Raw genomic sequence first — 57,671 nt, forward strand, 5'->3', positions numbered from 1 at the left:
CCTCCCCTCACCCCAACCCCCTTCAAAAATTATTGGCAAACTAGCCGAGGTCCGCTAAAAAGAAAAATACTGACACTTCAATCACCGACAGAAACAGAGCATCCATCCATGAACAAAACAAATCCAAAAGTAGATATATTTTTAGCGAAAGAAGAGAAATGGCAAAAGGAATTCAAAGCGTTACGAGAGATCATTCTCCAATGCGGACTGTCCGAAGAATTGAAATGGGGACAGCCTTGCTACTCTTTAGAGAAAGCGAATATTGTTCTGATCCATGGTTTTAAGGAATACTGCGCTCTTTTACTTTTCAAAGGCGCTTTATTAAAGGATCCCAAAGGCATCCTCGTCCAACAAACAGAGAACGTGCAGTCCGCGCGACAGATCCGGTTCACCAATTTGAAAGAGATCGTAAAACTAAAGACTGCGATCAAATCCTATATCAAAGAAGCGATCGAAGTAGAGAAGTCCGGCAAAAAAGTGACTTTCAAAAAGACGGCCGAGTATTCAATCCCGGAAGAATTCTTAAGCAAGCTGGATGAGGTTCCTAAGCTAAAGGCTGCTTTTGACGCGTTGACTCCTGGACGCCAAAGAGCGTATATTCTTCATTTCTCGGCGGCAAAGCAGCCCAAGACTCGCGAAGCTAGGGTAGAAAAGTTTATACCTAAGATCCTAAAGGGGAAGGGCTTGGACGACTAGTCAGAATCTCATCTTGAACTTAGCAAAAGATTCCATCTCATACTGATTGTCGTATACTTTCACATAAGAAGGAACGGTTTTCACGGGAGCAGTTCCGACCTCTACCGTTTCCGAATCAAGGCCGAGAGCATAGAATGTGACGGTTAACGCGAGCATGAGGCCCATGGCATCCAACATGAGGCCGCCCTGGACCCCGGTTCTTCTTCCAAAGTTTCCGCTCAAGGAACGGTAGTAGTTGAATTCGCTTCTTGCGTGCCGGTATACGTGTTCCTGGTACAAATAGGACATGAAGAAAGTCTGTTGGTTCGGCGAGGATTGAGCCAAGCTTTCCAACCCTACTAGATTTGTAACTGTAACCGTGGGTCGAATGCTCTCGAAGGCTTGGTCGGCTCTATAATTGAAATAATAATAACCCGCATAAAAGAAAAGAGTTCCATAGAGGGAATAGACCGCAAAGTCATCGTAGGTATGGTCCAAGAATAAGTACTTCTTGTTTTTATAGTAGGATACCGAATCCCCCAGTCTTAGTTTTGCAAATGCCTCCGTAACTTCTCCCTTTTTGATCTCCACCCCTTTGAACTTATCTACATATTCGTCTAAGGAAAATCGGATCCTGTTCCAGCCTGTTTTGACCGGGACTTTTTCCAACGGCGTAGTCCCCAAATACTCGGAGCCCAGATACACCTTTGCTCCGGATGGCTCGGATGTTACGGTGATCAATCCTTCTTTTTTATCTTTTTCTAATGGTATATTCAGTTCTTTAGGACCTTCTCTCAGGTCCACCTGCCCGATCCAATCCTCGAATCCGTTCTTGGTCACCCGCACGTCATGGACTCCTGCTAAGATGTCCGTCCTTCTAAGAGGCGTCTTTCCTATATAATTCCCATCCAAAAAGACTAAGCTATCGTATTGTTGGCTTGTTTTAACGCTTAGGGTTTGGGTTGTTTTCCCCAAGAGGGTTTTTCGGAGCTCTTCTATAATGGAACCTAGTTCTTGGTAGGAGCGCCTAACGCTTGTTTTATGGGAGAATTCTTTTTTGGATCCGTCTTTGGAGGATCTGAGCCGGATCTGGATACGGATCTCATCCGTTCCCTTCTTCTCAAATTCTCCGTAGATCGCATAGAAGCAATCGAACTTACGGGAAACAGGTATGATGAATCCTTCGTCGGGAGCGACCTCCCCTTCATAAGGCTGCACTTTTAAGGAAAGGTATCTTGGGTCGCGAGAAGTAGTAAGGTTATATTCCCCTTTTCTCAGCTTCTCCAACTTCTTCGCGTCCCATTCCCCTTCTCGGATCCTTGTACTTTCCGTTTGAGTTCCGTATGCATATTGTATACTCTTTGGGATCAAAGATTCGTCATACACTTGCACGAGAGATTTCAGACCGGAATAAAGCACAGATGCATATCCTGCGGAATAAAAATCGATATTCTTATCTCCGGATAAATTGCGAAGAGGAAAGATGCATAACTTTCTTTCCTTCTCAAATTGTATCCTTTCCGGAGAAGAAAGCTCTTGGAAGCGATAATACTCGTCGATTCCATACACCGGCCCAAAGATCGCCAATGGAAATAAGGAAAGAAGGACCACTAGTGCGGAGATCCTTTTGCAAGCTCCGGATCTCAAGATCTCTTCCCTCCTACGGTAAATACGAGCCCTAAGATTCCCAATGTAGGAAACACCAAGGACCAAGGTGCTATCTGAGCATAATCCTTAGAAAAGGCAATCTGTTCTCCGAGCCCTGGCCCAAAGCTCTCTCCTCCCGCCGAAATCCCCAAGAACCCGAAGATGGCCAAGGTCATCACTACGGAAGGAAGTCCCGTGGTCAATAGCACTCCCAAGATCTGAAATGTTTGGGGAAGAAGATGTTCTCGAAACACATATCCCTTGCTCGCTCCAAAGCAAGAAGCGACTAACGCATATCCGCTCGTGCTTACCTCTTCTATCTTTGCTCTTAAGGTTTCGTAGGCTTGTGCCCAATCTCCGAGCAGGATCGCAATGAATAAAGGGATTGGTCCGGAACCAAAGACCTGGACCACGAGTAAGGCCAATAGCAAAGAAGGAAGCGAAACAAACACAGAAGACAATGGAGTCAGCACATTCTTCTTTGCAAACGGACTGGAGTAGGCAAGAAATGCGATCGACGAAGCCGCAAGAAGAGTGAGTATCCTTGCAGGGAACGCAAATAGGAAGGTGGCAAGACTTCCATACGCGAACATAGAGAATACGTCCCTGCCTAAACGATCCTTTCCGAACGGAAAACTCCAAGAAGGAGAAAGAAAGGACTCATTCAAATTCACAAAGATAGGCGGTGGATTTGCGAATATTCCCCAAGCGACTAACGCCAGATAGACGAAGATCGCAGTCCAACGAAAATAATCCGTTGCCTTCATGCAGCCCCTGCTTCCCAACCTAGGAGTCGATCTCTGATCCGTTCCGAGATCCTAGTCAAAATATAGAAGACCGTTCCGCTATAGAACAACAACGCCGCAAGAAGTGCGGAATCCATGGTGCGGATCGCATGGTACATGGACTTTCCAATCCCCGGAAAAAAGAAGATCTCTTCGACTACGATTGCACCGGAAAGAAGGGAACTTAAGTCAAGTAGCACCAAGATCAAAAGAACGGGAGAGATCTTGATGAGTATATGCTTGAATAAGATCCTATATTCCGAATAACCTCTTGCCTTAAGGACGTTTACATACGCGGACCTTTCCTCTGTGTCGGCTAACTTGGTTGCGAATAGGTAGATCCTTGCGAATACCCTGGAACCGAGAGCGATCCCGGGCAGGATCACATAGGCGGTATTCCCGGGTTCGTATCCGCCGGGAGGCAACCATCCTAGGACCAAAAAGAAAAGGATCAGAAGAAATACAGCCACCACGAAGATGGGAGTGGATAGGATAAGCTGGCTTAAGAAACTAAACAAGCCTCCTAAAAAAGAGAAAGGCTTTAAATGAGATAAGAGAGCGAGTCCAACCGAGAAAACAGTTCCCACAAAAATAGCAAATCCCGCCAAATGAAGAGTGGGCCAAAATCGGGAGAGCAAATGAGAAAGAACAGGGTCTCCGGACTCCGTCTTCCCTAGATCGAAGGTGAGAAGCCCTTTCCAAAAGGAAAGATACAGATATGCAAAGCCATCTTTCTGGGAAAATTCTCTGGAATCTTCTTGCTGAATGCCTGAATCCGCCTGCAAAAATTCCTTATTCACGGAGCGAAGTTGAGAAAAGAAGACAGCGATTGCGGAAAGAAATACCGCAAATACTAGGAATCGCTTGGCTTCTTCCAACAAAATCCCTTCCTCAAGCCGAGAAAGCTTTCCGGATATCTTCGAAATTTTGCGCGAGGATCAATTTCTCCCTGTCCTCTTTTACGTTAAGGGTCTTAGCGATCTGGGCCAGGGTCTTGATATGTTCTTGGAATTTGGATTTGGGGACGATCAGTAAAATGAAGATATGAACGGGAAGATGGTCAATTGCGTCGAAGTCGATGCCCTTTCGAGAGAGCCCCATCACGCATTTGAGCTCGTCCACCAGATTGACCGAGCAATGTGGGATAGCGACACCGCTTCCTATCCCAGTGGACATGGACTTTTCTCTCGCCATTAGAGATTCGTACACTGGTTCTCTGTCCTCTCCGGAGATGAGTCCGGAGTCGACGGCCTTTTGGAGAAGTTGATTGATCACTTCTTCCTTGGCGGAACCTTCTATTTCAAAAATTACAGTCTCGGGCTTAAGTAAAGCGAGGAGCTGGTTCATGCCTCTCTATCCTATCTCCTAGGAAAATACGAATCAGGAGGGATTCAATGAAAAAAAACGAAGATACCCACAGGAATGTAGGAACATAAGAGGCGGGAAGAAAAAAAATCCCGAGCCCAATCGGAGCTAATGCTAAAAAAGAAAGAGGCAAAAGTGAGCCTGTATTTCTTCCCGGTAAATTCAACAGAAGCAAGAACGCAAAACTTCCCGACCAAACCGGACCGGAGACAGTTTCCCATCCTGGAATTCCGGAAGAATACGACCATAAAGACAAAAGAAGTCCGAAAACCAAAGGCAAGAACACCGCCAAATTGCGTTTTAGTAATAAAGGAAGAAGGAACAGGATCCCAAAGCCTCCGCTCGCTTCCAAAGCGGAAAAACGGAACGCAGGAAGAAGTTCCGATCCGGCAAATCCTACAGTATACAGATCCGAATAGGAATTTTCCCGAAATCCGAAACCAGGATAGGAGATCCAACCGTCGATCCCAGGAAGTAAATAGAATATTAAGAAAATCAGAAATTGAAGAATGGAAAGAGGAAATCTGACTTTGAGCCGATTTTCGCCCACCCACCAAATCCCAAGCCCGATCGCCTGAGCCAAGATCGCCTGCAAAAGATATCTGGAGTCTCTGGGAAGAAGAAGGGAGAATGCCAGCGCATGATTCAACCAATACAGAATATAGGACTTACCGCCGGCTAATAGAAAATAAGCGAGAGCCCCAAAGGAAATCCCCGCAAGGATCGGAGCGAGTAGATAATAGGAACCACCCGAGCCGATCGTAAGCAAAAAGACAGAGATCACCGTGAACAAAATATCCGGAAACAGCAGATCCTTGCGGCGAAAGAACCCGTTTTGCGTGGAAAGAACATAACTAAAAGCCATGATTCGCCTCCTTCCAATTTCGGATCCTATCCCGAAGAGAGATAGTGGAAGGACAGAGAAAAGTGCAAATCCCACATTCCATACAGAGTCCGGCTTGGAAATTCCCGAAACTGGAAACAAGAGCCATCGGATTCGCCTTAGTCGGGCAGTTTAAGGAACATTCCCCACATTCCACACAAGGGAATTCCCTTCTTTGGGATTCGTAATGAGTTAAGAAGATCAAAGAATAATGCTGTCTGATATCCCAGTAAAAACCCTTCTGCACCTCCCGGACCGGATTCTTTTCATAGAATGAGTTTACCGTGAAATTAGAATACTGAGAACCGAAATCCTCGAATAAGAACTTTAGGCTTTGACCGTTGCGAATGCGGATCGTGGATCCGGACTTACGAAGACCTCCGTTCTTTCCTAAGAAATAGAGAGCGATCTCTCTTTCTATGAACGGGAAATCCGCGAATAAAGCTCTATAAAGATTATATAATGTTTCCGGGCCTAGATACAATACTTCTCCGATCCGAGAGAAGGAAAGTTTCTCCGTCTGGCTGGCGAAGTATTCCGGGATCCCCCAAGGATACGAGTAGTTCTTGATCGGAGGTTTTAGTCCGAAGATATAATCCTTGATCTTCGCTTCCGGAAACATGGACTGCAGCACTTGCAGAAAAGAAGAATGGCAATCCTGGCTCTTTTTCAGCTCGGAGAGAAAGTCCACATCCTGGGTCTTAGTAAAGGGAGAAAGAAGGATGAGTTTCGTTTTTGTCTTGGATTTGAAATAAGCAGAGAGGGAATGCTCTGGAAAATCCAGACTCACCAGTCCCAGCCTGTCCATAGTTTCCAGAACTTCATCTTTTTGTAATGTTCTAGAGACCCAAGGCTTGGAGCCCACGAAATTCCCGTCTTGTACGATACGGATCTTGGATCCTTCTTCGCTATGTTCTAAGGAAGCGATCCCATTCACAGGAGAAAGAACGATGCCGGAACTTTGTTTGTAGAGGGAGTCCCCTACTTTTACCCGAACCGGAAAATCCTTAAGTAATAGGGCGTCTCGGTCCGGGAAAAGTGTATAGGGTTCGTCCAGGACCGTTTTGCGATTTCCCGTCTCTTTTACGGTCCTGGGTTGGAGGAGGAACGGTTTTGCGAACAATGCCCTTTTTAGTTAGGCGACTTAACCATGTAGATTTCGTCTTTGATAGGAAGTTCTTTCTTTAAATTTTTGATATAAGGAAGGATCTCTCCCATCGGCTCGTAGAACTCGCAATCAGTTTGCATACGGCGAGCCACGGTGAAGTACTTATATAACTTCTCTTCGCCGGAACGTTTGGACCATTTTTTCTTGGTACATTTGACCCGGAGGATGTATTTGTCCGCCTCGGATTCATACTGCCTGACGGTTACGCAATGCAGGCAGTTGGCGCAATAGACTTTCTCGCTCATCGGTTATCCTGTTTCCTGGGGTATTTGACAGATTTAGGCGAGAACGCAGGGAGTCAACCCGTTTCTCGCCTTTCGGAAGCCTGTCAGGCTTCCTGAGGGATCTCTTCCGGAGAGCTGTTTCTGGATTCCTTGTATTTCCAAGATGCTTCTTGGAAAGATTTGAAGGAAACGAAGAAGAAACCGATCCCGTAAATCAGTAGGAAGCCCACGATATAAGGACGTCCCACTAAGAAGGAGAGTGCAACTGAGAATACGCAATAGCAACCGAGTAGGAACTCCAATACTACATGGAAATCCAAAGGCACGGTGTATTTTAATCTTTCTTTTAAAGAGTCTGAATCCTTCTCAATTCTGAGTTTAGGAGTTCTCTTGAAGGAAGATTGGATCCCAAGAACAGCCTCTAACCAAGCTCTGGTATTTACGATCGCGATCCCGGTCCCGATCATGATGAGAATGGGAAGATACACCAATCTCTTTTTCCAGTCCTTGTATAAGGTCTTTTGGGAATATGCGTAGAAGAAAAGCGGACCAACGGACCCGATAGAGAGCACCGCTGCCGTTCCGGAAAGCACTTCTAATGGAAGATCATAGAAGCTGAATCCGGACCAGTATTCCATCAAAAGGAGAGGAGCACTGAATAGGATGTTCACGATCATCAATGGGTGAACGGAATAATTGATCAAGTGGGTCACGGCCTCAGCCTTGGTTTTCCAAGGAAGATCCGCCTTCCAGATACGAGGAAGAAGTTTCACTGCGGTTTGGATGGATCCCTTGCACCAACGGAACTGTTGGGACTTGTAAGCGGACATCATCGCAGGGATCTCTGCAGGGCAAACCACATCTTTGAAATAACGGAATTTCCAGCCTCTCAACTCGGCTCTATAGGAAAGATCGAAGTCTTCGGTCAGAGTATCGTGCTCCCAACCGCCAGCGTCCTCGATGGTTTTCTTTCTCCAGGTACCGGCGGTCCCGTTGAAATTCATCCAGAGTTTGGCTCCATTTCTCGCTACCTGCTCGATCATGAAGTGACCGTCGATACCGAAGCTTTGTGCCTTTGTAAGAATATTATAATTTGCGTTGATATGACCCCAACGAGCCTGGACCATTCCGGTCTGAGGATCATCGAAATAAGCCATAGTCTTGAGAAGGAAGTCAGGATCCGGAACAAAGTCCGCATCGAAGATAGCGATGAATTCGCCTTTGGAAACTCTCATCCCTTCGTCCAGAGCGCCCGCTTTGTGACCTACACGGTTCGTTCTGTGTAAATGATGGATATCGAAGCCTTGAGCCTTGTATTTTGCGACCAAGGAAGCTGCTTTTTGAATGGTTTCGTCGGTAGAATCGTCCAGAACTTGGATCTCAAGTTTGTCCTTAGGATACTTGAGAGCGATTGTGGAGTCGATCAAACGGTCCACAACGTAGAATTCGTTGAAAATAGGAAGCTGGACAGTGACAACCGGAAGATTCGGGTCATCTAAGGAGAGATTTCTGCTCGGATCAGTGTCGCAATTGGTGTTGTACTTTCGATACAAATACACCATGATATACGTGTGAATCCCAAAAAAGAATAATCCCAGGATATCCAGGGCGTAAATTGCCAAAAAGAGAAACGTGACGACTGTGAGCATTTGGGACAAAAATTTCAGGAGGGGTCAAAAAGTCAATGGGTTTTGCACCGCATCATTCCGGGACCTTATTTTCCATCCTGAAATTAATCCTGGGCAAAAGCTAAAAAATTCGGGGCCTCCCTAAGGTCCCCACTTCGAAATCCGATATTCTAAATCGGATGGACTCCAAGCCTCCCTGGCTAGAGTGCTTCCACTGCGAATTTTCACTTTCTTACAAGGGGATGGGACGAACCGTCCTCTATTTTTTTCAAGGGGGATGCCTCCCCCTCGCTTCAGCCGCGTTCCGCGTCTTTCGCTACCCCCTCTCCGGGGAATCACTTGCTTCGAACCCCGGACCCGATCTTGATAATCGCTTGTCCTGAAGACATAATTTATCGAATATTGCTCTCATGCGTTCTGCCATCATCGGTTTACTCGCTGCATTCGCCTCCGTGCTGTTGGCGATCCTCTTGGAAGAAGCGCATTTCCTTTCCTTTCTGAAACTCTCCGCACTCATTTTGATCCTGGGTGGAACTGCGGGAGCGACCTATGCGAGCTATACGCCCGAAGAATTTGCGGGTCTCATTCTACATTTAAGAGAATCATTATTCCCTAAAAGGGAATTCTCTCTCTCCGATCTATTCTTGGACTTCGCGGAGAAGGCTCGCAAGAACGGGCTCCTATCTCTCGAAGACCAACTCACAGGAGTTCCCGATTCCTTCTTGCGAAAAGGGATCCAACTCATCGTGGATGGAACGGACCCAAGAGCGGTCGAAGAGATCCTATTCGAAGCCGCAGAAGGAATGGAAGAAAAAGAGATCCGTTCCGCAAAGATCCTGGAAACCGCAGGAGGATTTTCCCCTACTATCGGGATTATCGGAACCGTGATGGGACTCGTGAGTGTATTAGAAAATCTGAATGCGGGCACGAGAGCATTAGGAGAGGGGATCGCAACCGCATTTATCGCTACTTTCTACGGGATCGCTTTTGCAAACTTGGCCTACTTTCCCCTAGCAAATCGCCTGCGCACCTGGGCATTCGCTCGTAACAGAAGAAGGCAGGCGATCATCCGAGGGATCATCTCTCTACAAACAGGAGACAACAGAAGGATCCTTGTAGAAAGAATGGCTCCATTTCTCTGATCGTTAGATCCTAATTCGGATTCGGAGGGAGCATTACCTTCCCGGCCAAATTCTCGATCGTAACGTAACTTCCGTCTTCCCGAATCGCAAACGAAAAGGAATTCGCTCGAGTGCACATTGCATCAGTTGTTCCGATGTCTAAAGTAGTATTTGCCTCGTAATTTCCCGAAGCAATCACAGAATCATCATCATTAAAGAGTTCTAATATACCAAGAGGTGACATCGGAGACGAGCTAGTTGCGGACTCCGACGAAACATCCGTATAAAGATAAACCGCTTCCGTACTATTCAGTACTTGCTTCGCCTTGAGCTGCAACGAATTCCCACTCATGCTTGCTTCTATGCAATGCCCGTTGCAATCGCCGATCGTAGCAGGAAGGACCGCGGCCCCCGTGCAAAAATGAGATTGCGCAACTTGGATCTCTTTGGTTGAGATCCCGAACTCGTTCTTTGCGATCACCAGGATTTTCAGTTTTGTATCTACCGGCCCAAAGACAGGCAGAGGAAAATGGTTCGGTTTTTCCAATTGCCCGGAGGTCATTGTCCAAGATTCGAGAGAATTTATAACGGTCGTATCGTCCGGGAGTAACGCCAGATTTTGCCGTCCGATAAACACGGCAATCACAGTACCGGAATGCACAGGCTGAAGAAAATGAATAGAGTTTGGAACAAAGTAAGCTTTCTTGTCAGGTCCGTCATAGACGTCCACACTAGTAATCGCAATATCATCCAACTCAGGAGCATTTGTCGGCTCTCCGGGGCCCGCAGTACCGTTCTGAGGTAAGGTCGTTGGACCCCCCGATTTTCCGGAGTTCACAGCACCCAAAACAAATGCGGACATGGCAGTTGGGTCCGTAGAACTGCCCCCGCAAGAGGAAGCCAAGCTAAAGAACACTGCAAATAGAAACAAAGGAATATATCGGGTCTTCTTCATGTATGCACCTTTTTTAAAAGATTCTCTTTCTATACGAATTCGCTTATTCGGTTTGCATACCCTCCGATTGGAGCGCGCGATTAAAAGTACAATAGGGTTTTATGACATAGAGAAGGAATGAACGACACAAATCCAGAAACCGGAAAGCGTTATTCGCTTTCCATAATTAGTCTGTTTTCCAAAACAAAGAAATCTAAAATTTTTATATCAAACTAAATTAGATATAGAGAAAGATTAATTAGAAATTTATAAATCTATTCAAGCTCTCCGTTTTTTTACAGCGAAAGGAACTTACAAAATATTCTTATTTTTGAATATTTCAATGATCTCACAACAGTTCCCACATAGGTTGCGACGAAAAATCGATTGTCGAAAAAGATTTCTTGTGATATAGGGGATGAGCTTCTCCCACAAGCCCACCTCCTCCACCCTACTCGGGTGGGGGCCGCGACCCGAAAAATCGCAAGAGTTCCCACAGGGTACTGAACTATATCTCGTTGATTCCCTGGTTCTTCTTCCTGATTTCCTCGGCCCACATTTTCTTCTCTCGATCCACATCGATCGAATACGGCCCTATATATTTCCTCTTGGAACCGAATTGGAACTCCCAGAATGCGCCCCATCTTCTCTCGTCCAACAGATCACCTCGAGTCAAAAGAATAATAGAATCATAATATTCTTTTAGCTGTGGATCGGAGATCCGATTCTCCCCGGATCCCACGCTCTCAAAATATCCCAGAGGAAGATGGCGGATCTTATGCCCTACTCTTCCCTTTCCTTTGATGCGGGCTAGAAGCGGGTCCCCGAGCGCCACTATATCGATGATGTATTCGGTCGGGAGGAAGAAGCCGATGACTCCGGTATTGTATTTGATAAATACATTTTCCTGACTCGGAGGAAAGAAAGGCTTCTTCTTTGCCAAGTTCGAAAGAATGGAATCGCTCTTCTTATACCAGCTCAGACCGGTTGCAGGATAGTACCAGAGCTTCTCGTCTGCGATCTCTTCTCTGCCTAAGAGCCAAGGGTTCTGCTTAGCCTGCTGTCGGATCGTATGTATGGGAGTGGAAGAAAGAGCTATATTATAGATAATTAAAATAGAAGAGAGAAGGTAGATTTCCTTTTTCCCCAGACTTTCTGTTCGAACGATGGCAATCCCAAAGAGAAGGATGACATAAGTGAAGAACCTTCCCGCCATAAAATCCCCGCCGACGAAGAGTATATAGATTAAATAAGGAAGGGAAAAACCCAATGCAGCCCAATAATATGTGACCTTCTTCTTTAAAATAGAGCGCAGAAGAAGCACAGTAGGTAAGAATAAGAAAACGATCGGGTCCCATTTGAATTCGTAGAAATAATATCTGGATCCTTGGCGCAATGTATGAAAAAGCGAATCCGCTACATTTGTCTTGGAATAATACGTATTAGGAAGCAAGGATCCGTAATAGACTGCAGAGAATAAAAACCACAAAATTGCAGGAGAAGCGGAAATCAGTAATCGAAAGAAGAAAGTGGGATTTATCCTCCTCTCTTTCCATTCTTTCACAAAGAGGAATATAAGCGGAAGAAGAAAGATGAGCAGAAAATCGATCCGAGAGACCAATCCCAAACTTGCAAGAAGCACTAAGGTTGGCAACTTGGAGGAATTCGGATCTTCTTCTTTCTTGAAATATAGGTAAAAGAAACTCGCTTCTATCAGATAATTGAGAGAGTTCTCTAGGCCCGAATAGGAATAATCCACGAAGGACCTAGACGAGAATAGGAATCCGATCCCGATCCAATAGGCAACCGAAGAGGCAGCCATTTTTCTTAAGAAATATAAGGTCGTTAGCCCGAAACAAAAGGAACTGAAAAAGGACCAGAATACTATATTCTGATAGGAATAATAAAAAGGAGAAAGCAGCAAGACTAAGAGAGGATTTGTGAATGCCTGCACTCTCTCCGCAATATTCCAGCGTAGTCCGAACCCGTTCACAAAATGATCCAGGACCCGAAAACTAATAAACGAATCATCGCTCAACCAAGCATTATGAAAGGATAAATAAGTAAATATTAGAAGAACGGCAAGCGGTTCCAGAAAGGAACGTTTGATCAGGCTCTTCTTCCAATCAAAACCGGACATTCCAAATTGCAGAAGCCTTTAGGCTTCCTTTTTTTCCCCCATTCTGGACAGGATCTCTCGGATCTTCTTCTCCGCACCTTCGGGAGTCAGCACCAGAAGCACGTCTCCGTCCTCCATCTTGGTCTTACCGGTCGGCACCAAGTGAGAATCCCCGCGATAGATAAGTGTGATCAAAGAATTTTCCGGAAAATCCAACTCGTATACGAACTTACCCACGGATGCGGAACCGTACGGAACAATGTATTCTAAGAGTTGCGTATCGCTCTGTTCCTTGTTCTCAAATTCGAAAGGATAAGAAGCTCTTTGTTCCAAGGCTGCTTGTAATCCTAAGAGTTGAACCGCAAACGGGATCGTGGTCCCTTGGAGTAAAAGAGAAGTGAGTACGGTAAAGAATACCAAGTGAAAGATCATTTCCGATTCTGGAAGCTGCTTTGCGAACGGAAAGGTCGCCAAGATAATCGGAGCCGCTCCTCTCAAGCCGACCCAAGAGATCAGAAGTTTTTCTCTCCAGTCCACCTTGAACCCGATCAGAGATAAAAAGACTGCGGCAGGTCTCGCAAAGACTATTAAAAAAACGGAAAATGCGATCCCGAGGATAGCGACAGAAGGCATCTTGGATGGAAATACGAGGAGTCCCAGGGTGAGGAACATCACGATCTGCATCAACCATGCAATCCCGTCCATAAACCGAACATTACTACGTTTATGAACAAAGGATCTATTTCCTATGATGATCCCGGCGATGTATACCGCTAAGAACGGGTTTCCTCCGATCAGATCTGTGGAAGCATAGACAAATAGTACGGAAGCAGAAAGAAGTACCGGATACAATCCTTCGTAATCGAGTTTGATCCTGTTCATTCCTCGATAGATCCAATATCCGAGAAGAAGTCCGAGTATAATCCCTAAGCTAAATTGCTGTACGATCGTCCAAGCTAACACTTCCCAAGAAGGTGCGCTTGCTCCTACGAATCCTAGAACGGATGTCGTCAACAAGACTGCGAGAGGGTCGTTACTTCCCGACTCCAATTCTAATAAGGAAGTCAGTCCTTTTCTCATTCCGGTATTGCTTGTACGAAGTACGTTAAATACCGCCGCCGCATCCGTAGAAGATACGACTGCACCTAAGAGGAATCCGATGATCGGATCGAATCCTAGAATATAGATCGCGAATAAGGCGACGAAGAAGCAGGTGAATAATACACCCAAGGTTCCGAGAGATATCCCTTTCCAGAGTACGGGTTTTACTTTTTCCCAATCGGTTTCTAATCCGCCGGAAAATAAGATGAATGCGAGAGCGACCGAACCTACTTTCCGAGTTAGGTCTGCGTCGGTGAACCAGATCTTCAGGATCCCGTCGGAACCTGCGAGCATGCCTATAGTAAGGAAGATAAGAAGGGAAGGAATGCCGAATTTTGTGGAAACACGCAAGAGGCCTATGCTGAGGATGATCAAACTCGACAGCGCTAAGATCTGAAACTCGAAGTTAAGAGATTGCAGCTCCACTGTAATACATTCTGACGTACCGAAAATTATGCGAATTCTTTTTTAGGATCCATTACACAATTTTGTAAAAGAGAAAATTGATCTTGGGAATTAGACCACGTCCGAATTCAATTCATAGAGAAGATCTTCTAACTCTCTAGGATCTGTGACTTCTACCAAACGATCTTCTCCGAACTCATCCGCTTCCATCTTTACCGCAAAATATCCGAAGCTCTCTTCGCCTTTTAGGAAACCCACGTCCAAATTCACGAGCTCCTTCTCATCTTCCGAAGAAGGTATGAGTAAGAAATATTGGTTCTCATCCAGCTCCACAACTTCTCCGACAACGAAAGCATAGGGATTCCCATCCTCGTCGAGCAAATGTAAAATTTCGTCGCCAAGTTCCTCATGTTCGACCGACTCAGTCTCTTTATCGTAGGATTCTAGCAAAGGATCGTCCCTCCGGAATAAAGATCGGCAGGATCTTACCCGGGGAAGTCCGTTAAAAATCTAGCAAGTTCCCGTAAAGGGTAGACAAAGAGAAAATTTGAACTTTTATAGGAGTAACCTGCCGTATTTTCGGTTCTATACTTGCAGAAAACTCGATGATGCCATATTAGATGATACTTCGTAAGCGAACTTCTATGCATTTTAGGTGTCTCCTCCCAATCCTCCTCTGCTCCGCTGTGCTCTTTTGGAACTGCGCTCGGATCGAAACGAACCCTAACCTAGTCAGCAAAGGTGTGTTCGAAGGAAAGAATTGGGATGCGCAGAACCCTACTCGACTCTCGGGAGAATGGGAGATCTATCCGTACAAGTTGATGGACTCAGAACCGGAGACTGGCAAATCCATAGAGCCGTTATTCACCTCGATCCCGAATGTATGGAACGGGATCGAAAAAAACGGAACCCTTCTCTTTCCGGATGGCAAAGGGTTTGCTACGTATAGACTGAATCTTTCCCTTTCTGAAAATTCTTCGGATCTAATGCTCCGTGTGCCCGACCAAGGAACCGCTTACTCGGTGTATGTGGACGGACGTTTGGTAGGATCCGTAGGAAAGGTGAGCAAAACCCCCGAAGGATCCGTTCCATTCTTGTGCACGAGCCTGATCTATATTCCCGCACAAAGCAAGAGAGTGGATATTGAGATCTCCAATTTCCAACATATCTACGGAGGACTTTGGTTCCCTCCTAAATTGGGGACTCCGGATACTATATTAAGAGAACATCATACAGAAATAGGAGTAGAGATTGCCACCGCTTCCGCAATGCTCGTACTCGCGATCTATCAGATCATGGTCTATCTGAGATCCCGTAATGAAAGAAGTTCCGTTTACTTCGCATTGTTCTCTATTACCGGCGTTCTACGCTTCTTTCTGACCGGCAATCGATTGTTCAACTCCGTTTTTCCGGACATCCCATGGGAGATCTCCTATAGATTGGAATATCTCAGCACATATCTAATGTGCTCGGGCTTCCTTGCCTATTCCGCCACTTCCTATCCAAAGGATTTTAATAAGAGAACGGAACTATTTTCCTGGGTCATACTTTGTATTTTTGCAGTTCCTGCATTGGCTTTTCCGGTGCATATCTATGCGAATTTGATCACTGCCTATCAGATCATTACCGCTCTAAGTGGCTCTTATGTATTCCTGGGCTCTGCGAGAGCGGTGCTGCACAAAAGACCAGGATCCAGATTGTTTTTGCTCGGGATCGCCTGTATCTTAGTGGCCGGAGCGAACGACATCTTGGCTTCCAGATATATATTAAATAATCATTATATTTTAGCCCCTGCGATCCTACTCTTCGTCTTCTCACGTAACCTGGGGTTCTCTTCTTCCTTCGCTCTCGCCTTGGAAGCCTCTCAGCAAGCCCAAAAGGAGCTGCAGATCGCAAACCGAAATCTAAACGATCTAAAAGTGGAATTGGAGAAGAAGGTAGAGTCCAGGACCCAATTGCTTACCGAAGAAAAGGAAAGAGCGGAATCCGAAGCAAAATACAGATACGATTTCTTGGCTACGATGAGCCATGAGATCCGCACTCCGCTAAACGGACTTTTGGGAACTTCGAATCTTCTCTCGGAAACTCCCTTGAACCCGGAGCAGAAAGAATACGCGGATATTATCCAGACTTCGGGCGAGAACCTTCTGCATCTGGTAAATCAATTATTAGATCTTTCTAAAATAGAAAATCATCGTTTCGCTTTGGAGATCCTCCCTTTCGATCCGTTCGCTGTACTGCAAAAGGCAGCCAGGGTAGTCAAAGCAAGAGCAGAGGAAAAACGGATCTTCTTAGACATAGATTATCCGGAACATCATCCAGGGATCTTTATGGGAGACGAAAGCAGGATCCAACAAGTCCTCCTGAACCTTCTGAGTAATTCCGTAAAATTCACCGGTTCCGGAGGAAAGGTCTCTCTGGGAGTTCGTTTCTTTGGAGAAGACAATTTCTCCCGAATCTTGGAGTTCTGGGTCGAGGACAACGGAGTAGGAATCGAAAAAGAACAGGCCTCTCTTCTTTTCGAACCGTTTATCCAAGGAGATAATTCCGTAGCTAGAAAGTTTGGAGGAAGCGGCCTAGGGCTCACTATCTCCAAGAAACTAGTGGAGCTCATGGGAGGAAGCATCCGATTGACGAGCAGCCCCGGCAAGGGATCAAGATTCTCCTTCTTACTTCCTTTCCCGCAAGAAGAAGGCGAGAAACAAGAATTGGAAGAGGAACCGGCGCCTATCCCGAACTTCCCGAACATTAAAGTATTGTTAGTAGAAGATCAGGAATTCTGCAGGAAGGTTGCGCAAGACACGCTTTCTAAATTAGGAATGACTGTAGAAAGTCTGAACTCAGGTAAAGACGCTTTAGACAGATTGGAAGAAACAGAATCCTTCGAGATCGTCTTTTTGGATATAGATCTTCCCGATATGAACGGAACGACGGTAGCGAAAAAGATCAAGGAGATCCCCGGAAAGAAACCGTATTTGGTAGCTTGGACGGCTCACGCTCTCCCTGGCTCGGAAGAGTCCTTTAAATCCATCGGGTTCGATTCCTATCTCAGGAAACCTTCCCTCTTCAAAGATTGGATCAAATTCTTCGAAACCTACCTAAAGACAAAACGCAAATAGCCTCGTAAAAGAAAATGAATACTTTAAAGAATTTGCATATATCTTTTATTACCATCTGTTCGATCTCGATTTGCCTGAGCCTTTCTTGCAACGAAGGCAGACCGGATTGCAGCCATGCGACTGCTAGCGATAGAAAGATCTCCGAACCCTTGGAGATGGCTTGCTTAGCGGATAAAAAGAATTCGGATTTCTGCGATCTATACGTTTTAGAGATGTTCTACCATTCTCACTGTTGGTAGTCGTTCTCGTTGCCAGGTAATTTAGAATTCTTCGAAAGGAAGTTTATTCTTCTTAGCGTTATTGCAATCTTTACAGGCAGGCACTAAGTTAGCCTTGATCGACTTGCCGCCCTTGGCTAATGGGATGAGATGGTCCATGGTCAATTCTTCGGGCGGGAATTTCTTACCGCAGTAATAGCAAATACCGTCGGCCTTTTTCTTTTTCCACCAAGGAGTCTTGCGCAGATCCTTTGCGATCTGTCTCTGCTTCTTGATCTCTGCCTCGCTCACCCAAAGCAGAGGCTCTTCCGAGAATTCGTTAGGACCGTTCATACGGGACGATTGTCCGACCAATCCGTTCCCGGTCCGGACCATGCGAGTCTTAAATGAGGAGTTTGGGGCTTGCATTGGATCCCATTCTCGATCCCGAAAGCGGTCACAAGAACAGTATCTCCTTTTTGTAATGCGATTCCTTCGAGGTCGCATTTGCCTTCTAAGACCATCAATACATGAAATACGGGTTCTTGGGCAAAAGCAGGCAAGGAAAATCTTTCGGAAGAATTCGTTTCCAGGATCTCCATTCTGAACTTATCGTTCGAAGTGAGTAAAGATCTTTCGCAATTAGAACCGGGCAGCTTTTTCAGGACCAATCTGTCTTTCGGATCGGCAGAAGAATAATCCAAAACATCCAGAGCCTTTTTCAAATGCAGTTCTCTCGGACGGCCATAATCGTATACTCTATACGTCGAGTCGGAGGACTGCTGCACTTCCATCAGAAGAATGCCTCCTCCGATCGCGTGTATCCTGCCCGGGTTCAAAAGAAAAGAATCCAGTTCCTTTACTTCAACTTCGTTTAGGATCTCTTCCACTCGATTGGTCTCTACATACTTAGAGAACTCGTCTCGATCCGTTTTTCTGGAGAATCCGCAGACTAATTTGGAACCGGGATCCGCTTGGAGCACCGTCCAGGCTTCCTTCTTGCCGGAACTGTCCGGATCGAATTCCTCCGCGTACGCATCGTCAGGATGTACTTGCACGGATAATTTTTCTTTTGCGTCGATCAGCTTGATCAGAAGAGGAAATTCCTTTCCTACAAAAGCTTTTCCTAATATTGCATCCGGATGGGAAAGATAGACTTCTCTGAAAGTCTTTCCGGCGAATTCCCCGTTGGTCACGATCGAAAGATCGGAGCCATAATCGGAAATCTCCCAGGATTCTCCGATATCTCCGGCAGGGATCTTACGTCCCAGAACCGTTTCTAGTTTTCTACCGCCCCAGACTTTTTCCTTATAGATCGGCTCGAACTTTAAAACCTTCTGCATACGCCTATTTTTTCGGCCCCTGAAAGAGTTCAATTTTAACTTTCAATGTTTGTTTCTTGAAATGAGTGAATGCGTCCGGTCTAAAACCGGAGAGATCCAGAGTATAGATCTTTCCTGGGATCAGGCTTCCCGGTTCGGGGCTCCATTTTAGATAGCGAAAACTCTTATAGCTCCCCTTTCCTCCGCAGGAGCCGCAGTTTAGATCCGATCCCATACATTCGGGACAGATGGAACGGACCACCAAAGGAATTGCGGCGAATATCCTTCCTAAGAGTTCTTCTTTCTTTAAGCAAATCCGAATATCGTGATAGATGCCGGTGTATTTCTTGCGGTCTCGACTTCTCATTCCCGCTCTTAATAAACCCCTTCTCGCAAACTCGACTGCCTGTGTGGCGAATAATATCCGTGAAGGAGGAATGACGTGCATTCCGGACTTACGTCCTTCTTCTCTCTTTTTCCGTATTTGGAATTCGGTATCGAATCTGGATCGAGCGTCCGGTTTAGAAAGGATCTGATAGGATTCTACTACTTGCAAGAACACAGGCTCTGAGCCTGTGAGTTTGTTATCAGGATGGAATATCTTAGCGAGCTCTCTGTATCTATGCTTGATAGACTCTATGCTCGCTCCAAAATTCAAGCCCAGAACACGATAATGATCTATCCAGGCCGAATTCATACTAAGCTTTTAGACCGGAATTCGGAACCGCGGGTTTAACGATTCGAATTATATTCTTGGAAAGAGCCTCCGCTTTCCAGGCCGTCCAGCATGCCGTCCACATCTTTTGCGTCTGCACGGATGGTTCCTTCCACATACTTATCGATTGCCTGGATCACTTCCGCAAGATTGTCCCTATAGGAACGAACAAACTTCACTCTCTGATATGGGCTTCGGATATTGGAAAGACTATATACTTCTTCTTTGATTCCCGCATCCGTTTTTTTCTTCAGCGTAAGTACAATGGTAGAAGGATCCGAGTTCGCTACACTTTCGTTCTTCATCTCGCCGGTCTGATCGTCGATCGGCCGAAGTTTGGTAACCAAGGATTTCCGAGTAATAAAACGCACTCCGTCCAATTTCAGAGCGTTTTGACCGCCTGAAACCTTCAGGTAAAATTTCTTATCTACTAAGTATCTGTCTCGGACCGGAAAATTGAAATTCTCTAGAGCGGGAACGAACTGAAAATATTCGTTATCAATAATTTTCTTCCTTTTGCTCAAGAAAGGAAGCATCTGTTCGATTCTCTTATGAAAGAGCTTGATATCGCGAGTTAGCCCCTCTATGTCCCGAACCTGAGTAGGCTCGTACGGTAGAATTTTGATTTGTCCGTCCGCTTCAAAATCCTGAGCGGAGCTTCCCCAGCTAAAGAATACTAGTAGAAGAAAGAATAAAATATGTTTCTTCATAAATGAGTTCGGAGACGTTCCTGATAACTAGTGTCGTCCATTCCGTCAAAAAGCCCGGAATTTTCCTAAAAATTCGTTGAATTCCGATCGGATTCTACGAAAAGGGAAGGGACAGACATGGAAATTAACATTAGAAAATCCGGCGATACGAACGTAATCGGGCTTTCCGGGAGTCTGGACATCTATACGTCCATCGATCTGAAGAATTTCTTCGAACAGAACATAGATCGAAACAATAATAACGTAGTAATCAACCTTGAGAAGCTGAACTATATCGATTCATCCGGCATTGGAATGCTCATCAAGCAGCTAAATTATGTCCAAGAGCTGAACGGAAAGTTTTTTATAGCGAATATGAAGGCTGCGATCGAAAAAGTCTTCAAAGTAGCCGGCCTTACGTCCTATTTCCAAACTCTTTCAGAAGCGGAATTCACCAGCCAATTTCCTTGATCAATCCGGATACTCGGGAGCCGTATAGGACAGAAAAGCGTCCCAGACTCCCCAGAACCTTCCCTTGTCCCCTGCCATAGGCAGCAAGCTTACGATCAGTCTCCCTTGTACCAATTCGGAAGGATCCACTCGGATGTACACAGGAGGGGTGCTGGAATAGAGTGCCTTTGTATATAATTTAGGGTCAGGGAAGCGTACACTTCTCTTCTCCATTCCGTTCACCAAGATCCGTAACTCTCTATCCGGAAGAAGATTCGCATGTTCTGTTTTTTGGAAAACGGTCAGGTCCAGATATACATAGATCTCATCTTTTCTGTCCGGATCTGCGATCAGTAGGATGTCCAAACCTTGTTCGGGCACCATCCTGCATTGGTTATCAAATAGGCGGCCTGTACCAGCTCCGGGTGCGGGATCTTTTCGATCCGGGGCGAGCTTCAATCCATTATGCAGGGCCCAAACGGAAAGCTCCGGAAAGGTTTTATAGTCCTCGGAAATATAAGACTCTCCGCCCATCGGTTTGGCGAAATTCTCATAATTTTTCGTTTTCCGATTTTCCTGACCGATCGGACTCTGTCCGGCAGTGGTCGAAATCAAGAATAAGAGTATTGCAAATCGGAGCCGGTCCATCTTTTTAGAGTATCGACCGTCCTTCGGAGGGAAACTTGAAAATTCTTAGAAGTCTGGAGAACTTAAAAAGCCAACTAAAGACTTCCACAGTTGTGACCCTGGGGAATTTCGACGGGATCCACCTGGGACACCAGGCTCTTTTGGAAAGGACCAAGGAGATCTCCTTAGAAAAAGGTCTTCCCTCCTGCGTGGTCACCTATTATCCCAACCCGGCTTTAGTACTCGGAAAGGACAAGGATCTGGGCGGGATCACTACCCAAGCGGATAAGGAAAATCTAATAGAATCCTATGGGATCGATTGGCTCATCGTAGTCCCCTTTACCCTGGAATTCGCTCAGATGGAAGCTGAGGATTTCCTTAAGAATATCCTTATACAGGAATTGGGTGCCAAGTCCATACTCATAGGCTTCAATCATTGCTTCGGCAAGGGAAGAAGAGGGGACTTCGAGCTACTCCAAAAATATTCTTCCGAGTTCGGATACGATCTGGAAAAATTGGATCCAGTCTTCTTAGGTGGCACCAAACTTTCTAGTTCCTATATTCGTTCCTTATTGAGAGAAGGGAAAGTTGCCGAGGCAGAAGAATGTCTAGGTCGTGAATTCTCCGTTTCCGGCACAGTGGTCGAAGGTCATAAAAGAGGAAGAGCCATCGGTTTCCCTACTGCCAATGTGAAGCCGTTTCCGGAGCTGATCCTTCCCGGAGTAGGAGTGTATGCCGGTCATACAGAGGTCGAAGGCAAGGCCTATCCTTCTATGATCAATATAGGGAACAATCCTACGTTTGGGGACAATGCAATCGCCTTAGAGAGCCATATCTTCGATTTTTCGGGAGACATCTATGGCAAGACTGTAAGAGTATCTTTCTCCGAAAGGATACGTGCAGAGGTTAAATTCTCCGGCGTAGACGCGCTTGTAGAACAACTGAAGAAGGATGAGACTGTTTCCCGCAAGATCCTAACAGAGAGATGATCAAATCATCCAACGGATCGGAAATCCACCGAATACGGGAATTCCCTTACGTCCTAATAGGATGCCCTCCAAGTCCCCAGGAGGAGTATAACGTAAAATATTTGTAAATAAGATTATTGGAATATGATCCGCCCAATTCGGGACAGCTCGAAAGAATGGGTCCCATCTTAAGAACTCAGTATCCCCTTCTTCCAATAAGGAAATAGGACTGCCCGAGAATTCCTCAAACCAAGAGACCATAGCCTTAAATAGATTCGATTTATTTAATGTGATCGTTCCTGTCGGGAACTCCAAAAGATATCCCGGATTGAAATGTGTCATACAGGATTCGTTAGTACAGACGACGAATCGGATCTCCTCTAGAAAGGCTGCCCAATCGCGTAAACGACCCCTGGACTTGGCCCAAGGGGTCCTACTCTCCGCACCGCATTTGGGGCAAACGCAGATAGGCGTTAATGTAATTCCTTTCAAGGAAAGGATAGGAGCCTCTTTCAGGAGCGAGGAACTGGTTTCTCGAGTGAAGTAAGGGGATTGCGTTTCTGTAGCTTCCAAAGAATCCCCTCCCTCCATATTCCCCGCCGCGTAATGCTTGCTTCAGAAACGTTGGTGGCGCCAATCATAGACTCAATGTCGTCTAACGCAAATCATTTTCATAAAAGGCAAGACGACATTTTTCAATAAATTCTGTCCTTCAAAAGCTATATTTTTGAGCTTCAAAAAGCTCTGTCGGCAAACCATTCGGGATTGATTCGGAATCAGGATTCGGTTAGGATGCCCCGGGGCGATTCGGTTCATGAATTATTACCTTTTTCTGCCAATAAGCGCTCTAATCACAAATACCCTTTTAATTTCATACGTTTTCGCAAGAAGGTTCCGAAGCGCCGTTATTCGGGACTTCCTCCGCTTCGTATTCTTCTTAAATCTCTGGCAAATCTGCTTTATTCTATATTGGGGAATGCTCCCTCCGGAGTGGATGACTGCCATCTTCAAGCTGACCTGCTTCACTTGGTTGCCTGTGGGTCTCTTATTATTAGAAACTGTTTATAGATTTTTAAACATCCGTTCGACAATAGCTCTTCCCTTCTTCCGTGTCTTCGTTCTTGGCACGATCTTACTGACCGCATCTACGGATCTAGTGATCAAAGGCTCTGTTTTGTACGATTGGGGTTATGAGTTATTGCCTGGGATCTTATTTGTTCCCTTAAGTACGATCGCTGTTAGCTTTCCTGCGATCTGGGGACTCAGTCTTCTGATCCGAGAGAGGGCCAAGACAAAACAAAGAAAGATCAAGATCCAATTGAATCTTTGGATCACCGGTACGAGTTTCGCTCTTGCTACTAGTGCTTATACGGAGTTATTCAATCTGGATGAGCAAGGCAGATACCTGTTTGTTCCCTTGACTTCCATCTCGATCACAGTCCAAGCCATCTTTATCTTTGTTGCGATCACTCGCTATGGATTCCTGAACATCAGTTTGGAAAGGATCGCAGTGGAATTGTTTCGGGACATTCATGATGGGATCGTGCTCACTAAAGAGCACAACGAATTCTTTTTTGCCAACCAGGCTGCCATCTCCATTCTGGATGGCTCTCCTTCTAAAGAAGGGTTCTTTCGACCGGAAGAATACTTTGCCGGTTATCGGGAAGACCAGGATCATTTTCCAAGAGACTACCAACTGATCAAGAAAGCGGTCCCGCAATTCGTAGAACTCACTCTTTCTGAGATCAAGATCACCGACGAAGAATCAGGGATCCTGTACCTACTTCGGGACATTACGGAAAGAAAGGCAGCTCAGGAGAAGATCCATCAACTCTATTCACAGATCGTAAACGACCTGGAGATCGCAAGGGTGACCCAAGCCTCCATCATCACCCAAAAATTCCCGGACAAGGATTCCTACAAGATCCATTCCTTCTTTCAACCGATCGATAAGGTGGGTGGCGACATGCTTCGTGTCATAGAGCATGATTCCAATCGAGTGGACATTCTATTCGCGGATGTCTCCGGTCATGGGATCGCTTCCGCAATGGTGGGGGGAATGCTCTCCATAGCCTTTCAGATCGTGTCCGACAAACTTCTTTCTCCTGCGGAAAGTCTATCAGAGATCCATGAAATGCTTTCTAAGGTGGTCCTTCATCATCATATCTCCGCCGTATACGCTAGCTTTTATCCTAAACAAAATAAGGTATCCTTTTCCTACGCAGGTCATCATCCCATTCTAGTCCTGCGAAACGGAAAGGTTCTCTCCTTAGAAGGAGAAGGAAGAATCCTACTTGCGATCAAGGAATTGTATCTAAACGATTATAGTTTCGATCTGATCGATTCGGATCGTCTCTTATTCTACTCCGACGGTTTGTACGAAGTGAAAAACGATCTAGGTGATATCCTAGGCTATGAGGAATTCTTGGATTGGATCAAGACCATGGCGGACCGGGACACTCGCTCCTTATTGGAAGCGGCTCATAAAAGGGCCTTGGACTTCGGAAACGGGAAACATAATGACGACTTGGCAATGTTAGCCCTGGAGATCGGTCCGAAATGAATCCTTATTTGATCGTTCCTCTTCTAGCCCTATTCCTAAATCTATCCTTGTTTACTTATGTGCTCGCCTTAAAGGGCAAGCATAGAGTAGTTCATTTATACTTACTGTATTCTGCGGACCTAAGCCTTTGGATCATTTCCATCGTTCTATATTGGTCCTTCTTGCCGATACATTGGATGCCTTGGATCTTTAAGATCAGTTCCATTTCTTGGCTACTCGCAGGAACTCTTTTCCTCGAATTCGTATTTGCATTTCTATCAAAAAATCCTAATATTCTGCTCTACCTATTAAGAGGACTGGCCTTAGCCATCTTTCCGATCGCCCTTACCACGGATTGGATCATAGGAGGAGTAGAAAGAAAATACTGGGGAGACATGCTGATCCCCGGCCCCTTGTACGTTTACGGGGTAAACGTGCTCATCGTGACTCCGGCAATATACGCAATCTTCCTATTGATCTTCGAATCCAGAAAAGAAGAGATCGGTTTTAGAAAGCAATGTTATCTTTTGGCCTTCGGGACATTCCTCACATCCATACTCGGCTTCTTAACTACCGTATTACCTAGGATCCTCTCCAAAGGGGATCTACATTATCCTCCTTTGAGCGGAAGTGCAAGTGTGATCCAATCCCTTTGCGTGTTCATTGCGATCGCAAAGTACGGTTTCCTGGAGATCCGCTTAGAGAGGATCGCTCTCCAGCTTTATTCTAAATTGAGAGAAGGAGTTATCCTTCTTTCCACCGCAGATGAGCTGCTATATTGGAACGATAGTGCCAAAGAAATATTAGGATTCCCTAAATCTGCTTCATCTCCGGAGAAATTAGATCTGGGACATTTTCTGGAAGGATTTACCAGAAAACCGTTCACTCGGATGGATTTTAAGAAGAAGTCCGACACTCCTGCAAAGGTGATACGGATCGACGACGACATGATTGCCTCTACGGTTCCCATGTATTTGGAAGTGTCTAAGTCGGAGATCCCGATTTCCGGAAGGGATGTGGGCAAGGTCTATGTGCTGCGAGATATCACCGAAAAGAAAGAGGCCTCGGAAAAGATCAATATGCTCTATTCCAGGGTAGTCCGCGATCTGGACATAGCCAGAGAGGTCCAGAACACGATCACTACTAGGGACTTTCCCGGTTCGGAGAAGTTTAAGATCTTCTCCTATTTCAGGCCGTACGACCATGTGGGTGGAGATGTTCTGAATTGTGCGGAAACCGCGGACGGAAAGATAGAGATCCTATTCGCAGATGTTTCCGGGCATGGGATCTCTTCCGCCATGGTAGCGGCAATGGCTTCCATCTCTTTCAATGTGGTTTCCAGAAAAGGGAGTAAACCCAAAGAAGGACTGCTATTCACAAACGATCTTCTTTCTTCCGTAGTGACCCAACATTTCATTTCCGCAATGTATCTTAGGTTCGATCCCAAAACTCTAATATTAGAATATAGTTATGCAGGTCATCATTCCGGACTACTACTTAGAAAAGGGGAGACATTGGGCCTACCTGGGAAAGGAGGAGTTCTACTCGCAATTGGGACCCCTATCTTGGAGGATTATCAGATCCAGTTGCAAGCGGGAGATAGGATCTTATTGTATTCGGACGGATTATTCGAGGTAAGAGGTTCTAAGGGAATCCCGATGGGCAATGCAACCCTGGTAGAAGCAGTCAAAAAACTTTCCTACCAGGATTCGGACGGGCTTATCCGATCCCTGGTCTCCTATTCGGAATCTTTCGGGGATGGGATCATCACGGACGATCTCACTATGTTCTGCCTGGAGATCTCAGAGTCGGCTTAAACTGCCAACGAATCTGCCTGCTCTTTTACTTTTTCCAAATAGGGAAGAAGTTCATCTAAGACCGCAGGGATCTCATACTCGATAATATCTCCGGCACGAATGATATCTTTTTCTTCTAATGCCAAAGCTACCGATGCAAGAGTATCGTTTAGATCGTTTGTCTTTTCTTCGAATGTCCTTTCTGCGATCTGGATCTTGGAGAAATCCATACCGGGAAGTTTCTGTCTTAGAGTGATAAACGAAGTCAATAGTACATTGATCTGAGAAACGGATTGAGTCAGAAGATGGGTTGCTACCTCGTCCTTTCCGGATTGATAGCTTTCGTTCACCTTCACAAAACTTTCTTTTAGGGCGGGAACTGCCTTAATGAAAGTATCCAAGATCTCTCTTAAGATAGGAAGATCCAGATCCAATACGGAGGCTCTTGCAACCAGATCCATCACGAATAATTTCATATCTCTCAGGTATTCTAGGAACTCCTCGATGGCAGTCGTGCCGTCCAGCTTTCCTGCTTTGGATTGAAGAGCTTCCATGATCTCTTCTACCGTGCTTCCGGTTCCCATAGGTTTGATCTGGTCGTATTTCAGTTTCAAAAGTTTGCCGGCGGACTCGAGTAGAGTCTTGATCCAATACATTCCGTCGGTGAGTTCCTTGGTTTCTTTTTCGGTAAGGCTGTCTCTTCCGAGCAAGGTAGTCCCTACCTTGTCCACATACGAATCTAATTCGTGCAAGGAACTGATCAGGATATCCAATTCCTCTCCCACATAGAATTCCATCTTATTCGCCTGAGCGATGGAAGAATCACGCATAGTACCTGCTTGGAATTCTTCTCCATCTACTAGGCAGGAGAGCAGGAATTTTCCGTTCGACTCTACCCAACGCCCCACTGCGTCGAAAACCTCTCCTAGGTTTTTCTCGTTCTCGAAGGCACTTTCCAATTTCTGATCGTTTACGAATATTTCCACGGTGATTCCTCCGTTTATCCTTATGATTTCCTTACTTGTCGTCTCCGCCTTGGCTTCTCAGGTTATTACTGAGATAAGAGCCAACGGCCTTATTCCTTCCGACTCCCTGTTCCATATACAGGAATTTTTCCTTAAGCTTCTTCTCGTAGCTTAGCAAATGAGATTCGAAATTCTTAATTTTCTTATTGTTATCGGAGACTTGTTCTTCCAATAGCTTGATCTTGCTCGTGACCAGGCCGCCTGCATACTGAGTATAAGGCTTTAAGTGTTCTACCAGATTTACTCCGACACCTGTATCCATTCTAGCGTCGGAGTTTGTATCCTGAGCGAATAGGTTTCGCACTGCATCCGGATTCTCCGCTAATTTTGCAGTAAGCTTGGCCTCGTTCAATGCGAGATATCCTTCTTGGATATCCGCCCATTTGCTTCCTACGTCTCCGGTTGAAATTCCCACATCCGCAAGAGTCCTGATCTCGGAAGTTCCCAATGCAGGAAAGGAAGAAGTGGTTACATTCTTCATTCCTGCGATCAACCGAATGACCGAGTTCTCCCCTGCAAGGATACCTGTTTTACCCTTGCCTTCCCAGAAGGATCGAGTGATATCCGGATCGTCCAGCTTAGCGTCGGAGGTACCGCTTTCCTTGTTCACTGCGGTAGCATCCTTAGAGTATTTTAGTACATTATTATATGCTTCTATGAATTCCTTGACCATCTTGATCCCTTTCGCGGAATCCACTTTGATATCCACAGTAACGGGACCTTCGCTCTTCTTGTTCAGGTTCAGAAGAACTCCGTCCAGAACATCAGTCAGTCCTTCGTTCTTAGGACGAGTAACCTCTATCCCGTCGACCGTAAAGGAAGCATCCTTGGCTTCTACGATGGTCTTTGCCGGTTTCGCCCCGTTGAACTCTGCAGGAAGAACGAACCTGAATTGGGAGAATTCCTTCTCCTTTCCGGTTTGATTGACTACGATCACCTTATGGATCTTCTTTCCTTCCATAGAGGATTTGAGAGTGATGCGGACCTTTCCTTCCTTATGATAGGCGGTCTCCAACAATACCTTGTCTTGCTCGTCTTGGTCGTATAGTACCCCGAGAGAGATCGTTTCTCCTTCTTCCAAAGGTTCGGAAAGAGTGGCTTCTATCCTTGCTCCCTTCTTCCCTTCCTTTGCATCTATATGGAACTGAAAGGCTTGCTTGGAGCTGAGTTTTACCTTGGACGGCTCCTTCTTCTCTGCGTTAGCCGGAATAAAGACTGGTTTTGCAGTCGCATCCATTCCGTACTTTTCCGGTTGGAATGCATTTGTCTGTCCGGCTTCCCAAGGAAGAGGAAAGACTTGAGGAGGATCCTGAGGCAACATCCCTCCAACGAGGGAGGCCGCTTTTAAGATCCCATTCGGATCATCAAATTTCAACTGATTGTCTTTGCCCGATTGAGAAGCGGCGAGAGTTAATACGGTTTTATCCTGGTCTACCTTCACCATGGTAGGTTGAACGATCCCGGCAGCACCCGTGCGAATGGTGAGATAGAGATCTCGAATGGTCCCGCCCGGGAATTCGATCTCCTTCTCATTCTCTCCGGAAAGGATCTTGAAACTACCGGCAGGGATCTTTCTCTCGGAATCGATGGGATCTCCCGAGATCTGGTGAAAGGTAGCGAGTTCTTTGACTTCTATCTTACGCTTTCCACTGCTCGCAGAACGAGCGGCATCACCCGTGATCACTCCTTCCGGATCGGACACGATGGACTTGGTCGCGAACGGCGCTGTAAATGATATGATTTCTCTGGTCTTATTTTGGAGATCTGTGGTCAGGGTCTTCAGATCGGTCCAAGCCTTGACTTGGGCCTGGTTGTATCCGTTTTGCCTTTCCAAACGGCGGATCGGCTTGGATTCCAATTCCACAAGCTTCTTAACGATCTGGTTCGTATCCTGGCCGGAACTTAATCCCGGAATTGAGAATGCGGGCATAGTCCCCTCCTGTTATTTCCCATCGACCAATTCCTAAAAAGTATAAGTGATTCCATGAAAAAAAGCTGGTAGAAGTCGGTTTCTACCCCTCATTTGTTCGATTGATCTATGCGCCATTTTTCCTTAAAAACCTATTCCTTTCTTATAATCGCTCTGATTTCCTGCGGATCCATTTTCTCCTGCGTGGATTCCTCTCACTCGTCCGGGCGTCGTTTCCCGACAGCAAAAGGCGGGGTCCTAGACCTGCGAGACTGGGATTTTGAGAAGGATGGGATCGTAGAACTCAATGGGGAATGGGACTTCTATTGGATGCAGCTCGTTCCCCCCGAAAAATTCTGGCAAGAAGAAGTGCCCAAGCCTGCGGGACTCATCAACATCCCCGGAGTTTGGAACGGTTACGAGCTGGACGGAAAACATTTGCCTCCGATCGGATACGTAACATATCGTCTAACGTTACTTTTACCGGAGAACTCTCCCGATCTAGCCGCTCGCATAGAGGATGGACAAGGCTCCGCCTACGATGTTTATTGGAACGGAAAGAAGATCGCGAGAAACGGGATCGTTGCTACCTCGGAAGCGGAGGAGAGGCCCGAATATCTCCCTCAAACGAGCGCTGTTCCCCGCGCTAAGGAGGTGCAGGTAGTCGTACATATTTCCAATCATGTTCACAGGAACGGCGGATTTCAAATGCCCATCCTTTTAGGAGACGCCTCAGAGATCTTCGCTGCGAGAGATAGATTGAGGTTAACGAGCGCATTTCTTGCAGGGGCCTTGCTCATCATGGGCTTGTACCACTTGGGGCTATTCTTTTACCGAAAGAAAGACACGGAAACACTTTGGTTCTCTCTCATTTGTCTTACGATCACAATGCGGGTACTTCTTAGTGGGGAAAGATTCTTGGGAGAAGCAGTGCGCTTTGTTCCATGGGTCATCCTGATTAAGGCGGAATATTTGGCCTTCTATTTGGGAGTGCCGATCATGGCTCTTTTCGTTCGCAGATTATTCCCCAATCGTTTCCATAAATCCGGGATCATTGCAATTCTAATCCTATCCTTGTCTATTTGCTTGTCCGTAATAATACTGCCTCCTGCCCTATTTTCGCATACTCTTCCTTTCTATCAGCTTTTGATCGCGACAGGCGGATCGTATGCGATCATCGTTCTGATCATAGCTTCCTTTAAAAAGGAAGACGGAGCATTGCTTATGCTATCAGGATTGGTATTCTTCTTTGCATCCGTTATCAACGACTTCCTATTCTATCTTTATCATATAGGTCCGGGATATCTCACTCCAGCCGGTCTATTCTTACTAACGTTCTCCAATGCAGCGATGCTTGGAAGAAGGGTCGCAAAAGCCTTCAATACGAGCGAAGAGCTATCGTTGCATTTGGAAAAAAAGGTCATCGAGAGAACGAGAGAACTATCGGAAGAAAGAGATCGTACTGTAGAAGCAAGAAACGAAGCCGAACTCCAAAGAGCGAAAAGCGATCGATTGCTTTTGAACATCCTTCCTAAGACTGTAGCAGAAGAATTGAAAGAAAAGGGAACGGTTTCACCTGTATACTACGACTCGGCAACCATCCTATTCACCGATTTTGTAGGATTCACTAAGACTGCGGAAGAAATGCTGCCCGCGGATCTAGTAGAGAATCTACACTCTTGCTTCTCTAAATTCGATTCCGTAGTTTCCGAGAGAGGATTGGAAAAACTGAAGACCATCGGAGACTCTTATATGTGCGCGGGAGGAATTCCGAGTGCAAACTATTCCCATGCTGTCGACAGTTGTCTAGCAGGTTTAGAATTTCAGAATTTTATGAAACAGATCGCAGAGGATAAGGCAGGCAAAAGTCTTCCCTTCTGGGAATTAAGAGTGGGAATTCATACCGGCCCGGTAACCTCGGGAGTCATAGGCTCCGATAAATTCGCCTACGATGTTTGGGGAGACGCGGTGAATACCGCCAGCAGAATGGAATCCTCGGGCAAGGCCGGCTTCGTAAATATCTCCGGTGCGACTTATGAGATCGTGAAAGACTTCTTTGTATGCGAGCACAGAGGAAAGATCCAAGCGAAAGGCAAGGGAGAAGTCGACATGTATTTCGTACTATCGATCCACCCTTCCCTTTCTTTAAATGGGGAAGGAAAATTACCGAACGAAAAATTCGAATCCTTAAAGGGATCCTTAAGCGGAAATCGTTAAGAGTGAATCTTTCAGATCTGGAGTAGTTCAAACCGCTTGGATAGAAGCGGCTTTAATTCTCAAGCGAGCTCTTAGGCCTTCCATATATCCTAGGCTGTCCAAATTATACTCATCCACATGAGAGAGTCTTTCCGCTCTAAGTTCTTCCGGAATTCTCAAAGTAGAACGATAGAACAGAAGTCCGGAAAGTAGTCTTGCTGTGGCCCAAACGATCTCGTCCGCAGTCTCTTCCTTATCTTCCGAAGCAGGCAATTCCCTATAAATTCCCATCAGCTCTTGGTAAATATCCCAAGCATCCGAAAGGAGTTTGGTTTCTTCCGTCGGGAAATGAGACCATTCGTTATCGATATATTCTCTTAAGAAACCATGATTGCTCATTCCAGTGGTGATCCCACCGATGCTCGCATTTACTTGGATCTGAGAGGTTCCGTCATAGATGGTTGTGATCCTAGAATCCCTGTAGATCCTAGAGACATCGTAATCTTCCGTAAAGCCTGCGCCTCCATGTACTTGGACCGCATCTCCAGCGATCTTCACACAACTCTCTGAACAATAGAATTTGGAAATAGGAGTGAGAATGCTTGCTAGTCTTTCCCAATATTTCAGTACCACATCCGATTTCAGATCCCTGTCCGTGGCTCCCTTTTCTTTCAGATGTTCTCCCCTAAAATAATAGAGATCCATTGCGCGTGCGCCTTCTAACATGAGGCAACGCATTGCCATGGTTTCCCTTTCCATTCTACGAAGTATTTTTCTGACTGCAGGAATGGTCCCTATAGGTTTTCCGAATTGGATCCTTTCGGAAGCGTATTTCTTGGCCTCGCCTAATGCAGCCTGTGCGATCCCAACTCCTTGTTGAGAGATTCCCATCCTAGCTCCGTTCAACATCCCCATGGTATGTTTTACTAGGCCGTGACCTTCTTCTCCGATGAGGATGCCCGGAGTATTTTCTAAGACCACTTCGCAGGTAGGAGAACAATGGAGCCCCATCTTCTTCTCAATCCCGGCGATCTGGATATCTTTGGATTGTACCAAAAAGAAGGAGAGTCCTCGTGCTCCACTTCCCGGATTTCCGGTGCGAGCTAATAACAGAAGAATAGCGGGGATCTCTCCTGTGCCGCAACCTTGGGTGATGAATCTCTTGGTCCCATTGAGAAGATAAATATTTCCTTCCTTATGGGTCGCTCTTGTCCTGAGCCCGGGAAGATCCGAACCGTGGTCCGGCTCCGTTAGCCCCATGGCGCAGGCAAATTCTCCCGCTGCCAATCTAGGAAGCCAAGCGTCTTTCAACTCCTCGCTTCCGTTCTTTTCTACGATCTCCGCCAAATTCACGCAACCGATCGCGATACAAACGGAAGCGTCCACTCTATATAAGATTTCACTAAAGAAAGCCCTGACCGACCAAGGAACCCCTAAGCCTCCGTATTTCCGGGAGAAGCCGGTGGGTTGCAATCCCGCATCTCTCGCCTTTCGGACGATCTCTAGGAGTTTTTCAGGGAAGACAACCTTCCCATCCTTGAATTGGACCCCTACCCGATCGAGGTCCGCTACGTAAGGAGCGATCTCTTTTCCGGCAAATTCTCCGACTGACTCTAACAGAGTTTTATAATATTCTTTCGCTTCATCATAAGAAGAAGGAGCCGTTGCGAACCTTTCGTCTCCGGCCCTATATTTGGCCGCATCCGTAAATCCGTTTTCGTAAGAGTCTATGATCTCTTTCCAATTGATAATATGTTCGAAATGAAGTTGTAGATCGTCTACATCGCTGAAGTAATTGTTTTGAAGCATCTTAAAGAGATTCCCTTGGGAAAATCAGTATCCTCTTCAAAATAGAAAGGTCAATTCGTTTTCCAAACTAGAGGCCTTGTCCGAACAATCGTTCGTTTGAAGCTCAAAACAGTTTACTTACCGCAACAAACTCTGACTGCATCCATGAGCTTTTTGACATCCCAAGGCTTAGGAATGACAGCATATGTCCCGGCTTCTCTCTTCACTCGATCTGCTGCTTCTGCGTCCACATGTCCGGTGACTAGTATGGATCGTATATTAGGATACTTTTGATGTACAAGGACTAGGAACTCGTCCCCTTTCAACCCTGGCATCAGCCAATCGGACAAGATCAAGATAACGCTCACTCCGGCACTCACTAAATCGTCGATGATCTCTAAGGCTTCGTTTCCGCTCATAGCAGTCTCGTATAGATACTCGTCGCCCATTTGCTTCTTTAATTCCTTTTGCAAGGTGATCAGGATGATCGCTTCGTCATCCACGCATAAGATTGCTTCCTGTCTAGTCTTGGTTTCCAATCGGCTCCCCTTTTTCACTATTAACGGATTTCAGCCACACGCTAAATTTAGTTCTTCCCGGTCGGGATTCAAATTCGATCTTTCCACCTATCCTTTCTACGATCTTTTTAGAAATATCCAAACCGATACCGATCCCTTCTCCCGGTTTTTTCGTGGTGAAGAACGGATCAAAGATCTTGCCTTGTATCTCTTTAGGAATGCCTGAACCAAAGTCGATAAAGGAAACGACAATCCAATTCTCTATCTTTTCGATCGCAATCTCTATTTTGCCTTCGTAGTTAATCGCCTGCAGTCCGTTATTCAATAAATTGATCCAAACCTGGTTGAGTTGATTCGCGTCCCCTAGGCATTTTTCCTTGGTTTCAAATCTCTTTACGATCTCGACACCGAACTTTATCTTATTTTGATACAAGGTCAAGATAGTCTCGATCTCCGCTTCCACATCGATCGGAAAAGTTTCGTTCTCCTCTATCTTTCTTTCTCCCGGATTGAGATAATGCTTGAGCGCATCCACCACATAGGATGCTTTTCCGGTCGCGATGGAGATCACATTGCTTAGTCTCACCACGGAAGCGATAGAAGAGATCGCATTCAAAGTCTTCAGGGAATTCCTTCCCCTTAAAAGTTCCGGCAAACGATTCCCGAGTCGATGCAATCCCATTTCCAGGATCAAGTTCGCTACATTCTCATGGTTCGGAATATTCCATTCTTTTAAATTAGCACTCAGCTCCTTACGCAAAGCGCGATTCGGAAGGATCTCCGACTGGGAGATCTCCTTAAGACTTTCTTCTAGTAGGATCTTGAAATTTGCCCTTTCTTCGGTATCCAGGTTCAGGATCAGATCCGGGATCTCTTTGATCTCAGTATACAGGATCTCCAGGATCGCCCTATTGGAAGAAACGATAGCACCCAAAGGCGTATTCAATTCGTGAGTCATTCCTGCCGCTAATTGGCCAAGGGCCGCCAATTTTTCGGATAGAAGGAGTTGGTCCTGGGTATCCTTCAGCTCCTTCATAATACTTTTCTGATATTCGAGCGCCTCTATCAGATCCGAATTCGATTTCTTTAATTCTTCCGTTCTAAGGTCTATCCTTCTTTCCAGATTCGCATTCAGATCCAGGATCAATTCTTCGGACTGCTTGCTCTTTGTAATATCATTCGCGATCCCGAAGACCTGCCTAGGAGTCCCATCGGGTTCTCTTTGGTAGATCAAGGCCCGGGAGACCAACCAAACCCATTCCCCGTTTACATGCTTCAATCTGTACTGGAATTCGATCAGGTCCTTATCACTTGCGGAAAAATATTTAGGATAAACGTTCTTAGTATAATTTTCCAAATCATCCGGATGCATTAAATTAGGCATAACATTGGCATCCATTTCCTGGACATTGTCCACGGAATAACCCAAGATCCTGTATATCCCGTTATTAGCGTAAACGTTCTTTCTCTCTTTCAGATCGTAAATATATAGAATATCCGGAGTGATATCCAAAATAGATTCGATAAATTGATTCCTCTCCAGAAGTTTCCCTTCTATCGATTTCATTTTATGGAAAGCGTCCTGCAATTGCTCCGCCATATGGTTGAAAGAAAGTGATAGAGTTCCTAGTTCCTCCAAGCGGCTAGTAGGAACTCTCTGCGTTAGATCTCCTTCTGCCATTGCCTGGCTTGCTTCCGAGATCCTAGAGATGGGAGCGGTAACGACTCCCGCAAGAAAGACCGCTACCAGTAAGGAAAGAAGGAGCGCAATCGCAAATACCTTTGCAGATTCGCTATTGCCAAGTCTCACTCCTTCTAGATAATAAGAAGCGGGCATTGCAGTGATCACGATCCATTGCACTTCTCCGCTCGGATCCTGATAAGGAGTAATCTGGGCTAACCAAGTCTCCCTGGATACGGGCTTTGCAGTCACCACATCAAACCTAAACTGAAAAGAGGCTTTGACCATTTTCAAGTCCTTGGACTCGGAGATCAAAGCTTGCACCGCATTCTTAGCCACCAGGTCCGAACTCTCCGAGACGAGAAGATTTTCTCCCTTTGCATCTAAAGAGGAAGCGATCTCATTCCCTTCTCTATCGATGATAAAGGCTCTACCGCTCTTTGCAATATTCGTATTATGTAATATTTTATCGATCTTCTCGAAATCCAAACTAGAAGACTTAGAGATCGAATCATCCAACTGAAGATTGATATTCTCCGAGATCTCCTGGTGCAAACGAGAAGCCAGTTTATCCGCCGCGAGTTCGGAACTCCTAAGAGTTAAGTAAGCTGTGGATCCTACCAATACCAAGACAAGAAAAATGAAAGGAGCAACCAGGAACATGCGTACGGGCCAACCCCTGCCCAGTTTTTCCATGCCTTTCTTTCCGTTCTCCCAATACCATTCCTTATAGCTCAGAATGGATTCCTGGGTATGACCGGGGATCTCCGCCCAAAACAGATTATATCTTCTTGATAAAGGATATGCGATGAGCACCGCAAACGGAGCGATGATCCAAGTAATCCCAGTGGTAAAGAAAAGCGCCGGAGTAATATTCCTATAGGAAATCTCGGGAGTAAACTGATCGGAGCAAATATAACCCCAGAGTTGAGGCTCTATTCCCATGAAGATAATCACAAATATGGAATATAGGAACCAGGTCCGTATCCTTCTGAAATCGGGATTCCTTCCTATGAGCTGGTAGGCCACCCAGAAACAGGACGGATTGATAAAATATCCCAGGATCCAGTCCATGAGAAAATTCGGAGGAACTCCTTCGATCAAGTCCGAAAGTCCGTATGCAAACGGGACCGCTATAAGAGCGGGATAGCCGAAAAGTAGAATACAGACAAAAACCGAGAGATCTTTTAACGATTCGAAGGTCTGTGCCCCCGGAACCAAAACGATGAAGGAACCTATATAACCGGTAACGAAGATCAGGACGAAAGTAAAAGCAACGCTGAGTAACGCCGGCGCGTCCCAAATCTGTCTTTGGCGACCGAAGCTCCAATTTCCTCCGGCACGGAATGTAAATCCCCCGAAGGCTGACACCATGAGAAAGATCCCGACTATATAGCCGAACCTTCCCCAGATATCCATAAGAGGCAAAGGGATGGATGCGAATATTTCTTCGAGTCTTTGGATCGCCAGATTCATGACTGATTTTCCTAGGATCCGTTTTCTGAAAACGAGCCTGGAGCAAAACGCTCGGAAATTTCACCCTTTGATTTAAAGAAAGTCAATCCGGTTATGAGGTTCTGTATTCTTTCCGTTGGGATTTCAGCGGATATGAGTATGCGAATGCAAATGATTTTCGCAATACTCATGGTCGGCGCAGTCCACGCAATAACGAAATTCTAAATAAGGATTCGTCGCCTCAGTCGCTCCGCAAATGAAGCACCGATGCACAGTGAATACTTCCTGCTCCTTTTTCTTTACGGCCCAAGAATTGGCTCTGGAAGTCTGACGAAAAGAAGAGAGAAGATCTTTCCCGAAAAATAGGACCAAATTCGAAAATCCGAAGAGTAGTCCCGCCAAAGGAAGATAGGAACCGGTCATTTTTACTTCTTCGAACCTGCCGATCACTAAGAAGACAAAGATCGCAATCCCGATCCATTTCATTCGTATCGGTAGAATGAATAACTCCGCATTTGGCATCCGGATCGCAAGGGCGATCAGCAGGCATTCGTAGATCAGTCTAGTATTTACATACAAAGGATAATAGATGGAGAGAACTGCCCCTACAGTGATATGAATGACGGCGGACCAAAGATATAGATTGAACTTAGGAGAACCCAAATCCTCTTCGATCATTCTTCCTACAAAGAAGATCACGTAGGAATAGATCGCGAGTGAAACCCAAGGCATAAAGCTTCCTTCGGCTGCCTCACTGGGAGAATAGAGCCGGAATGCGAATAATGCCACATCCCACCATTTTCCTTCCTCTATGATGGAGGCATTCAGTATCGCAAAACTTGGGTTCACGAGTAAGGAATAAGTAGTGATCAATGCGGTGGCTGCCGCAAAATATCCGGCGGCGTTTTCCAGATAGAAATGATGCAAGAATCGATTTAAAAAGCGTTTCAATAAAATGACCTTAATACTAGGTAACTTCTGCCAGGACATATCGTGGGAAGGAAAAATCTACGAATTATTTTATGTGCACGGGTTCTAAAAATTCTCGACCGCATCCCCATCCACAACCACGTCTAATTGCTTGGGCCGTAAATTAAAATGAACCGGAAAATCCTAGGTTAGGTCCAATCTTTAATGATCTCCCGGTTGTTATTCGGACTCTTTATATTGAGTTTTTCGATCTCGGCTTCTGCAAATGAGACCGGGAACTTCGAATATCATTCCCTAAAAAAACAATCCGGCAAAGAGATCTATAGTAGCGTCGATTCACTTGGATGCTTCACATTCATCAGGACCGCGGAGAAAGAAGCCGAGAAGACAGAGACCGATCCTTCTCACGCTCAATCAAACGGGATCCGCATGACGCTCCCTTTCCCGAATGTGGAGCTTTATTCAGTCGCAGAGGATTCCTTACCTCAGAGCACATTCCATTCCCCACTCAAGAAGGTTCGACTGCTCATTTAGGATCCTATTTAAAGAATATTCGTATTTTTTAATTTAGGAGAATTTTATGCGCAACGTATTCGCTTATATCGCCACTGCTTCCGTAGTATCCGTCACTGCACCTGTTACGATCGAAACATCAGAACTACGACTCTTCCAAAGACTAACAGTGTTTCACGAACAACTTCTTTCCAGCGACGAAAAGAGGACGAATCCGAAAGGGCTCGCAAACCTGATACGAGAAGTAAAAGAGAAGGCACAGGATGCAAGGATCCTATATGCAAAGGCCCTCACATTCGCTGAGCTCTTGGAAAAAGCAAGATCCAGAGAGGACCAGGAATTCTTGTTTGCTGAGTTAAGTCACACTCTCAAAGATAGAGCTCCCAAATTCGAATTTCACGCCTTTTACTGTCCAGTTACGAACAAGACTTGGATCGCAAAAGGAGAGAAAGTCCGAAATCCGTATCTCATAGACGCAAGAGAATCTGGCACCATATTAAATTGATAGAAAGAAGAAGGAAGCGGAGAGCCTTTTGGATTTTCCGTTTCCTTCTTCCAATAGAACAAAATGTGTCGCTCAAAGCCGACTTGACTCTTGGCCTAGCGGTTTTAAACCAAGAAGAAAGAAGGATAAATCTGTGGCTCAAAAGACTAAATCCGGCGAAACTGGGACTCATGCCAACGGGGGGAACGGAACCAAGGGTCCGATCCATATTGGAAACCCGGATATATTCTTCGATCGGGAACTCTCCTGGGTGGACTTCAATAAAAGAGTATTGGAAGAGGCTAGAGATCCTGAAAATCCTCTCTTAGAAAGATTAAAATTCCTCTGCATCACCGAAACCAACCTAGACGAGTTCTATATGGTGAGAGTCGCAGGCCTTCGGAATATTTTAGCAGAAGGAAACGACGAAAAAAGTTTAAACGGCCAAAGGGCATCCGAGATACTTACGGAACTTTCCGATAAAGTCAGGGGCTTTGTACACGAACAGTATGAGATACTGAACTTAACTTTGACTCAAATGAAAGAGAATGGGATCGAACTCATTTTGAACCCTCTCGAATTGAATCAGGACGATATCGAAGACATCAGACAGTATTATAAGGATGATGTTTCTCCGATCTTAACTCCTCTTTCCATAGATCCTTCTCATCCATTCCCACATATATTGAATAAATCCCTAAACCTAGCCATCTTATTGTCTACGGACGATGAGAAGACGGGTTTGAAAAAAGACCTATTCGCAGTGGTGCAAGTGCCTTCTGTTCTTCCTAGATTCATGCAATTGAAGGGCGATGGAAAGGTACGAAGATTCTTTCCTTTAGAAGAGATCATCAAACTACACGTTAGCAATTTATTCTATGGAATGACCGTTAGAGAGATCCATCCGTTCCGGATCCTCCGGGACGCTGATATCTCTATAGACGAAGAGGCGTCCGTAAAAGACCTTCTCATCACGATGAAGAAGGAGATCCGGAACCGTATCTGGGGAGACGCGGTCCGAATGGACATTTACGAAGGAACTTCTCCCTTTGTCCGGAACACTCTCAAGGAATTGATGGAACTCCAGGACCATGAGATATTCGAGGTATCTTCTTTATTAAATTTAAGTGATATTATGTACTTTTACGGTTTGGAACATACTTCCAAATTCAAGTATCCCTTCTTCCAACAAAAGGCTACTTTAAAATTTGAGTCTTCCGAAAAGATCTTCGAAGCGATCAAGAAGAAGGATCGTTTACTGCATCACCCGTACCAATCCTTCGCACCCATCGAGGATCTACTTCGTATTTCCAGCGAAGATCCGAAAGTACTTGGGATCAAGATGACCTTGTATCGCACGAGCGGGGATTCTCCGATCATTCAGTATCTAGGCCAGGCCGCAGAAAACGGGAAACAGGTGACCGTACTCGTAGAATTGAAAGCAAGATTTGACGAGGAAAGAAATATCAAATGGGCCCAAAAACTGGAAGAAAGAGGGGTCCACGTTGTATACGGAGTCGCCGGCCTAAAGATCCACTGCAAGATGCTCCTAATCGTCCGAAGAGAAGAAGAACATCTAATACGTTATGTGCACTTGGGAACCGGGAACTATAACTCCACTACGAGTAAATATTATACGGATCTTAGCTTCTTCACAGTAAACAAGGAGATCACAGAAGATGTAGCTACCATCTTCAATACGATCACAAGCTATGCAAAAATGCCTTACTTGAATAAGTTGGCTGCTTCTCCGCATAATTTGAAATCCGTCTTCTTGACCCTGATCGAAAAGGAAACGGAAAACGCGAAAGCCGGTAAACCGGCTCGGATCATCTTCAAGATGAATAGCTTAGTGGATCCCCATATCATTCTCGCAATGTATAACGCAAGTAGAGCAGGAGTGATCATCGAACTGATTATCCGCGGTATCTGCTGTTTGAAACCGGGATTACCTGGGATCTCCGAAAATATCACAGTGATCTCCATCGTAGGAAGATTCTTAGAGCACACTCGTATCTATTATTTCCTTTCCGATGGAGAAGAAAGTATCTTCCTTGCATCCGCGGATTGTATGCCCCGGAATTTCGAGAGAAGGATCGAAGTATTATTCCCCATATTGGAAGCTAAGAACAAGGATAGGATCAAAAAGATCTTAGACGTTCAGATCAGAGATAACGTGAAGGCTAGACTGCTCTCTTCCGACGGCATCTACCGCAAGAGAGAAAGAGTAGAGGGTGAGAAACCCGTCGATAGCCAGATCGAGAGAATGAATTTCGTAGAGTAAAGAATGAGCATTGCCCAAGATAAAAAAGACGTACTGATCAAGGTTTTAGGAGAGGACAGGGTTTTCTTCAGAGGCGAGGACAAGATGGACCGAGCCACCTTTCTCTCTTTCGGGACCGATAGGACCAAGGTCTATCCTCCCGATTATGAAATTCTAACATTCCCCAAAAACACGAAAGAAGTCTCGGCGATCGTTAAGTTCGCCTTCGAGAACGACTTAAAAGTAGTTCCTTCGGGCGGAAGAACAGGTTACGCAGGTGGAGCAGTCGCAAAGGCGGGAGAGATCGTAGTCTCTCTTTCCAAGATGGACCAGGTACTGGACTTCGATCCATTCTTCGGATCCCTTACCGTCCAAGCAGGAATGATCACTAAGAACCTTCATACGGAAGCAGAAGAAAGAGGGTTTTATTTTCCTGTGGATTTTGCAGCCACAGGCTCTTCGCATATTGGCGGAAATATAGCGACTAACGCAGGAGGGGTTCGGGTAGTTCATTACGGACTCATCCGTCAGTGGGTGCTTGGCCTAAAGGTAGTTACCGGGACCGGAGAGATCCTGGAATTCAACGGAGAGATCCTGAAGAACAATACAGGTTACGATCTGAAGCATTTATTCATAGGCTCTGAAGGGACCCTAGGGATCATCACAGAATGTACCCTCAAATTGACCAAGAAGCCCCTGGACAATCGTATCCTATTCACGGCAGTTCCGGACTTCCCCTCTATATTAGAATTATTTAAAGAAACTCATAATATGTCTGTTCCCATCCTGGCATTCGAGTTTTTGACCCAGTATTGCTTGGGAAAGGTAATGGACCATCTTCATGTTCCGGATCCGTTCTCCGAGCCTAGCCCATATTATGTTTTAATGGAATTCGAGATCGCGGAACCCGAAGACGAAGAGAAACTATTCTCCTTTTTGGAAACCATTCTAGAAAAAGGTTTCGTGACCGACGGAAGTCTTGCCCAAAACTCCAGACAGGCAGAGACATTCTGGAAGTATAGAGAAGGGATCAGCGAATCCATTTCCATGGACTATACGGTCCACAAAAACGATATTTCCCTTCCTCTTAGGAATATGAACCCTTTCTTGAACGACATGGAAGCATTGCTTTCTTCCAAGTATCCAGGGTTTGAGATCGCTCTATTCGGCCATATTGGGGATGGAAACCTTCACTTGAATATAGTAAAGCCTCAGGGACTCTCGGATGCTGACTTCTTCTCTCAATGCAAGAAGGTAGATCCTTCCATGTTTGAACTATTACAAAAACATCATGGATCCATCAGCGCGGAACATGGTATCGGTCTCCTAAAAAAGGACTTCTTACATTTCTCCAGATCACAAGCGGAGATAGACGTAATGCGTATGATCAAGAAGGCATTGGATCCCAAAAATATACTGAACCCAGGAAAAATCCTGCCGTAATACTTTTATGATCCCTTTCTTCACGGATTCGCTTCGGATCGCTACTGTATTAGCATGGCTTGTACTTGCCGGATTGCAGTATAGAGAACCGGATTCTAGGGTTTGGATCCTGGCCTATCTCACAGTCAGCTTGCTGTTCGCAACGGAATGGTTCTTATTCTTTAGAGATACCGGAAGAAGGATACTCATCGCAGGACTTGGCAAATCGATCGCAATCGGATATTTTATTTGGGCGATGTACATCTATTTGGACGATCCAAGGCCGAACCTGGAATCTAGGATCTTTAGGGAGAGCATGGGATTGATCGTTTCCGCAATCTGGCTTTTCCTTTTGCCGGTATTCCAAAGGAGTGAAGAGGCTTGAATATTCGGTTCCGTGCTTGGATAGCTACTCAGTTCCTAAGACTGATCTATCTCACGATCCGCTGGGAGAAGATCGATCTTCCCGAAAGCTCCAAACAATATCTGGACCAAGAGAAGGGAATGCTCTTAGCTCTTTGGCATAACCAGATCCCGAATATAATAGATTTCACATATAAGTTCTTTATTCTGAAATGCAAGAAGACTGTGATCCCAATGGCCTCTCAGTCCAAGGATGGAGAGTTAGTGACCAGAGTGATCGCTAATTTTGGAATGATACCTAAAAGAGGTTCCAGTCGGAAAGGAGGAGCAACGGCTCTCAAGGCCCTCATACAAGATGCGAGAAACGGGAACGTAAGCCTCATCACTCCGGACGGCCCCACTGGTCCGGTATATCAGTTAAAACCCGGGATCATTCAGCTAGCTTCTATGACCGGTTATCCTATTCTTTCCTATTATGGAAAGTACGACAGATACTGGATCATTCCAAGTTGGGACCACACCTTTTTACCCAAACCTTTTTCTAAGGTTACCTTTTTTATCTCCGAACCCTTCTACGTTCCTAAATTAAAGGGAGAAGAGGAAATAGAAATATGGAGAAAGAAATTCGAAGCCTTTATGCTGGCTCAGATCGGACTCACCGAACAAGAAGCGGAGAACGTAAGAAAGGAAGTGCGAGAAGCCACAGAGGCAAAAAGAAAAGATAGAGAAGATCGAAAGTAGGACTTACGCAACTTTCAATCTATAAAAACTCCAATGCACGATAAGGATCCTGGAGATCAGAGGATATAGAGTTCCTCGATAATCGGAATTCTTAGCCTCTCCTAACTCTTCGAAAGCAGCGATCAATTCTCGTAAGATCTCTCTTTCTCCCGGATCCCCCACCTGATCCAGATCTATTTCGGAGAGGTTCTCATCCTCTGGAAATTTTAAGCCGTTGGATTCTAAGAGTATTTCTAGTAACTTTTCGGCTTCTATGAATACGGACTCGGATGTTTTTTCAGGAGCCTCCGGACCTTCTAACAGAGAATAGATACCATCTGTCAGTTCTAGAATAAGCCCGCCTAGATCGGAATCGTCCCCATTCTCAAAGATAACATTTACATGATCGAGTTTCTCACGAAGAAGGGAACGTACTTGGGTAAACGACTCCGCCGCATATTGCATCTCACCTTCGTCCATGGATTCTTCAAAGCCTTGCAACCAATCCGGCCCGGTAGGTTCGAAACCATCCCAGTCTGCCCATAAGGATTCGCAGGCAAGAAAAACCTGATCCGCAGTCGTTCCAACATGTTTGTAAGTGGAAATCACTACGGCGAGACGAGCGAGAGCTTCGGACCATTCCGTTTCTCTTATCCCCATCATACCGTATACCATACACTAATAACAAACCGGAGAAAGCAAGTTTCCCTCTTATTTCAGTAGGATGACATTTTTATTCTCAATAGAGTAACGTTTACTCTCTTAAGTGACTTGAAACTAGTATGTTCTGTTACAGGAAAATTAAACCGTTTGGGTTAGTCGCTCATGGACCCGAAAATTTTCGGACCAAATCTACCCTGGAGTTCACTTGCAGTTTTTTGAAAATACTTTTGATCTGGATGCGGACCGTTCCTTCTTTCGTTCCGAAATGCTCTGCAATTTCCCTAGTCTTGGCTCCGTTTACGATCTGATGAAGTATCTCTCTTTCTCTAGGAGTGAGAGTTTCCGTCTCTTTTCTTAAAGGTTTTCTGAAGAAGGAAATGACCCTCGCAGCAAGTCCTGGAGAAAGAATGCCTCCCTCTTGGAGAACGATCCGAGTGACTTCCGTAATATCCTTTAAGTCCTTTTTTAACACGAAGCCTACTGCTCCGGCTTGCATCGCTTGGAATAACGCATCGTCCGAATCGACTGTGGTTACCATGACGTATTTAGGAATATCTTCTAATGCTTTCTGTTCCCTTAAGAAATCTATACCTGATTTGCCAGGAAGAATAATGTCCAAGAATACCAGATCGAACTGCTTTGCGCCTGCTTTCGAAAACTCCTCCACAGAAGGGAAGATTTCCGCTTTGTCCACCTCCTCCATTCCAAGTAAGGAATCCGCACAAGACCGAGCGAATCCAAGATTATCCTCTACAATAGCAATTCGAACCTTATTCATTCTATTTTTCCGACCCATCCACCCCTATTTAACGGCAGTGTTAACTCTCCTAGATATATTCCTTTTTCATAAGATTCAGACCATGAGCCCCCAATATTTTTCGCTCTTTGTAAAATTGTTTTCTTACCCGATCCCTCTACTTCCTTTCGAGGATCGTATTTGGATCCTGTCTTCAGATAGATGCGGATCTTGGATTCATCCGAAGTGTCCATTCCCCAGATAGATTCCTCCGAACCGTACTTCAGATCGTTGGAGCTTAGCTCTACAATGATCCCTAAAAAATCCTCTCTATCCGCCTCTGCCAATGCAAAGATCGAATCCCCGTCTTTTTCAAAACCTATCTTTCTCTGAAAGAGTTCGTATCTTTTCAGAAGAATGACCCGAAGCGCCATCCAAAGGTCTTCGCTTAACAATTTAGAATCTTCCCAAAGAGAGACGCTTGTTCGGATCCCCAAAGAGATCTTTCCCACAAGAGATTCCAGATCCTTGGCAGAGTTTGCATTCCATTCGGAACTGTTCTGTAACTTCTCCGCAAATCGTTTCAGGTCCAAAATATTTGCGCCTATATGATCGTGAATGTCCCTGAATACGGACTCTCTTTCCTGCCCTACTCTTTCGTGCAGAAGTCTAGACTTACGAATGCTGTCGAATCTATAAAAGAACCACCAGCGATTGAGTAAAATAGAGAATCCGTTGATAGCGACCATGTCTGCGAGGATCACCCAAAGCCCTCTTTTTTGGAACTCCTCCGGAGAGATCATCGCTACCCTCCCCAAATAATAGGCGGTAGTCATGAGAATGAAACCGACGAACAGAGAAGGTCTTGCGGGCAAAAAGAATCCGATCAAAAGAAGAATGACAGGATCCAAGACCCACATCTCCGGTTCGCTGAAGCGAAACTCGTTATCGTGGAATTGGGTCTCCACTTCGATCAGCATGATCGTAGCCAAAACGCAAATGACTAATGTCCTTCTCCAAAAAACCGAATGAAAGATCAAACGAGCACAAAGCGCAAGGATGCAGAAGAATACGGAGATCAGATCCAGATAGAGCAATAGGGAATTATCCCTCATGTACTCCAGGCTTGCCCCATGCAAACAGATAAGAGCAACCATCGAAAAGAAGTATCTAGAGACGGAGACTCCCTGTTCATACACCTCTTCCAAGATAGAAAGAGAAGAAGAAGATTGTATTGGGAATAATCTCAGCAATTTCATACGCAGCCTGAAATCGTTTCAGGGAAACGTAATCTGAAACTGCTAGCAGTCAATTGGATTTCTGAGCGAAAAAATTCTGAAACTATTCTGACTTAAAACTGAAGTAAATAAATCCAAATTCGCAAATATTAAACAATATTAAAGCCAGGCATTGATCTGTTCGGAGACTTCCCTAGGCTTTTCCATATGCAGAGCGTGTTTTACGTCTTGGATCCAGATCAATTTGCTATGCGTTATGTAGCCATGTAGCTTTTTCACCATGGGAGGATCTGTGATCGGGTCCTCCGTCCCCGAAACGATCAAAGTCTTTTGTTTTACTGCGGAAAGCTTTTGCCCAATAAAGATCTGCTTTTCCCGATCCAGAGTATTCTCCGTTAGGAATCTATGAGCCCGATTATTCCATTGGCTAAGCAAAGCTTTTTTTGCCAGCCATCCCAATTGAGGCGCATTCTCCTTGTACAAGGCAGAGAGCAGTCTTTCTATCTCCGCCGATTTGGAAGGAAACAATAACTCCTTCATCTCGTCCCTTTTGGGGTGAGGAATGCCTCCCGGTGCAAGTAAAACTAACTTTTTGATCCTCTTCTCCCAATTCGAATCTTGGATAGCGATCAGCATTGCGATCAATCCGCCCATGGAATGGCCGCCTAACACGAGTTCTTTGAGATCCAATTTGCGGATGGAATTGTACAGAAGTTGGGAAAATGTATCTATCTGGTAAAGGAATTTGATCGGAGGAAGAGGACTTAGCCCGAAACCAGGGATATCCGGCATCAAAATGTCATAATCCTTCCTCAGAAAAGGAGCCATTCTTCGGAAACCGGTAGCGGAATCCAGGAGTCCATGGATGAGAAGCAAGGACTTGCCTGAATTTACTTCGGATCTTCTTCTCAAGAAGAAGATCTTATGCCCTTCCAGATCCACAGAAAGAGATTCGAAGCCCAGTTCCTTTCTCATGAATGAGATTTTTTGTCTGGTATAATTTCTGAGAAAAAGTTCGTATAGAAAATCCATTGCTTGGACTAGGATCGGGCCTCAGCCGGAATCTAGCAAGGAATCCAAATCAATTTTATGAGGCGGAGATCCGATATTAATTACAATATTCCATGGATACTCAGGAATTCGTTCTACTCTTAGAAAAGGCCTTCTTTCCCGCACAGGAAGGCGTACTGATCCTGGAACCGGGAACCTATCGGATCCTGGGAGGAAACCCCAAGGCAAGCTCCATCCTTGGTTACGGTAAGAACGAACTGAAAGGTCTTTCTCTCAGTAATCTTCTTTCTCGTCCGGATAATATAGGGGATTATAATACAGGCGCCGAGGAATTAGGCATCTCGTTACTCTGGAACCTAAGAAGAAAGGACGGGACACTTCTTCTCGCAGACTTTACGATCAACGCGTTCTCCGATTCGCCTAACTCTCCTTTGATCTTTCATATCTACCAAAGATCGGAGATCAGAGAGATAGAGCTCAGACTGTATTATCTGCAAAGCATCTTAAGGACACTTCGTTTATTAAAACTCAATCTGAGATCCTTGCGAATGAGTTCGGAAAGCACTCTATTCCAAAAGATCTGTGATACCCTGAAGGAAAATCCTCACTACAGTTTAGTCTGGGGTTTTTATAGAAGGGAAGATGGCACGGATCAGATACTGATCCAATCCGATCTGGATACCAAATGGAGAAAATCCTTAGAGACGGCCTGGGAAGAGAAGAAGTTAGTCTCTCCTTTTGCAAGCCTCTTAAAAGGAACGGAACAATTCCATATCTACGAGTTCGGCACCCAGATCTATCCGGAATGGGAAGAAGCCCTTATGGCAAAGGACTTTAAGAGATCCTTGAGCTTGATCATCCGAGAAGAAGGGACCATTGTAGGCGGGATACAGATCATCTCCAAAGAGAATATGGCATTCGACTCAGGAGAGAACTATCTTTATTTCGAGATCGTAGAAGATCTATTGTCTTCCTTACAATATCTGAGGATCGAAAAACAAAGAAGGGAGACGGCAAAGATACTCCAATTCCAAGGAGCATTATTGAACTCCTTAGAAGTACCTCTTCTCTCTACTGACGACGAAGGCTTTATTACATACGTAAATAATAATATTAGTTCTTTATTAGGGATCTCTAAAGATGAGATCACCGGAGTGCAAGTAAGAGATCTCCTGAAGTTGGATCCGGAGGCGATGGATACGATCCTCCTAGGCTCCAGAGCGGAAACCAGGATCACCATCCGAGGAAGACATGAGGTCCCGTTCCTTCTCGCATCTTCTTCCCTAAAGGACGATTACGGTAACAGGATAGGAACGATCTTGTTACTTTTAGATATCACCGAACAGAAGAAAAACGAAGAATTAATACGAGCTTCCGAAATGAAATTGCGGAACTTATTCGCCTCCATGAATAATGGAATCGTAATATTAGACCCGCACGGCAAAGTATTGGAAGTCGCGCCAATCCTGAAGTTCTTCCTATTCCAATTCCTGAATGTGGAAGCTCAGGACGATTTTCCAAGACTATTTCCGGACGAAGCGGAGAAAGGGATCCGTGCCAAATTGGAAGAATGCATCCGCACGCAGAGAGCCGCTTATTTCGACTTCTCGATGATCCTATTAGGAGAAGAGGAAAATTATTTTTCCATAAAGTTCCTTCCTCTCAAGAAATATCAGGAATTCCCTGTGGCGGCGATGTTGATCTTCTCCGACGTAACTCAAACAAAGATCTTGGACAGACAATTGTACGAGACCGCAAAATTCGCTTCTATCGGGGAGATCGCTGCAGGGATCGCACACGAGGTGAACAATCCACTGCAGTCCAGCCTACTCTATCTAGAGGATCTTGTAGAACATGAAGATCCGGATCCGATCGAAAGAAAAAAAGTCTACAAGAGAATAGAAGGTGCCGCGTTACGCATCCGAGATCTGATCAAAGGCCTCTTGGATCTAGGAAGAAGAGCGCCCAGAAAGAAGGAGCTTGTTTCTCCTTATTTCATTCTTCTCAGAGCCTGCGAACTCATAGAAGTAAGTTGCAAGAAAAACGGAATCGAGCTCAAGAGGGTCGCAAATCCGGAACTTCCTCAGATCTCAGTCGCTTGGCAGGAGATAGAACAAGTCCTCATCAACTGTCTTGTGAACGCTGTGAATGCAATATCCGAAATGGAACATAAACCGGCAAATCCTTTGATACAAGTTTCAGCGCGAAAAGAATTATATTTGAACGGAGAAATGGTGAGTTTTACCATTCAAGATAACGGCCCCGGAATGAGCGCCGAAGTAGTAGAGAAGGCTTTCTTACCTCTTTACACGACAAGAAGAACAAAACAAGGTACCGGACTCGGGCTGACGATCTCTCAAAGGATCATCACCGATCACGGTGGCTCCATTCATTTAGAATCGAATCCTGGCCAAGGCACCAAGGTCACGGTTCGAGTTCCGGTAGGTAAGGTATGACGTATTTCCATCGCGGGACCCCATGACCACTCGGGGAAATCCCAATGTCCTGATCATAGACGACGAGGCCGAAATACGTACAGCCTTGGAAAGGGTTATTTCCAGAGAAGGCTATCATGTCTTTCTCGCCGAAGATTACGATTCCGCCATGAAGATCGTGCGAGACTATCAAGTAGATATAGTGATCTCGGACATCCTGATGGGAGGAAAGGACGGGATCGAAGTAGCCAGAGAGATCAAAAAATATAATTCTAATATTCCAGTTATCTTAATTACCGGAAACCCGCAGCTCCATACGGCAGAAGAAGCTCTGAGGAACCGAGTGTTCGATTATATCTCCAAACCTGTGAGCAGACAGAATATACTCGCAGCACTCGAGAATGCGAAGAGAGAGAAAGAGGAGAAAGATCGCAAGTCAAAACGTATCCTCAAAACTGTCCGGGAAAGATCCCATCTCGCACAGCAATCCAGAGATCTGAACTATCGCAATAGTCTTATTTTAGAGACAACAGGGGATTGTGTGATCACTCTAGACGATGACCTAACGATCAGAGGAGCAAATCAAGCCACTGTCCGCAATTTCGGCTACGAAGAATCCGAGATTGTTGGCCAAAAGATCACCCTTCTCATCTCGGAAGAGAACAGAGATACTTATATGGAAAGGATCGCACATCTGGTAAATCGAAAATCGGACCACCAGATCGCTCGACTCCACAATGCGGAATTGATGAGCAGATCCGGAGAAAAGTTCAATTTCGATATTTCCGTATGTCGCTATGAATTGAACGGAAAAACATATTTTACCGGGATTGCGAGAGATATTACGCAAAAGAATATCATCTCCGAGAAATTGGTGGATGCGGAGAGAAGAGCCTTTTTAACCACGATCGCCTCTAGCATCGGTCATGAGATCAATAACGCACTCACTGCAGTACAAGGATTCATAGAAGTTGCGAGACTTCCTGACGCGGACGAACCCATCAAGGACAAGGCCATCCAGGTTACTTGGAACCAGATCACCAAACTCAAGAACCTTACATTCAACCTATTACAATTAGGCAAACCGGGAGATCTAGGTAGGGACAGAGAGATCTTGGACCTAAACGACGTAGTAGAATCCGTAATCGAAGTCTTTCGCAAGACGACTCGATTGAAATACTGTGAGATCGTATTCCAAAAGGCGAGAGAAAAGACTTATGTGCATTCGAATGCGGATCAGTTAAGTCTATTGTTCTCCAATATATTCTTAAATTCCGCAGACGCCACATCCAATAAGGGAAGAATAGAGATCTCCGTATCCGAAAGAAATCGCCATCCTATGGTACAGATCAAGGACGATGGGATCGGTATGGCACCGGAAGTCTTGACCAAGATCTTTCAACCCTACTTCACTACGAAGAAAACGGGACAAGGCACCGGCTTAGGAATGTTCGTCGCCAAAGAAATAGCGGATCACTTTGGGATCAGGATCGAAATCGATTCGGAGCCCGAAAAAGGCACAGAATTCCGCTTGGTCTTTCCGGACAAATTGTAGAACTAGCCCATAAGTGGCTATGAATAACGTATTGGGAGAAGCAGAGCTTCGCTTCTTAGCGGAGGGAGGAGCCTTCCCCGACAAGATAGAACTCTTAAATCCGGAAGCATCTGCGCGAAGATACTATCGAGTTCATTTCTTGGGCAAACCAACCAAGATATTATGCAAGGACCAAGTCTTTCAACACGACTTCGTGGATGTCGGAAACTTCTTGGAGCATTACGGCTTCAAGGTCCCAAAAGTATATAAGACGGACATACTCAATAAACTCATTCTGCTCTCGGACGAAGGAGACAAGGATCTAAGCACCATCCAAGACGATTCCGAATACAGGGACTATTTGGTAAAATGCATCGCGATGCTGATCTCTCTCCAAAAGTTGCATGCTGATCCTCCGGTCTCCACGAGGGAATTCGATTACGAAAAATTAAACTACGAGAACCAATTCACATTATCTGCATACCAAAGGTTCTCCGAACTATTCCGTACAAAGACAAAGCTAAGACCTGAGGTCATCTTCTTTTTAGAAGAAGCCGCTGGCTTTCTCGCAGAGTACAAGGACAAAGTTTTCTGCCATAGGGACTTCCATTCTAGAAACATAATGCTTTCTCCCGAAGGTGAATTGACCCTGATCGATTTCCAGGATGCAAGGATGGGAACTCCTTTTTACGATCTAGCCAGCCTTCTCTATGACGCATATCGACCCATACCGTTTGCAATGAGACAGGGTTTGTTCCTGCTATTCTTAAAAGAGAACCATGGACGTTTTCATAAACCTAAAGAATGCTATTATCTACAAGCGCTGCAGAGATCCTATAAGGCGCTAGGTTCCTATTTCATGTTGGTAGCGGACAAGAAGCAGGATAAATATAGAAAAAGCGTGCTGCAGTGTCTGGAAAATCTACTCGAGATCGTACAAGTGGGATTATTCCCCGATCAACTCTTCTTATTCTTTCATCTATTAAAACAGGAATTGGCATCTAATTCCCTATTCCTGGAAAAATTAGAAGGTTAGAATGAGCAAAAAAGCCTTCTTTCCTTGTGCCGGTTTCGGAAAAAGAATGGGGGAATGGACCACTTCCCTTCCCAAGCCCCTACTCAGAATACATAACATTCCTCTAATATATTATTCACTGTTTCACGCTAAGAACTGGGGAGTGCAAGAGGCGATCGCCAACACTCATTATCTGGGAGAGAAGATCGAGACAGAACTCGAAAATTTCCCGGACTTCCCACTCAAATTCTCGGCAGAGACAGCGGAAATACTAGGGACCGGAGGAGGGATCCGCACAGCGATCGAAAGATACTGGAGCCTCCAAGACGAATTCCTAGTTTTAAATCCGGATTTCATTCTGTTTCCAGACGTCTCCTTCTCTCCTTGGCCAAGCGAAGAAGAGAAGAAGGATTTCGATTGCATCCTTTATCTGGGAGAAGTCCCCAAAGACGCAAGTTATACCGGGCTCAGTCTCGAGAACGAAAGGGTGCATTTTTCACCGGGAGGCTATTTCTATTTAGGTCTTTCTTGGATGAAGGCAAAAGTCCTTTCCGACCTGGAACCCGATCAGCCTTACGATCTCGCGGATACGTTTCGCAGACTTTCCGACCAGGATCGATTGGGAGGAAAGATCTTTCCTGGGACCTTCTTGGATCTGGGAGAGAGGGAATTCTACGAACTCCACAAGGACACCGATTTCTCGGACAGACTTCCTCCTTCTTGGGGGGAATTTTCCAAGGATAAGGGCCGATTTTCCTCCTAGACCGAAGTTCTAGCGCCCTGTTCCGTTTGAAAAATAGTTTCGATTCGTACACCCCAAAATTGAAACTGGGACCCTCTAACAGATATGCGCGATTTTAAAGTACTAGTCACAGAAGCCTCCAAGGGAGAAGAGCCGGCCTTCAACGAATTGATGACCCGCTTCGAAAAGTACGTTAGCAGCCAGGCTGCCAAACGAATTCGAGATCAATCCAAGGCAGAAGACTTAAGTCAGGAGGTCTTTCTAGAAGCCTGGAAGGTGCTACCTTCTCTTAGGCAACCGGAGGCGTTTCCTTTTCTCTTAAGAAGATTAGTGCTCAAGCACTCGGATCGGATCCTGAGAAAAAAAGATCTTCTCGGAACGGAACTCAATCCCGAGATCACCAAGGCCGCTCCTCGCTCCGGAGATAGTTGGAGAAAAGAGGTTCTGGACGCGTTAGACGAATTACCTTCGGAAGAAAAGCAGCTCCTGGATCTGAGATACTTCGACGGGATGAGCTACGAGCAGATCACGGAGAAGACGGGGATACCGATCGGCAATCTAAAGAATCGTCTGAGAAGAAGCAGAGAACTACTTCGCAGACAATTATTGAACAAATCCGATCGGAAAGAATGGTTGGAAGTCCTACACGGGCCAATGGCGATGGCATCCTAATATGGAGATTCGAATGGAAAACGGAATAGCGGAACTTGCCCAATTACCGGGCCTGCGCCTGGAAGATAGTCAGTTAAAGGAAAGAAAGGTCTTTCTTTGGGGGCAGGTGGACGATAGCTCCGCAAAATACGTTGTAGATCGTCTATTATATCTTTCTAATATGGATCCTGAAAAGGATATCACCCTTGTGATCAATAGTCCCGGAGGAGCCAATACCGCGGGAATGGCTATCCTCGATACGATGGATCTGATCCCTAATGATGTAAACACAGTTTGCATGGGATTAGCGGCAAGTTTCGGAGCGCTCCTTCTTCTTTCCGGAACCAAAGGAAAACGATCCGCCTTCCCTCATAGCAGGATCATGCTCCACCAACCTCATGTTCCCGGAAGGTTCGAGGCACAGGCTACGGATATAGGTATATTCGCTTCTATGATCGAAAGGGATAAAAAGGAGATCAATCGGATCGTCTCTCTGAGGACCGGTCAACCTCTCGAGATCGTCGAAAGGGATACCGATCGAGATCTTTGGCTCAACCCATATGAGGCCAAAGAATACGGAGTGATCGATTCAGTGGTAGAAAACTGGCGATAAGGAAAGGATCCTTATTCCAGTCCCAATTTGAATTTTAAATGGGATCTTACGGTGGGCCATTCGGAATTGATAATGCTGTATACCGCTGTATCGCGCAATGTCCCATTCTTACTGATCCTGTGATTTCGTAAGATACCATCCATCTTAGCCCCCAATCTCTCTATGGCTCTGCGAGATTGGGTATTAAAGAAATGAGTCCTAAATTCCACGGCAATACAATCTAAGACCTCGAACGCGTGTCTTAGTAATAAAAGCTTACATTCGGTATTGATCAAGGTTTTCTGTACACTTTTGCTGTACCAAGTAGATCCGATCTCCACTCTCCTTGCCTCCTTTTCTATATTCATAAAACGAGTGGAGCCTAGGATTTTTTCGTCCGACTTTCTCAAAACAGCAAACGGAAGAGAAAGACCTAACTTCTGCTCTTCTAAAGCTTTTTCGATCCAGCCTTGCATTTCTTGGGGCGGAGAAATATTCGTGAACCAAAGCTTCCAGAGTTCTCCGTCCCGGACTGCTTCTGCAAGAGCTTCCGTATGCTCTAACCGTAAAGGAACAAGCTGGACTAAGTCGCCCGATAAAGTGATCGGTTTAGGAGGATAATTCGGATCCAATATAATATTTTCCTTATGTATTAAGATCTTAGATCAGGACCAGAGATAACCGGATAGACACCAGGCGCATACATCCCTGGTCGAAGGGATCTCCTTCGCTCTTTCTATCACATCTTCCGGCAATGTCCTAAAGAAGATCCTGTCGTCTACGGTCCTTCCACAGATCGTACAGACAGACATCTTCCAGGGTTCGATCGTTTCCCCTTCCTTCTCCTTATCGGAATGAAAACGGAAAGGTCTCAGATCCTCGTCCTTCTCGATCTTTTCTCGCAAAGAGCTGTATCCGCTATCGAATGGGATCTCCACTCTGAATACATGCTCTCCTTCCATGGTGTCGAATCTTAGGAGATTTGGATGCAGACCTATCTCTTGGAATTGCAGAAAAGAAAGAGCGATGTCGATCTCTCTTCCCTCTTCGTCGAAAGGATAGTCTTCGTAGTATTCGGAAAGATTGTGATAGGATTTTGCCCTGGACAAGTACTCCGTCAATTCCTCTTCGGACTCGGAAGTGATAATGGCCTTGTTTGCCAGTTCCACTGTGATCCCTGTCGGTCCATGAAGGATCGTGGTCCTCAGAAAGAAGCCCTCTTCCTTCAGCTTTGGTTTGAGACTAAGAGGATCGGAGAAATCCCATTCCTTCTCAAATTCAGCTTCTCTTTCCGTGAGGGATTCCGGATCGGAAGGATCCCAACCCTTCTCTTTATAGTAGGAGTTCCTACAATTTTCTCTATAAGTTCTTTCCAAAAGGGAATATAAGAGGCAAAGCCCGGGAGGAAGAATGTCGGTCTTCTTATAGAACTCTAAACAATAGCGAAGATAACTCTCCAGATTGGATTTATAATGTCCGGAAAGAACAACACCGTGAAGAACGATCTTCTTACCGAGTTCAATCCCTCTGGCAAGACGTTCCATTTTGCCTTGTTCCAATTCCATTCGCTTAAGGAGTCCTAAATCCCACAAAATATCGGGATCTTTACACTCTCTGTCGCCTTTTTTTTGTCTGGATGAAATCGAAAAAAAAACCGGCCCGTATTCTCGAACGGAGGTCCGAAGACACGGACCGGTTAAATTGGTGCTATATTGGATGGGAAAAAAATAACGAAAAATCTCCTAAGTTCTGTTCTGTTTATGTTTCTTTTTTTTTCCAAAGCCAAAGCAAACGTATGAGTACGCGCTGAGGGTTCGGAGTTTACGGACTTTGTCCTAAGACTCGATTAGATAAGGGATGGAGGAGGTATATTCAACAGATGTTGAGATAATAATTTTGTGTGTTGGAATTGAAACCTATCCTGACGGGAAGGATTTAATTCAGAGAGACCTGGTTTATGTATTCTCGAAGAATAAGTAAGCCCAACGAATAGTTCCGATACTTCGGAATCCTCTACTGCTAAACCATTTAATTCTTCGACATCGGTCTCAAGCCCTACGATACTTTGCGTAGTTAAAGGCTTCTTCCCGGGATAAGTGCTGGTGGATGGCCCGGAGTGTAGGAAAAAGATAAGGGTAAATAATGCTAAGGAAGCTGAAATGATCCTCAGTTTTTTACCTTTTTGAGCCATACTACTTCTAATCGGAAACCCAAACAAAGGTCTGTCAAGCGTTTCGGAATTGCTTTCGAGAGAATTAGAGAAAAAAATTCAAAATCCTCGTTTTCGAAATTCCAAATTTATAAGTTTAGACCCCTTTCTTCTTCAAAATTTCCCGTAAGTCCTCGAAACCGGGTTTTCCGAGCAATGCGAACATATTCTTTTTATACGCCTCAACCCCAGGCTGATCGAAGGGATTCACTCCTAATACGTTGCCCGAGATCCCGCAGGCCAATTCGAAGAAATACATAAGCTGTCCCATACTTTTGGCTCCCGTATCGGAAAATAAGATTTCCAAACAAGGGACCTTCCCCTCGGAATGTGCCACTAGAGTGCCAAGAAGAGCCTGCTCATTTACCTCGCTCATCTTCTTTCCTGCTAGGAAATTCAGTCCGTCCAGATCGTCCGGATCCTTGGCAATACGGATCTCTTCTCCGCTATTCTTAGGATAAAGAACTGTTTCAAACAGATGCCTCTCCCCTTCTTGCAAGTACTGCCCCATGGAATGTAGATCAGTGGTCAGATCCACGGAGGCAGGAAAGATCCCCAGCCCTTCCTTTCCTTCGCTTTCTCCGAAGAGTTGTTTCCACCATTCTGCAAGAGTATGAAGAGAAGGGGTATAGCTCGCCATTACCTCTAGCTTCTTTCCGGAACGATAAAAACAATTTCGATATGTAGCATACAAACAAGCCAGATTCGTTTCCGGAGAAGGATCGCTTAAGAGTGCATCCGCTGCTTCTTGGAAGCCTTCCCAAAAGGCATGAATATCTATACCCGCAGCGGCTATCGGGAATAATCCCACCGGAGTGAGAACGGAATACCTTCCTCCCACGTTATCCGGAATTGTGAAGGTCGCGAACCCCAACTCTTGGGACATTTTTAAAAGAGCGCCTTTGGAACCGTCGGTGGTAGCTACGATCCTTTCCTTTGCGTGATCGCCGTACTTCTTCTTTGCAAGATCCCAAAGCATGCGCAGGGCCAAGGCAGGTTCGGTAGTAGTCCCGGATTTGGAGATCACGTTTACAGAGAACTCCCTCCCCTCCAAATATTTTAGAAGCTCGGAATGATAACGTGCATCTAGTTGGTGTC

General features: G+C 45.4%; 52 protein-coding genes (1 of these 52 running past the window's edge). 20 read left to right on the forward strand and 32 right to left on the reverse strand.

Translation table 11 applies throughout. The features are described 5' to 3' along the window. Positions 1-108: 108 nt before the first annotated feature. Complete coding sequence (locus EHO57_RS09300) at positions 109-696, forward strand: YdeI/OmpD-associated family protein (RefSeq protein ID WP_135646456.1); 588 nt, start codon at positions 109-111, stop codon at positions 694-696. On the opposite strand, the gene EHO57_RS09305 is transcribed toward EHO57_RS09300, so the two are convergent. The 8 genes from EHO57_RS09305 to EHO57_RS09340 all read right to left on the reverse strand — a co-directional run bounded on the left by EHO57_RS09305 (position 697) and on the right by EHO57_RS09340 (position 8,396). Beyond that, entirely contained in the window at positions 697-2,322 is a 1,626-nt protein-coding gene (locus EHO57_RS09305; protein ID WP_135646457.1) for a PEGA domain-containing protein, read from the reverse strand. Further along, positions 2,319-3,089, reverse strand: a complete 771-nt coding sequence (locus EHO57_RS09310) for an ABC transporter permease subunit (RefSeq protein ID WP_135646458.1) — start codon at positions 3,087-3,089, stop codon at positions 2,319-2,321. The genes EHO57_RS09305 and EHO57_RS09310 overlap by 4 nt, the downstream gene beginning before the upstream one ends. Beyond that, the gene (locus EHO57_RS09315; RefSeq protein ID WP_135646459.1) at positions 3,086-3,988 is read right to left on the reverse strand and encodes an ABC transporter permease subunit; all 903 of its coding nucleotides are present in this window, start codon (positions 3,986-3,988) and stop codon (positions 3,086-3,088) included. Before EHO57_RS09315 ends, EHO57_RS09310 begins: the two co-directional genes overlap by 4 nt. Positions 3,989-3,998: 10 nt before the next feature. Further along, the gene (locus EHO57_RS09320; protein ID WP_135646460.1) at positions 3,999-4,454 is read right to left on the reverse strand and encodes a PTS sugar transporter subunit IIA; all 456 of its coding nucleotides are present in this window, start codon (positions 4,452-4,454) and stop codon (positions 3,999-4,001) included. Further along, positions 4,429-5,337, reverse strand: a complete 909-nt coding sequence (locus tag EHO57_RS09325; protein ID WP_135646461.1) for a hypothetical protein — start codon at positions 5,335-5,337, stop codon at positions 4,429-4,431. Before EHO57_RS09325 ends, EHO57_RS09320 begins: the two co-directional genes overlap by 26 nt. Further along, complete coding sequence (locus tag EHO57_RS09330) at positions 5,327-6,478, reverse strand: oxidoreductase (protein WP_135646462.1); 1,152 nt, start codon at positions 6,476-6,478, stop codon at positions 5,327-5,329. Before EHO57_RS09330 ends, EHO57_RS09325 begins: the two co-directional genes overlap by 11 nt. Positions 6,479-6,486: 8 nt before the next feature. Beyond that, a complete protein-coding gene (locus EHO57_RS09335) occupies positions 6,487-6,768 on the reverse strand; it encodes a hypothetical protein (RefSeq protein WP_010414765.1) in 282 nt (93 codons plus the stop codon). Between the two features lie 83 nt (positions 6,769-6,851). Continuing rightward, on the reverse strand, positions 6,852-8,396 hold the full coding sequence (locus tag EHO57_RS09340; protein ID WP_135646463.1) for a cellulose synthase family protein: 1,545 nt from the start codon (positions 8,394-8,396) through the stop codon (positions 6,852-6,854). 389 nt (positions 8,397-8,785) lie between these two features. On the opposite strand from EHO57_RS09340, the gene EHO57_RS09345 reads away from it, so the two are divergent. Continuing rightward, complete coding sequence (locus EHO57_RS09345) at positions 8,786-9,517, forward strand: motility protein A (protein WP_135646464.1); 732 nt, start codon at positions 8,786-8,788, stop codon at positions 9,515-9,517. Between the two features lie 10 nt (positions 9,518-9,527). On the opposite strand, the gene EHO57_RS09350 is transcribed toward EHO57_RS09345, so the two are convergent. The 4 genes from EHO57_RS09350 to EHO57_RS09365 form a co-directional block, all read right to left on the reverse strand. Next, positions 9,528-10,451, reverse strand: a complete 924-nt coding sequence (locus tag EHO57_RS09350) for a hypothetical protein (protein ID WP_135646465.1) — start codon at positions 10,449-10,451, stop codon at positions 9,528-9,530. Between the two features lie 487 nt (positions 10,452-10,938). Continuing rightward, the gene (locus EHO57_RS09355) at positions 10,939-12,570 is read right to left on the reverse strand and encodes a hypothetical protein (RefSeq protein WP_135646466.1); all 1,632 of its coding nucleotides are present in this window, start codon (positions 12,568-12,570) and stop codon (positions 10,939-10,941) included. A gap of 18 nt (positions 12,571-12,588) precedes the next feature. Further along, complete coding sequence (locus tag EHO57_RS09360) at positions 12,589-14,070, reverse strand: potassium/proton antiporter (RefSeq protein ID WP_167882306.1); 1,482 nt, start codon at positions 14,068-14,070, stop codon at positions 12,589-12,591. A gap of 96 nt (positions 14,071-14,166) precedes the next feature. Next, positions 14,167-14,505, reverse strand: coding sequence for a DUF1292 domain-containing protein (locus EHO57_RS09365; RefSeq protein ID WP_135646468.1), 339 nt, complete (start codon positions 14,503-14,505; stop codon positions 14,167-14,169). Between the two features lie 293 nt (positions 14,506-14,798). Here EHO57_RS09365 and EHO57_RS09370 point away from each other — a divergent pair, with 293 nt between their 5' ends. Next, entirely contained in the window at positions 14,799-17,174 is a 2,376-nt protein-coding gene (locus EHO57_RS09370) for an ATP-binding protein (RefSeq protein ID WP_246050627.1), read from the forward strand. A gap of 260 nt (positions 17,175-17,434) precedes the next feature. Here EHO57_RS09370 and EHO57_RS09375 read toward each other — a convergent pair whose 3' ends face one another. The 4 genes from EHO57_RS09375 to EHO57_RS09390 are packed head-to-tail and all read right to left on the reverse strand — an operon-like array spanning position 17,435 to position 20,118. Continuing rightward, positions 17,435-17,725, reverse strand: coding sequence for an HNH endonuclease (locus tag EHO57_RS09375; protein ID WP_135646469.1), 291 nt, complete (start codon positions 17,723-17,725; stop codon positions 17,435-17,437). Further along, complete coding sequence (locus EHO57_RS09380; RefSeq protein ID WP_135698315.1) at positions 17,722-18,714, reverse strand: type I phosphomannose isomerase catalytic subunit; 993 nt, start codon at positions 18,712-18,714, stop codon at positions 17,722-17,724. The genes EHO57_RS09375 and EHO57_RS09380 overlap by 4 nt, the downstream gene beginning before the upstream one ends. A 4-nt stretch (positions 18,715-18,718) precedes the next feature. Continuing rightward, a complete protein-coding gene (locus EHO57_RS09385; protein WP_135645380.1) occupies positions 18,719-19,390 on the reverse strand; it encodes a J domain-containing protein in 672 nt (223 codons plus the stop codon). Between the two features lie 35 nt (positions 19,391-19,425). After that, positions 19,426-20,118, reverse strand: coding sequence for an LIC_12936 family protein (locus EHO57_RS09390; protein ID WP_135645378.1), 693 nt, complete (start codon positions 20,116-20,118; stop codon positions 19,426-19,428). Between the two features lie 117 nt (positions 20,119-20,235). Here EHO57_RS09390 and EHO57_RS09395 point away from each other — a divergent pair, with 117 nt between their 5' ends. Next, a complete protein-coding gene (locus EHO57_RS09395; protein ID WP_135645376.1) occupies positions 20,236-20,568 on the forward strand; it encodes an STAS domain-containing protein in 333 nt (110 codons plus the stop codon). On the opposite strand, the gene EHO57_RS09400 is transcribed toward EHO57_RS09395, so the two are convergent. Continuing rightward, entirely contained in the window at positions 20,569-21,195 is a 627-nt protein-coding gene (locus EHO57_RS09400) for an LIC10729 family protein (RefSeq protein WP_135645374.1), read from the reverse strand. It lies immediately after the preceding gene. A 35-nt stretch (positions 21,196-21,230) separates the two neighbouring features. On the opposite strand from EHO57_RS09400, the gene EHO57_RS09405 reads away from it, so the two are divergent. Continuing rightward, on the forward strand, positions 21,231-22,163 hold the full coding sequence (locus tag EHO57_RS09405) for a bifunctional riboflavin kinase/FAD synthetase (RefSeq protein ID WP_135645372.1): 933 nt from the start codon (positions 21,231-21,233) through the stop codon (positions 22,161-22,163). Here EHO57_RS09405 and EHO57_RS09410 read toward each other — a convergent pair whose 3' ends face one another. Continuing rightward, on the reverse strand, positions 22,164-22,715 hold the full coding sequence (locus tag EHO57_RS09410; protein WP_246050628.1) for a hypothetical protein: 552 nt from the start codon (positions 22,713-22,715) through the stop codon (positions 22,164-22,166). Positions 22,716-22,956: 241 nt separating this feature from the next. Between EHO57_RS09410 and EHO57_RS09415 the strand changes: the two genes are divergently transcribed. Both EHO57_RS09415 and EHO57_RS09420 read left to right on the forward strand, forming a co-directional pair. Further along, positions 22,957-24,705 carry a SpoIIE family protein phosphatase gene (locus tag EHO57_RS09415; protein WP_135645368.1) on the forward strand — a complete coding sequence of 583 codons (1,749 nt, stop codon included), beginning with the start codon at positions 22,957-22,959 and terminating at the stop codon, positions 24,703-24,705. Then, positions 24,702-26,501 carry a SpoIIE family protein phosphatase gene (locus EHO57_RS09420; protein WP_135645366.1) on the forward strand — a complete coding sequence of 600 codons (1,800 nt, stop codon included), beginning with the start codon at positions 24,702-24,704 and terminating at the stop codon, positions 26,499-26,501. The genes EHO57_RS09415 and EHO57_RS09420 overlap by 4 nt, the downstream gene beginning before the upstream one ends. Here the strand turns inward: EHO57_RS09420 and EHO57_RS09425 are convergent. Both EHO57_RS09425 and fliD read right to left on the reverse strand, forming a co-directional pair. Further along, the gene (locus EHO57_RS09425; RefSeq protein ID WP_135645364.1) at positions 26,498-27,466 is read right to left on the reverse strand and encodes a hypothetical protein; all 969 of its coding nucleotides are present in this window, start codon (positions 27,464-27,466) and stop codon (positions 26,498-26,500) included. The two genes, EHO57_RS09420 and EHO57_RS09425, sit on opposite strands and share 4 nt — an antisense overlap. Before the next feature lie 31 nt (positions 27,467-27,497). Beyond that, positions 27,498-29,435: a flagellar filament capping protein FliD gene (gene fliD, locus EHO57_RS09430; protein ID WP_135645362.1), complete on the reverse strand. Its 1,938-nt coding sequence runs from the start codon at positions 29,433-29,435 to the stop codon at positions 27,498-27,500. A 108-nt stretch (positions 29,436-29,543) separates the two neighbouring features. Between fliD and EHO57_RS09435 the strand changes: the two genes are divergently transcribed. Continuing rightward, positions 29,544-31,631: an adenylate/guanylate cyclase domain-containing protein gene (locus EHO57_RS09435; RefSeq protein ID WP_135645360.1), complete on the forward strand. Its 2,088-nt coding sequence runs from the start codon at positions 29,544-29,546 to the stop codon at positions 31,629-31,631. Positions 31,632-31,658: 27 nt separating this feature from the next. On the opposite strand, the gene EHO57_RS09440 is transcribed toward EHO57_RS09435, so the two are convergent. From EHO57_RS09440 to EHO57_RS09455, 4 genes are all read right to left on the reverse strand, one after another. Further along, complete coding sequence (locus tag EHO57_RS09440; protein WP_135645358.1) at positions 31,659-33,419, reverse strand: acyl-CoA dehydrogenase family protein; 1,761 nt, start codon at positions 33,417-33,419, stop codon at positions 31,659-31,661. A 113-nt stretch (positions 33,420-33,532) separates the two neighbouring features. Then, positions 33,533-33,937 (reverse strand): response regulator, encoded by a 405-nt coding sequence (locus EHO57_RS09445; protein ID WP_135645356.1) that lies wholly within the window; start codon positions 33,935-33,937, stop codon positions 33,533-33,535. Further along, entirely contained in the window at positions 33,921-37,073 is a 3,153-nt protein-coding gene (locus EHO57_RS09450) for an ATP-binding protein (RefSeq protein ID WP_135645354.1), read from the reverse strand. The genes EHO57_RS09445 and EHO57_RS09450 overlap by 17 nt, the downstream gene beginning before the upstream one ends. Before the next feature lie 123 nt (positions 37,074-37,196). After that, a complete protein-coding gene (locus tag EHO57_RS09455) occupies positions 37,197-38,042 on the reverse strand; it encodes a hypothetical protein (RefSeq protein WP_246050630.1) in 846 nt (281 codons plus the stop codon). 144 nt (positions 38,043-38,186) lie between these two features. On the opposite strand from EHO57_RS09455, the gene EHO57_RS09460 reads away from it, so the two are divergent. The 6 genes from EHO57_RS09460 (at position 38,187) to EHO57_RS09485 (ending at position 43,768) form a co-directional block, all read left to right on the forward strand. Further along, positions 38,187-38,516 carry a hypothetical protein gene (locus EHO57_RS09460; RefSeq protein ID WP_135645352.1) on the forward strand — a complete coding sequence of 110 codons (330 nt, stop codon included), beginning with the start codon at positions 38,187-38,189 and terminating at the stop codon, positions 38,514-38,516. 46 nt (positions 38,517-38,562) lie between these two features. Continuing rightward, positions 38,563-39,000, forward strand: a complete 438-nt coding sequence (locus tag EHO57_RS09465; RefSeq protein ID WP_135645350.1) for an LIC13259/LIC11441 family protein — start codon at positions 38,563-38,565, stop codon at positions 38,998-39,000. Between the two features lie 133 nt (positions 39,001-39,133). Beyond that, positions 39,134-41,263: a polyphosphate kinase 1 gene (gene ppk1 / locus EHO57_RS09470; protein WP_135645348.1), complete on the forward strand. Its 2,130-nt coding sequence runs from the start codon at positions 39,134-39,136 to the stop codon at positions 41,261-41,263. Between the two features lie 3 nt (positions 41,264-41,266). Beyond that, positions 41,267-42,685: an FAD-binding oxidoreductase gene (locus EHO57_RS09475; protein ID WP_135645346.1), complete on the forward strand. Its 1,419-nt coding sequence runs from the start codon at positions 41,267-41,269 to the stop codon at positions 42,683-42,685. Positions 42,686-42,692: 7 nt separating this feature from the next. Continuing rightward, entirely contained in the window at positions 42,693-43,049 is a 357-nt protein-coding gene (locus EHO57_RS09480; RefSeq protein WP_135645344.1) for a transmembrane 220 family protein, read from the forward strand. Beyond that, entirely contained in the window at positions 43,046-43,768 is a 723-nt protein-coding gene (locus EHO57_RS09485) for a lysophospholipid acyltransferase family protein (protein ID WP_135645342.1), read from the forward strand. Before EHO57_RS09480 ends, EHO57_RS09485 begins: the two co-directional genes overlap by 4 nt. Positions 43,769-43,771: 3 nt before the next feature. Here EHO57_RS09485 and EHO57_RS09490 read toward each other — a convergent pair whose 3' ends face one another. The 4 genes from EHO57_RS09490 to EHO57_RS09505 form a co-directional block, all read right to left on the reverse strand. Then, positions 43,772-44,410, reverse strand: a complete 639-nt coding sequence (locus EHO57_RS09490) for a hypothetical protein (protein ID WP_135645340.1) — start codon at positions 44,408-44,410, stop codon at positions 43,772-43,774. A 160-nt stretch (positions 44,411-44,570) separates the two neighbouring features. Next, a complete protein-coding gene (locus tag EHO57_RS09495) occupies positions 44,571-45,188 on the reverse strand; it encodes a response regulator transcription factor (RefSeq protein ID WP_135645338.1) in 618 nt (205 codons plus the stop codon). Beyond that, positions 45,185-46,405 (reverse strand): sensor histidine kinase, encoded by a 1,221-nt coding sequence (locus EHO57_RS09500; RefSeq protein WP_135645336.1) that lies wholly within the window; start codon positions 46,403-46,405, stop codon positions 45,185-45,187. The genes EHO57_RS09495 and EHO57_RS09500 overlap by 4 nt, the downstream gene beginning before the upstream one ends. A 138-nt stretch (positions 46,406-46,543) precedes the next feature. Beyond that, complete coding sequence (locus EHO57_RS09505; protein WP_135645334.1) at positions 46,544-47,416, reverse strand: alpha/beta fold hydrolase; 873 nt, start codon at positions 47,414-47,416, stop codon at positions 46,544-46,546. Between the two features lie 92 nt (positions 47,417-47,508). Here EHO57_RS09505 and EHO57_RS09510 point away from each other — a divergent pair, with 92 nt between their 5' ends. From EHO57_RS09510 to EHO57_RS09535, 6 genes are all read left to right on the forward strand, one after another. Next, on the forward strand, positions 47,509-49,851 hold the full coding sequence (locus tag EHO57_RS09510; protein ID WP_135645332.1) for an ATP-binding protein: 2,343 nt from the start codon (positions 47,509-47,511) through the stop codon (positions 49,849-49,851). Between the two features lie 22 nt (positions 49,852-49,873). After that, positions 49,874-51,385 (forward strand): hybrid sensor histidine kinase/response regulator, encoded by a 1,512-nt coding sequence (locus EHO57_RS09515; protein ID WP_135645330.1) that lies wholly within the window; start codon positions 49,874-49,876, stop codon positions 51,383-51,385. Positions 51,386-51,404: 19 nt separating this feature from the next. Next, on the forward strand, positions 51,405-52,400 hold the full coding sequence (locus tag EHO57_RS09520; RefSeq protein WP_135645328.1) for a phosphotransferase: 996 nt from the start codon (positions 51,405-51,407) through the stop codon (positions 52,398-52,400). Between the two features lies 1 nt (position 52,401). Further along, positions 52,402-53,142: an NTP transferase domain-containing protein gene (locus EHO57_RS09525; RefSeq protein ID WP_135645326.1), complete on the forward strand. Its 741-nt coding sequence runs from the start codon at positions 52,402-52,404 to the stop codon at positions 53,140-53,142. Between the two features lie 84 nt (positions 53,143-53,226). Then, positions 53,227-53,793: an RNA polymerase sigma factor gene (locus EHO57_RS09530; protein WP_135645324.1), complete on the forward strand. Its 567-nt coding sequence runs from the start codon at positions 53,227-53,229 to the stop codon at positions 53,791-53,793. Positions 53,794-53,806: 13 nt separating this feature from the next. After that, positions 53,807-54,385, forward strand: coding sequence for a ClpP family protease (locus EHO57_RS09535; RefSeq protein WP_135645322.1), 579 nt, complete (start codon positions 53,807-53,809; stop codon positions 54,383-54,385). Positions 54,386-54,396: 11 nt separating this feature from the next. Here EHO57_RS09535 and EHO57_RS09540 read toward each other — a convergent pair whose 3' ends face one another. The 4 genes from EHO57_RS09540 to EHO57_RS09555 form a co-directional block, all read right to left on the reverse strand. After that, the gene (locus tag EHO57_RS09540) at positions 54,397-54,996 is read right to left on the reverse strand and encodes a GNAT family N-acetyltransferase (RefSeq protein ID WP_135645320.1); all 600 of its coding nucleotides are present in this window, start codon (positions 54,994-54,996) and stop codon (positions 54,397-54,399) included. A gap of 33 nt (positions 54,997-55,029) precedes the next feature. Further along, positions 55,030-55,929, reverse strand: coding sequence for a hypothetical protein (locus EHO57_RS09545; protein ID WP_135645318.1), 900 nt, complete (start codon positions 55,927-55,929; stop codon positions 55,030-55,032). A 281-nt stretch (positions 55,930-56,210) separates the two neighbouring features. Next, complete coding sequence (locus EHO57_RS09550) at positions 56,211-56,555, reverse strand: hypothetical protein (RefSeq protein WP_135645316.1); 345 nt, start codon at positions 56,553-56,555, stop codon at positions 56,211-56,213. A gap of 115 nt (positions 56,556-56,670) precedes the next feature. Further along, positions 56,671-57,671, reverse strand: partial view of a glucose-6-phosphate isomerase gene (locus EHO57_RS09555; protein WP_135645314.1) — the 3' portion only. Its footprint extends 340 nt past the window's final position; the window shows 1,001 of its 1,341 coding nt (coding positions 341-1,341); its start codon lies beyond the right edge, outside the window; its stop codon occupies positions 56,671-56,673.

Origin of the sequence: Leptospira langatensis, from assembly GCF_004770615.1 — a bacterium.
Taxonomy (GTDB): domain Bacteria; phylum Spirochaetota; class Leptospiria; order Leptospirales; family Leptospiraceae; genus Leptospira_B; species Leptospira_B langatensis.

Bases quoted from the DNA above. Each gene is read 5' to 3' on its own strand.
- EHO57_RS09520 (WP_135645328.1), top strand. From the start codon at position 51,405: ATGAATAACGTATTGGGAGAAGCAGAGCTTCGCTTCTTAGCGGAGGGA.
- EHO57_RS09440 (WP_135645358.1), bottom strand. From the start codon at position 33,419: ATGCTTCAAAACAATTACTTCAGCGATGTAGACGATCTACAACTTCAT.
- EHO57_RS09420 (WP_135645366.1), top strand. From the start codon at position 24,702: ATGAATCCTTATTTGATCGTTCCTCTTCTAGCCCTATTCCTAAATCTA.
- EHO57_RS09515 (WP_135645330.1), top strand. From the start codon at position 49,874: ATGACCACTCGGGGAAATCCCAATGTCCTGATCATAGACGACGAGGCC.
- EHO57_RS09500 (WP_135645336.1), bottom strand. From the start codon at position 46,405: ATGAAATTGCTGAGATTATTCCCAATACAATCTTCTTCTTCTCTTTCT.
- EHO57_RS09400 (WP_135645374.1), bottom strand. From the start codon at position 21,195: ATGGACCGGCTCCGATTTGCAATACTCTTATTCTTGATTTCGACCACT.
- EHO57_RS09510 (WP_135645332.1), top strand. From the start codon at position 47,509: ATGGATACTCAGGAATTCGTTCTACTCTTAGAAAAGGCCTTCTTTCCC.
- EHO57_RS09550 (WP_135645316.1), bottom strand. From the start codon at position 56,555: ATGGCTCAAAAAGGTAAAAAACTGAGGATCATTTCAGCTTCCTTAGCA.
- EHO57_RS09350 (WP_135646465.1), bottom strand. From the start codon at position 10,451: ATGAAGAAGACCCGATATATTCCTTTGTTTCTATTTGCAGTGTTCTTT.
- EHO57_RS09505 (WP_135645334.1), bottom strand. From the start codon at position 47,416: ATGGATTTTCTATACGAACTTTTTCTCAGAAATTATACCAGACAAAAA.
- EHO57_RS09300 (WP_135646456.1), top strand. From the start codon at position 109: ATGAACAAAACAAATCCAAAAGTAGATATATTTTTAGCGAAAGAAGAG.
- EHO57_RS09435 (WP_135645360.1), top strand. From the start codon at position 29,544: ATGCGCCATTTTTCCTTAAAAACCTATTCCTTTCTTATAATCGCTCTG.
- EHO57_RS09465 (WP_135645350.1), top strand. From the start codon at position 38,563: ATGCGCAACGTATTCGCTTATATCGCCACTGCTTCCGTAGTATCCGTC.
- EHO57_RS09320 (WP_135646460.1), bottom strand. From the start codon at position 4,454: ATGAACCAGCTCCTCGCTTTACTTAAGCCCGAGACTGTAATTTTTGAA.
- EHO57_RS09310 (WP_135646458.1), bottom strand. From the start codon at position 3,089: ATGAAGGCAACGGATTATTTTCGTTGGACTGCGATCTTCGTCTATCTG.
- EHO57_RS09390 (WP_135645378.1), bottom strand. From the start codon at position 20,118: ATGAAGAAACATATTTTATTCTTTCTTCTACTAGTATTCTTTAGCTGG.
- EHO57_RS09535 (WP_135645322.1), top strand. From the start codon at position 53,807: ATGGAAAACGGAATAGCGGAACTTGCCCAATTACCGGGCCTGCGCCTG.
- EHO57_RS09325 (WP_135646461.1), bottom strand. From the start codon at position 5,337: ATGGCTTTTAGTTATGTTCTTTCCACGCAAAACGGGTTCTTTCGCCGC.
- EHO57_RS09395 (WP_135645376.1), top strand. From the start codon at position 20,236: ATGGAAATTAACATTAGAAAATCCGGCGATACGAACGTAATCGGGCTT.
- fliD (WP_135645362.1), bottom strand. From the start codon at position 29,435: ATGCCCGCATTCTCAATTCCGGGATTAAGTTCCGGCCAGGATACGAAC.
- EHO57_RS09340 (WP_135646463.1), bottom strand. From the start codon at position 8,396: ATGCTCACAGTCGTCACGTTTCTCTTTTTGGCAATTTACGCCCTGGAT.
- EHO57_RS09475 (WP_135645346.1), top strand. From the start codon at position 41,267: ATGAGCATTGCCCAAGATAAAAAAGACGTACTGATCAAGGTTTTAGGA.
- EHO57_RS09490 (WP_135645340.1), bottom strand. From the start codon at position 44,410: ATGATGGGGATAAGAGAAACGGAATGGTCCGAAGCTCTCGCTCGTCTC.
- EHO57_RS09495 (WP_135645338.1), bottom strand. From the start codon at position 45,188: ATGAATAAGGTTCGAATTGCTATTGTAGAGGATAATCTTGGATTCGCT.
- EHO57_RS09375 (WP_135646469.1), bottom strand. From the start codon at position 17,725: ATGAACGGTCCTAACGAATTCTCGGAAGAGCCTCTGCTTTGGGTGAGC.
- EHO57_RS09415 (WP_135645368.1), top strand. From the start codon at position 22,957: ATGAATTATTACCTTTTTCTGCCAATAAGCGCTCTAATCACAAATACC.
- EHO57_RS09530 (WP_135645324.1), top strand. From the start codon at position 53,227: ATGCGCGATTTTAAAGTACTAGTCACAGAAGCCTCCAAGGGAGAAGAG.
- EHO57_RS09460 (WP_135645352.1), top strand. From the start codon at position 38,187: ATGATCTCCCGGTTGTTATTCGGACTCTTTATATTGAGTTTTTCGATC.
- EHO57_RS09335 (WP_010414765.1), bottom strand. From the start codon at position 6,768: ATGAGCGAGAAAGTCTATTGCGCCAACTGCCTGCATTGCGTAACCGTC.
- EHO57_RS09455 (WP_246050630.1), bottom strand. From the start codon at position 38,042: ATGTCCTGGCAGAAGTTACCTAGTATTAAGGTCATTTTATTGAAACGC.
- EHO57_RS09345 (WP_135646464.1), top strand. From the start codon at position 8,786: ATGCGTTCTGCCATCATCGGTTTACTCGCTGCATTCGCCTCCGTGCTG.
- EHO57_RS09380 (WP_135698315.1), bottom strand. From the start codon at position 18,714: ATGCAGAAGGTTTTAAAGTTCGAGCCGATCTATAAGGAAAAAGTCTGG.
- EHO57_RS09355 (WP_135646466.1), bottom strand. From the start codon at position 12,570: ATGTCCGGTTTTGATTGGAAGAAGAGCCTGATCAAACGTTCCTTTCTG.
- EHO57_RS09450 (WP_135645354.1), bottom strand. From the start codon at position 37,073: ATGAATCTGGCGATCCAAAGACTCGAAGAAATATTCGCATCCATCCCT.
- EHO57_RS09545 (WP_135645318.1), bottom strand. From the start codon at position 55,929: ATGGAATTGGAACAAGGCAAAATGGAACGTCTTGCCAGAGGGATTGAA.
- EHO57_RS09480 (WP_135645344.1), top strand. From the start codon at position 42,693: ATGATCCCTTTCTTCACGGATTCGCTTCGGATCGCTACTGTATTAGCA.
- EHO57_RS09525 (WP_135645326.1), top strand. From the start codon at position 52,402: ATGAGCAAAAAAGCCTTCTTTCCTTGTGCCGGTTTCGGAAAAAGAATG.
- EHO57_RS09385 (WP_135645380.1), bottom strand. From the start codon at position 19,390: ATGAATTCGGCCTGGATAGATCATTATCGTGTTCTGGGCTTGAATTTT.